The organism is Romboutsia timonensis, assembly GCF_900106845.1.
In the GTDB taxonomy this organism is placed as follows: domain Bacteria; phylum Bacillota; class Clostridia; order Peptostreptococcales; family Peptostreptococcaceae; genus Romboutsia; species Romboutsia timonensis.
Window position 1 is genome coordinate 1,989,365 of sequence record NZ_LT629850.1, and the last position, 57,671, is coordinate 2,047,035.

A 57,671-nucleotide genomic window follows, 5' to 3' on the forward strand; every position below is an offset into this window, starting at 1 on the left:
ACTAGAACCTCAATAAAAGTTTTAGCTCATAATATTTCATTTCTAATAAATAAATTGATGAAAAATGATGATTCTATGGCTAAGATAAAAAGATTAGTATTTGGTTAATATTTACAAATACTAATCTTTATGGGATATTGTTTTTGAAAAAAATCAATTTACTTTATTTGGAAAATAATTTTAACTAGCACAACAGATTAATTATAATAATTTTATAATAGATATATCTAAAAATATAATAAATAAAGATTAATAACATTATAAAAAAGGAGTGCATATAATACACTCCTTTAATTATTTTAGTGTCCGCAACCAGAGCATCCTCCGCCACATCCACCTTGATCATTTTTCATACTTTCAGGAATTACTCTAAATCCGTATCCTGTATCTTCTATAACAATATCACCATGTTGTACATATTCGTTTTTATCCATTATAAATTGTAGCCCCTCTACTTCATAAGCTACATCACTATCCTTTTGCTCATCCAGAGCAATACCAAATGATGGACCGCCTCAGCCTATGCCTGCGAAATAAACTCTTATAGTTTGAGGTCTATCTTGATTGTCTTGTAAGATGTCTTTTAACGTCTTTACTGCTGATTCTGGTAAAGTTATCTTCATTGAAATCATATCCTTTCTTATTTTTTATGAATATACATAGTATATACCTATTATATACATTTTTGCCATAAATAATCAATGCGTGTAGAACTATATTTTTATTTACTATATTTATACCCATTTTATGTAGTATTACTCATAGATTTTTATAACTAATATACTAAGTAAAAAATTCGCTTCGTTCATATTTCCAATAATCAGGTCAGTTGCTTAAAACCAATTGATTAATATTACTTAAATTTAAAAATTATATACATTTTTTAAAGTATTATAGTATATTTAAACGAAAAAAGTTACCTTAGTTTTTAAGGTAACTTATATATATCTTAGTGTCCGCAACCAGAGCATCCTCCGCCACATCCACCACCTGTGTTTTCTGGCATATTTGCAACTACTACTCTAAAACCATATCCTGTATCTTCTATAGTTACATCACCATACTTACTGTATTCAACTTCGCTCATTATAAAATGTAAACCTTCTATGTCATAGTGAACATCATCTTCTCTTTCCTCATCTAATGCTATTCCAAATGATGCTCCTGAACAACCCATTCCTGCAAAATATACTCTTATATTTTGAGGTCTTTCTTGATTATCTTTTAATATATCTTTTAATGTTTTTATTGCTGATTCTGGTAAAGTAACTTTCATAAAACCAACTCCTTTTCAAAATTTTGTATATAGAGATTATATGCTTGTTTTATCTAGTAATCAATATATATTAATATAAATTATTTTCTTGATATTATAATAATTACCCACTTTTTTTATGTGTATTCACCCATTTTTAAATTTAAAAATTGCCTTTACCTAAAAATTTCTAGCTGATACTTTTTTCTCTGACTTATTTTAAAATAATCTTACACCAATAATTATAATTGCTATTTTCCTAGAATTGTTTCCTTTAAATGATGTAAATATGCCAAAATAGATTAAAAGCTATAATAATATTTCAATAAAATACCTATAATTGTAAATTATATGTATTTTATAATTTAATTTATAATATTAAATTATTTAACTTTTCTAATACATCTATTATATCTTCTCCATAAATAGAGTAGTTTATATAATTTGCTATGCTTTCAATCGGTTCTTTATTTATAGCAACTAATTTAGCTCCTTTCTCCTTTGCCATTACAGGTAATTTGTTTATAGGCGAGATACTCATTTCTGTTCCAATTATTAGCACTATATCACTTTTATACATATTAAATAATGCTAGTTCTAGGTACTTTGGAATTTCTCCAGATAATACTATATTTGGTCTTAATGTTCCATTGCACTTTGTATACTCTTTTTCAAAATTATCATGCCCATTATTACATTTATGTGACTTTTGATAATATTTACTATTAAATTTCTTTTTACAGTTTGTGCAGTAAAAATTATTTATATTACCATGTAGTTCTATCACATTTTTTATTCCGTGATACCCATCTATATTTTGAGTTATTACTAAATCTATTATTTTTTTATTTTTCCATTCTTCTATTATATGGTGAGCTTTATTTGGTTTATTTAATGATATTTGTTTACATATATTTCTATAGTAAGATATAAAATTATTATCTGATTTATCAAAATCCTTATTACATAATTTTGATAAGTTAATACCATTATAAACCTGATTGTCAACACTTGTTTTGTAATCTATCTTTTGAGAATCTATACTAATTCCATCACCGGTTATCACAGTTGTCTTTTTAGACTCTTTTAATAAATTCGCTATTATTTCATACATATTTGTACCTCCAATATAAATTTTATATAAGTGGTGCAATATTTTATTATATGAATTGCATTTTTAAATGTTAACTTTTAATTCTATTCTTAACATCTTATGCATTAATAAAATTTATATTTTTTATAAATAATTAAAAGCTATAAAGTTTTACTTACTTTACAGCTTTATATAGAATACTATCATGTAATTACTCTTATTATTGATATAATTTATCCTTTAGTTTATTTTTATTGATATACAATCCTTTATTTTGTTGAAATTTATTTCTAAATCACCTTTATTCCACGTCTCTATTACTTTATTATCCGATGATACAAATTTTAAAGATGATTTTCCAAGTTCATTCCATAGTCTTTCAGATATTATTCTATATGTAGATTCATCATCTTCTACAAAAGAAATATTTATTAATGAAGCTACTTCTCTTTTTTCATCAAATCCGATATATACATTACTTTCTTGTTGTAGAATTTCTTTTTCATATCCTTTACCAAGTACATTTTCCACATCTATTTTGTTTTTTCCAATTAGATTTGCTAAGTCTTTTATTTCATATTCTTCAAGTTGTATATTAGATTTATTTTTTTCATTACCGTATACGTATATTTCTTCTATTATTGATACACCAGACAGTGTTATTAGCCCTGCTGCTATTAATCCAATTTTTCTTTTTAACTGCATAATAATCATCCCCACAAACTAAATTTAATTTATTTATACACTTCTTCACTTATTCTATTCTCTATAAATAAATTTGTTCCTAAATAATTTTTATTTTATAATAGTTTTTATATTCTAATCTAAGTAAACTAAATAATTTTTTTCTGAATTAATAGTTAAAATTTTTACAATTATACTTAATATTATATCTATATTTTAATACTTACATATATATAATCATCGTATATATCATCAACTATTGTAAAATTTAGCTAATACAACAAGCTAATTTATAAAAGCAAGCTCATCGTCAAAATTAAATTCCATATTATTGTTAAAAAAATAACTATAATATATTGACATTATAAACAAAGTATAATATTCTTATAAAGATGTATATTAGAGGTTATTTTGAAGATAATTGATTTAAATTAGTAATAGGGGGAGTGAGTTTATATGAAAAAATTATCCGAGACAATAAAAAAATTACTACTATTTTTGCTGGGAATGAGTATTATACAATTTGGAGTGGCTTTATTTTTAAGAATGAACATAGGTTCAGATCCATTTACAGTTTTTACACAGGGATTAGCTAATACATTAAATAACCTTGGAATGAATGTAACGACAGGAACAGCAAATAGAATAATTTTAGTAGTATTATTTAGTATAATATTATTATTAAACAAAAACCATATAAAGATCGGTACAATCATATGCGTTATTGGAGTTGGACCAATTATAGATCTGGGAATCCGTGTAGTTTCTGTTCTTCCTGTAGAATCGTATAGTTACTTATTAAAAATGTTTTTAATAGCATTAGGATGTTTTATAATTGCTATAGGATTTTCAATACTTTCTGCTACTAAAGTTGGAGTAGCACCAAATGATATAATACCTTTTATAATAAAAGAAAGAATCAACTGTGAGTATAGATGGATTAGAATTTGCATGGATGCATTTTTATTAATTGGAGGCTTTATGTTAGGAGGTACTGTTGGTGTAGGAACTATTATAGCTATGGCTACTACAGGTCCTTTTATACAACTATGCTTACCATATGGTCAAAAATTTACAGATTTTATACTTATAAATAAAGATGAATCTCAAGAAGAGTTGTCAATGAATACTTTTTAGTTATTAAAACAGAAATATCTTATTATTATAGCTAGGTAAGGTTTCTAAATTAATAATTTCTATTAACTTTAGATATAATAATATATTTTTAAGTTTATCTTAATAAAAAAGGCGTAAATAAATTTATTTACACCTTTTTGTTATTTACTCTCTAATATTTAAAATGTATACAAAATTTAAGCTCACTCAGAAATATTTCAGAGTGAGCTTATTATATAATCTTAACCTATTTAAATTTTATATGGTTAGTATTCTATCTTATCATCTTTATCTAACCACATCTTTTGAACTTCAACGCACTCTTTTCTATCCATCTCAATTAACCTTAAAGAATCTTCATTTTTATTATTTAGCCATTCGTACATGAAGTCATCTCTAAAACCTATATTCCCTGTATCTTGTGCTGTAGCTCCGTAGTATACAGTTTTAATATTAGCCCACATTATAGCGCCTAAGCACATTGGGCATGGATAAGCTGATGTATATAATTCACATCCACTTAAGTCAAATGTACTCATATTCTTACATGTATTTTTTATTGCGTTAATTTCACCATGACGAGTAGGATCATTATCAGATGTTACTGTATTATATCCTTCTCCAACTATAACTCCATCTTTAACTATTACTGATCCAAAACATCCCCCTTTATTGTTATCCATTGAGTATTTCGCTAATTCATTTGCTCTCTTCATATATTTATTCATATTATCACTCCTTTTTATATTTTATATATTCGATAAATGAAAAAGGACTATGTTCGTTAAAAACATTAAACTCTATATAATCTATGCTCTACTCAAAACCTTAGAAGTTATTTCAATAAAATATTAAATGAACCTTCAAATGTTTAGATTTGCTATTCTTTGAGGAGCTTAAAATACTCTATGTATTACTTTACTTATGATGAAGAGTAAATCTACTCACTTAAAATCTTTAGGTAGACTTTGAGTTGTTCCTGAAATATGTGGTATAAATGAGCCTATAATATTCGGTGATCCTATAGTATTTAATCCAATATTAGCTATCCCGTTTATAGTTACTCCTATTGTTACTGTATGTCTTGGATATTTAGCACAAGTTATGGGACTTATAACGCCTGGATACTTCGTTAATACATCATTTACATTATTATTTAATCAAGTATGTTTCTCTTCTATGTACTGGAGAATTGTTTTATTTACATTCGGACTTGTTCTTTTAAGTTTGGTTATATATTATCCATTCTTTAAGGTTTACGAAAAGAATATGTTAGATCAAGAATGTATAGTTAGCGATTCTGTTGCTTAAAAAATAAAACCATGTCATTTAATTGACATGGTTTTATTTTTTATATACTTTTATTACGCTAAATTAAAGTCTCTCTCAGCTAAAATATAATAATCTTCTTTATAATCAATATCTCCATACTTTTGCATAGCTGCAATTACATCTTTTTGTCTAGCCACAGCTTTATCATAATATTTCGTTGGATTATATCTCTTCGGAGATTGAGGTAGTCCTGCTAACATAGTTGCTTGTTGTAAATTTAAATCATCTGATTCTTCTCCAAAGTAGCCTTCACTAGCTTCTTTTATACCTGTATATCCATTACCATAGTTTATTATATTAGCATATATTTCAAATATTTCATTCTTAGAGTATTTTTTCTCAAGGTCATTAACTAAAAATACTTCAGATACTTTTCTTGAAAATTCTCTATCTCCATTTAGGTAAAGATTTTTAGCTAATTGTTGTGTTATTGTACTTCCACCTTGAACTATTTTTCCTGCTTGTATATTTTTTATAGTTGCTCTTGCTATCGATATAAAGTCTAATCCATGGTGTTCATAAAACCTATGATCTTCTACCGATATAATTGCATTTACAAAGTCTTTATCTATATTCTCAAACCTTACATAATTTTCATTATTCCTAATCTCTTCAATCTTTTTGTCTATACTCATATTGTTTATTGCTTGTTTATATTCAAAGTATCCATCTAATACTACTTTGCTTACTGGAATACTTATCATCATTACTATAGCTATAGAGATTATTAGATATTTATATTTATTTTTCATATCATCCCCCCTAATTGCTTTCATAATTATTTTCTTATGAAACTATTATATATTTAATTTATTAAGAAATACTATCTAATATCTTTCATTTTTATTACGTTTATTTATAAGTTATAAATTGTTAGTCTATTATATATATTCTTTATAAATATTTGTTATTACAATTTTGTAATATACTTTAGTATCTTAACAATTTATTAAATAAGAAGCATTTTTTAGTATATATGTTTCTTATTTTTTATTCTAAGAACATCCGTTCTTATGCATTGTAACATACATTCTGTAATTTTGTAAATATTTACATCTGTATTTTTATATTTATTTGTATATTATATTAAAATATATTAATTAAATCGTTGAAAGTCATTATACAACTAAATTTAATAAGTTCTTAATATATAGATAACATCTATATATACTTGTATATAATTATACTTATGAATAATTTACATTTTTTCAAAAGAGTTATTATGTTCTAACTTATATTAATAGTACTTTAGTGTATAAAAAGTATAAGTTGTTCAAATTATACAAAGTGTATATAAAATTTTAGGAGGTTATAATATGTTTATTGTAGATAAAGAAAAGTGCATAGCTTGTAAACAATGTATAAACGATTGTCCAGTAAATGATATAATTTTAAAAGATAATAAAGCTCATGTAAAAAATGAATCTTGTATAAAATGTGGTCATTGTGTTGCAATATGTCCAACTAAAGCAGTTTCTACAAACGATTATGATATGGATGATGTTATTGAATACAACAAGGAAAGTTTTACAGTTGATGCTGATAATTTATTAAACTTTATAAAATTTAGAAGAAGTATTAGAAACTTCAAGAATAAAAAAATTGAAAAAGAAAAAATAGAAAAAATTATAGAAGCAGGTAGATTTACACAAACATCAACTAACAGTCAAGATGTAAGCTATACTATAGTTATAGATAAATTAGATAAATTAAAAGATTTAGCTTTTGAGTCTTTAAATAAAAAAGGAGAATATATTCTTAATCATTTAACTCCAGAGACCGAGTATCTTAAAAGATATGCTACTCTATGGACATATTTTTATAAGTTGTATAAAGAAGACCCTATTAAGAATGATAAATTATTCTTTAACGCTCCAGCAGTTATAATTGTAGCATCTAATAATGAACTAAATGGTGCACTAGCTGCTTCTAAAATGGATCTTATGGTTGATGCTTTAGGTCTTGGTACTTTCTATAGTGGCTTTTTACAAATAGCTACTAATGATAATAATGAAATTTTAGATTTTTTACATATTAGTGATAATAAAAAGATTGTTGCTTGTATGGTAGTTGGATATCCTAATGTTAAGTACAAAAGAACTTTTCCTAGAAAAGCTGCAGATATAAAGTGGATATAATATAGATTTAGTATGTTATTTATAGTAATAAAATAACTAATATAAAAAACGTATCACTTATTTATGATACGTTTTTACGATTTATTCTAACAACTATATTTTATCTACTAAACATATATTAACTATTCCACTAAAGTCTATCCAATCATCGTCAATATTATTAAATTCAAATTGTAATTTATCTGTAGATAAATTTTCCCAAATTATTGTTTTTGTATGATTATCGTATTTTCCATTTTCTAGTATATAATCTATATCTAAATCCTCACCACCTCGTAGTTTTATAAAGCTTATATTTAAAGAATATTTATTTTCAGTATTTTTATAATCTTTTAAATCTATTTCTTGTCTTCCTAAGTCTATATATTTTATTTTCACAGGAATTTTAGATATATCACTTATCTTATTTTTATCTAATATCAAATATTCTAACTGTAATAAATCATTTAAATTGCATAATTTATATATTTTATTATTCATCAAATATAAAACCTTTAATTTATACAAGTTTTCAATTCCATTCATTGATGTTATTTTATTATGACTTAAATCTAGAACTTTTAAGTTATATAATTTTTTTAAATTACCTATTTCTTCTATATGATTGTTTCTTAAATATAAGTTTTCTAAATTATATAACTCTTCTATACCTTCTGTTGATATTATCTTATTATAACTTAAATCTAGACCTTTTAACTTATCTATACTTTTTAAGTTATTTAATCCTTTTATATTCTCTACTTTTTCAATTTCATTATTGCTTAAATCTAATATTTCTAATTTCTTTAAGTTTTCTATACCTTCCATTGATATTAAATTATTATTATATAAATATAATTCTTTTAAGTTATCTAATTTTTTTATTTCTCCTAATTCTTTTCTATTTGTATACCCCAAGTCTAATACTTCTAGGTTTGTTAAATTCTTTATTCCTTCTATTGATATTTTTTCATTACTACGCAGATATAATTCTTTTAAATTAGTTAATAACTGTATTTCTTCTCCTAACTCTTTTCTATTTGTATATCCTAAGTCTAATGCCTCTAAATGAGTTAATTCTTTTATTCCTTCTATTGATATATTTTCATTCTTTGATAAGTTTAAATTCTTTAACTTTAAGTTATATTTCAAGTTTATTATATTCCCTATTTTATTCTTACATAAATTTAAATCTTCTAACTTGTTTAGCTTATCTAAGCCTTTTATTTCTTCTATTTTACTATTTTCAGATAACTTCCCTAGATTTAAACACTTTAGCTTACTTAATTTATCTAATCCTGTTATTTCGTCTATTTTATTATCATATAGATTTAAATCTTCTAACTCTACTAACTGATCTAAACCTTTTATTTCCCTTATTAAGTTGAAAGATAAATCTAAAGTATTTAACCTTTTTAGATTTTTTAATCCTTTTATCTTAATTATTTCATTAGAAGATAAATTTAAATTTTTAAGTCTTTTTAGATTATCTAATCCCTGTATATCTACTATCTTATTATCTGATAAATTTAATTTGTGTAATTCATCTAACCACTCTAATCCTTTTATTTCTTTTATTTCATTAGAAAATAAATTTAAATTACACAATTTTTCTAACATATTTAATCCTTCTATTTTAATTATTCTATTATAAGATAAATCTAAAAATTCTAATTTTCTTAGGCTATTTAATCCTTCAATCGCCACTATTTTATTGTCTGATAAGTTTAATTTACGTAACTCATCTAACTTATCTAGGCCTTTTATTTCTCTTATTTCATTAAAAGATAAATTTAAGTCATGTAATCCTTTTAACCTATCTAACCCTTTTATCTCACTTATTCTATTATTAGAAAGGTTTAAACCATGTAATCTATTTAGCTTATCTAATCCTTTTATTTCTTCTATTCTATTATTTGATAAATTTAATTCATTTAAATCAGTTAAATTATCTAATTGTTTTATCTCCCCTATTATATTATTTGATAAGTTTAAGTTAAATATATCTACTAGGCTATTTAAACTTTTTATGTCTTTTATTTTATTATTTGATAGATTTAAATAATTTAATTTTCTTAAATCTTTTAATATATCTATAGACTCTATTTTATTATTACTTAAATCTAACCATGTTAGACTATATAATCCTTTTAATGCATCTATAGATTCTAATAGATTATTATTTAAATCCAACCATATTAATCGCTCTAATTCTTTTAAATCACCTATAAACTCTATTTTATTATTACTCAAATTTAATATCTTTAAATCTTCTAGCTTATTTAATGCCGATAAATCCTTTACTTTTGTATTACTTAACTCTAATATTTTTAAATTTTTTAATTTCTCTAGCACTAATATATTACCTATATTAGTATTATTTAAATTTAATTCATCTAGTAAAATTAATTTTTCTAATATGTCTATATTTTCTATTGGATTACAACTTAAATCTAACCATTGTAAATTAGTTAAGTTCGATAATCTAGCTATATTTTTAACTTTGTTATTATTTAAATTTAACCATTTTAAGTTAATTAATTTTGATAATTCATCTATATTTTGTATTTGATTATTACTTAAATATAATCTTTGTAAGTTAGTTAAATTCGATAATTCTTCTATGTCTTTTATTTGATTATTACTTAAATCTATACATTGCAAATTAGTTATATTTGATAATAAACTTATATCATCTATTTTATTATTATTTAAATACAATTTTTTTAAATCCTGAATTGTCAATTTAAATCAGACAAATTACTTATGAATCACTAAGCAAATGTAAGTAAGCTTTCAAATCCAGTTGCTTCTTTTATAACCTCATTTGGTGTTTTATAGTCTAGTGATTTTCTAGGTATAGAATTCCATTTATACGCAATCATATTTAATTCTTCTTGAGAATATGCAGATAAATCTGTAGACTTAGGTAAATCTTTTCTAACTATTCCATTTGAATTCTCATTTAGCCCTCTTTGACCTGGTGATCCAGGGTCTCCAAAGTAGATTTCAATATTAACTGAACTATCTTTTTCTATGTCTGACCATTTTGAAAACTCTTTACCTCTATCAAATGTAATAGTAGATATACACGACTTATGTAAAGATGATAGCCATTTGCAAATTGCTTCTTTAACATCCTCACTCTTTCTACTTGCTTTAAGTAATACAATATATTTTGAATACTTTTCTACTAAAGTAACTATAGCTGATTTTCTAGCTTTTCCTACAATAGTATCTCCCTCAAAATGGCCATATTCTATACTAGTTTTAGCATTAGGATACTTTTCATCTCTTTCATGAATTGTTTTACATGTATTAATTTTACCTCTTGTTTCGTTATGACCCTTCGGGTTATTTTTACCCTTACGTCTCAACTTATTTATATCTATTACACCTTGTTTTGCTAATTTGTATAATGTTTTTGTTGATATTTTTTCATCTTTTCCATCTATTTTATCTCTTCCTGCGATAGCATCTAAAGACCAATCATTTTCTAGCTTATTATTGATATCATCTAATTTTTCTTTGCTTAATACAATGGGCTTTCTTCCACATCTAGATTTATTTATTAGGTATTGATTATATATTTCTTGAACAGTAAGTCCTTGCATAAATAGCTTGTAATATCTGTAAACTTTATCTTTTCCAATTTTCATTCTTTGAGCGCAAGCTCTTGCTTTCACGCCTAAATAGTAATTTGCTTCTAGATTTGTTAGCTGATTTATGTTAATATGATTAAAAGACATTTTTGGTACTCCTTTTGTTGATTTTAGTAGGTTAACTAAGTATATCATAAGTGTCTTTTTTTGTTTATATATTTGTCTGATTTAATTATACAATTCAGGAATTAATTAAATCTGATAGTACTTTTATATCTTGTATTTGATTGTTGCTTAAATTCAATATTTTTAAATTAGTTAGTTCTGATAGTGTGCTTATATCTTCTATTTGATTATATCCTAAATATAATTCTTCTAAATTTATTGCATTATCTAATCCAGTTAAGTCTAAAATTCCCTTATTAGAAGCATCTAGCCATCGAAGTGATTTAATATTATCTTTTGTAATTTCACAATTTGGGTTTAAATTTAATTCATATTTTATAGCCTCTTCTAAACCTTTATCTGGTATAGTTATAACTTCATTTTTATCTGTCATTTCATACCATCTCCATGCCATGTATTGGTGAGCTTAATTTAATATTATTTATCTTTATAATATTTATAAAATAATTTTTTATCATAGTTGTTTATAGAGTAAAAAGTTATTAAGTAGAATAGATTTAATTTTACATATTAAGTCAATATTATTAGCCTTATTTTATATTTATGATTATATCACCAAATTGTTCCATTATTTAGAAAGAATGTATTAAAATTCATTTAAACGCTTTGATGTAAATATTATAAAACCGCATCATTTACTTTGATACGGTTTTTAATAATCAATGCTTAAAATATCTATTTTATCTAATTATCTATAAGATCTTTAGTTGCAGGACTTCCTATTAGTCTTCCTTTATAATCAAATCTTGATCCATGACATGGACAATCCCATGTTAATTCATCTGCATTCCAACCAAGTTGACATCCTAAATGTGGACATTTTGTTGATACTATAAATTCCTTACCGTCATTATTTTTATAAACGCCAATTTTCTCATCATTATATTCAACAATTCCAGCATGTCCATTTTTAATATGTTCTATTTTACTACTTGGAATATATATTTTTTGTGCGATAAAATTCTTGGCCGTTTCAATCATATCATTGGCAATATTACCTATTGATAATGATAAATCAAATCTTTTAGGAGAGAATATTTCTGAAAAATCATTTTCTTTATCTAATATCATATCCGATATAATCATAGCCGACACCATAGAACTTGTCATTCCCCATTTATTAAATCCTGTGGCAACATATATATTAGGTGTTTTATCAGAATATTTACCTATATAAGGTATTTTGTCTATAGTCATACAGTCTTGAGCTGACCAATGATACTTTTCTTTTGAATTTGGATATAGATCTTTTGCTATTTTTCTCAACTTATCATAGCATCCACCTTTTTCATTTTCTCCTGTTCTTTGATCTATAGCCCCTAACAATAGTAAATCTTTATAGTTTCTAAAAGAGCATCCATTTTTCTCAACATCTATGTACATACCATTAACATTATCTGCATTTTCTAAAGCTATAACATATGATCTTTCTTGGTGCATTTTCATGAAATAATATCCAGGTGCATTCATTATTGGATAATGAGTTGCTACAACTATATTATTTGCAGTTATGTTTCCCCTATTGGTGATTACTAAATTTTCTTTAATTTCTAATGCTCTGGTATTTTCATAAATAACTAAATCACTTGAAATATCTTTTAAAAATTTAAGTGGATTAAACTGTGCCTGATTATTAAATTTGACAGCTCCTTTAATTTCAAAAGGAAGATTAATACTTTCCACAAATTCTGCAGAAATACCAAGTTTATTAGCTGCTTCTACTTCTTTTTTTATGTTCTCTACTTCATTTAATGAATATACATATGCTGATTTTTCTTCAAATTCACAGTCTATTTTTCTTTCTTTAATAATTTCTTTATATTTTTTTATAGCAAGTTCATTTGCCTTTGCATATTGTCTTGCCTTTTTCTCTCCAAATTCTGATATTAATTTGTCATAAATTAAATCGTGTTGAGATGTTATCTTTGCAGTAGTATTTTTCGTATTTCCACTTGCCATTTCAGCTGCATCAATTAAAATTACATCTATACCATTTTGTTTTAGCATGTATCCTATTAATATTCCTGCCATACCTGCTCCAATAATTATGGTATCAGTTTTTATATCTTTATCTAAAACTTCTCTTTTTCTGAATTTACAACTCTCACTCCATATAGATTGCATAAATTCACCTCATTTTTATTATTTTATTTTCAAAATTATATACACAATTTATATTTTGCACATTTTCATAAATATATATAATCTCATAAAATAATTATTTTTATATGCAAAAAACCGTACCATTTATTTATTATACGGTTTTTATTGCATATTTTAAATTATATGAATTACTTTATCTATTATATATTTTAATTATTACATAGAGCATCTTCTGATATATCAGGAAGTCCTATAGTAAATTTACTTCCTTTATTAAGCTCACTTTCAAGTCTAATATATCCACCGTGAAGATCTACTATATCCTTAACAAGTGTAAGTCCAATACCACTACTAGTTGCCTTTGTAGCACCGTTTCCTTCTACTTGCGAGAATCTTTTAAATATAAACTCTTGATCTTCTTTTGATATTCCTATGCCATTATCTTCTATAGTGATTTCAATGTAGCCTTTTACTTCTTTAATATATACTCTAATTTCTCCACCTTCAGGAGTAAACTTAACTGCATTACCTAATAAGTTTATGACACATCTTTCTATTTCTGTTTCATCACAAGAAATAACTTTTTCTTCTATTTCAGGGTCAATTATAAGTGATAATCCTTTTCCCTCTATGAAATTACTCATATTAAGTGCAACTTCTTCAGCGATATATACTATGTTATTATTCTTTTTATTAATTTTATAATTCCCCGTTTCTATTTTTGAGCTATCTATTATATCATTTATTATTTTTAATAAATTTTCACAATTTCTATTTATAATCTCTATATATCCTTCAGCTTTTTTATATGTCATAGTTTTATTTCTCATCATATTATCTGTTAATTGTAATATTGATGTTATGACATTTATTGGTGTTCTAAGCTCATGAGATAAATTTACAAAATAATTATTTTTAAACTTTTCATTATTTATTATTTCTTCACTTAACTTTTTATTTTCTTCTAATTGCTTATTTAGTTTCATAGTTTTGTGATTTACTAAGTTTTGTAATATCTTAACATAATTGAATATATAAAAAGCTATTGCTAACAATACAATTATATATATTAAATAAGCTAAAGGTGTTTTCCAGATGGGACTTTTAACTCTTATATTCATACTTGTTTCTTTGGTTAAATTTCCATGTCCATCTCTAGCTCTCATTTTTAAAGTATATTTACCTGGTTCTAATGTTTTAATATTTAAATAAGACTTACGATCTACATATATCCAATTTGAATCAATTCCTTCAATCATATATTCATAGGTTATATTATTTAAATTTTCATAAATAGGTAAAAAATACTCTATTGATAAATCTTTATCATAATGCTCTAAAATTAATTCTTTATTATTATAACTAACCTTATTTTTCCCTATAAAAATATCTCCAAATACAACTTTATTCTTATTTCCAATAGGATTTTCTATATCTTCTGGATTAAAATATGTAATACCATTTGTACTTCCAAATATCATCATTCCATCTTTATTTTTTAAACTTGAATTTATGTTAAATTGATATCCATATATACCATCCATTTTGGTAAAGTTTATTATATTTGCTTTTTCTATATCAAATTTATTTAAGCCTTTATTGGTACTTATCCAAAGATTATTATCATCATCTAATAAAATTGAGTTTATAAAGTTATTAGTAAGACCTTCAGCTGTAGTATAAGAAGTAAATTTATTTGTCTTTATATTAAATTTACTTAAACCTATATTTGTTCCAATCCATAAGTTTTCAAACTTGTCAAATATCATACAATTTATATCATTATTAATTAATGAGTCACGATTCAAAGAGTCATGTGTATACTGCTTTATAACGCCCCTTTTCTTATGATATTTAACTAACCCAGTACCTGACCCACCTAGCCAAAGAATATTTTCATCTTCATAGTCTGGTAATATGTATGTTATTTTTCCCGGATTAATATTAAACTTCTTTAAGTCTTCACCATAAGAAGTTTTTTCTTCAGTCTTTATATTTACAGAACGAAAATCACTTGTATTTGAAGACCAAGCAAATTCTCCATCACTATATAAATAATTTAACTCTTCATGATATATATCTTCATATGAGCGTTTAGTAAATATACCGTTATTTATATTTACTAATATTGCATACTTATTGGTAACAACTAAAATATCATCCTCATCTATTTTATATAAACCTGTTATATACTCATTATTTAAATCTACTTTATTATCATTATTTTGACAAATTATATCTACTAAGCTCCCATCCTTTTCATCAAATATATATATTCCATAATACTTAGTAGCCATTAAATAATATCCATTATGTTGTATCATAGATACTATACTTTTATCATATAAAGTTCCTTTTTTATGATTATATTCAGTATTAAAATTAAATTGATTACCTTTATTTGCTATATTTATACCTTTATCGGTTCCAACCCATATCGTTCCATTAGAATCTTCATAAAAGCATGTTATATTATTACTAGCAAGGTTATTTACAAAAGTAGTATTCTTATTTAAATAACTACTTTTTTTATTTTGTAGAGAATATATTTTTATACCGTTACTACTAGATATCCATATATTATTATTACTGTCACTTAAAATAAATTCATTATTATAAATTTTTTTATCTTTATCTTTTTCAATATAAATACTATTTATTTTATTTTCTTTTATGTTGTAAATTTTTACTCCTGTATCATCAATAATGTATAATTCATTTTTTTTATCTTCTTTTTGATTATAGATAAAAATACCTTCTTTTGTAGAAATCCATGCATTTCCTAGATAATCAAATTCTATATTATAAACATATAAACTATTATCATATACCTTACCTTCAAAATAGTTTATCTCTAAATTTTTTTTATTTATTAGGTTTATTCCACATGTTGTTCCAACCAGTAGAGTATCATTTTCATCATTCTTTAAACATGTTATATATGAATTAGTTAATGATTTTTTATCATTTTTATCATGGTATAATGCTTCAAATTTCGAATTTTTAATATCTATCTTAATTAGACCATTTTCAGTTCCAACCCACATAATATCATCTTTATCATCTTTTAATAAAGAAGTTATTTTTAAATTAGATAACTTAGGTCCATCTATTTTTAAGTCATTAAACCTTACAATACTATCTGTATTCCTATCTATAATATCTAAGCCTAAATCAGTTCCTACCCATATATTCCCTCTAGAATCTTCCTCTATAGCATTTATATATGTTGAACTTAATGAGTTCTCTCTATCAACACTACAATTATATACTTTTATTCTTTCACCATCATATCTATTAAGTCCATCTATTGTCCCTATCCACATATAGCCTTTACTATCTTGAAATATTGATGTTACATATTCATTTGAAAGTCCTTCATCAATAGATAGTTTTTCAAAATTTCCACTTTTTAATGATTCGGCTGATACTGATATAGGAATTAAAATATTTATTATAATATACCCTAATAGTATTATTTTTGACAGTTTCCCTTTCATATATTTACTCCTTCATACCCCTAAATATATTTAATATTACTATCTAAATTTTATATTAATACATCGTATATGAATTTTCAATATTTTTAAACTTATTTTGACATTTTTATAACATATAAAAAGACTATGATATTTACTATCATCGTTCTTAATAAATTTCTCTTTAATATTTAAAACTATATTATTCTATATGATATACTTAAAAATATTGGCTAGACATTCAAATTCTAAATTACTTTAATTCAATAATTATTTCAATTAAATATTCTTCTTTGCTATTAGAAGTTAATACATCTAAAATCTCCTTTGTATAAGAATTACTTCCAATGACTAGATTATTATCCTTTGCATAAATCGTCATTTTATCATAAGTTTGTTCAATAGTATTATAATAGCCTTTATGATAACCTATAAGATACTCTCCCTTTTGTTTTACAACTAATTTATGACTATTAACTTTTTTATTAATCTTTTTTAAAATATATTCGTTATTATATCTATATTCACCACAAATCTCTTCAATTGTAATGATAGAGTATCTCGATGTATCTAACCCTTTAATAGAAGTATATTTGCTAAAATTATCCTCAAATAGCTTGTATACATCCTTATCTGTAGGATCATCTATATCTATATCTCTATAACGTAAGTAATATTCTTCTTCTTGATACTCTTTATAAATTTTATCAATTTTAACTTCACTAGCGTATTGTATTTTATCAATCCTAGATTTTAATATTCTTTTATTTTCTTTTAATCTTTTTATTTCATTTGATATTTGATTTATTTTACTTGTAAAAAGCTCTTCCATTTGCTCTGGTGTTCTACTATTTAAGTAAAACTTTATCTCATCTAATGACATACCTAACTCTTTCATCATAGATATAAAATAAAATAAATTAAGCTGACTATAAGAATAAAATCTATATCCATTCTCATCATAATAATCAGGTTTTAATAAACCAATATCATCATAATGAAATAATGTATGCTTTTTCACATTACATATCTTTGCAAATTCTCCTGTTGTAAGGGGTTTTAATTTCAATTTCATTTTTTATCACTCCTATTGACTATCGGGTTACCCTATAGATTATTATAACAAATATATTAAAATTTACATATTAATATTAGGTGATGATTTTATGAAAAATAAAAATGTAAACTTAGGTGAAGGTAGTGTTGGCAAGTTACTTATAAACCTTACTGTTCCTGCTATAATAGCCCAAATGGTTAACCTATTATATAACATTGTAGATAGAATATTTATAGGTAGAATGGCAAATGGTGAAATTGCCATGGCTGGTATTGGAGTTGCGATGCCTATTATAATGATTATATCTGCATTTAGTTATTTAATAGGTTCTGGTGGTGCTCCACTTACTGCTATTAAAATGGGAGAGAAAAACAATGATGAAGCTGAAAAAATTATGAGTAATAGCTTTTCTATGCTTCTTATAATTGGCGTTTCTCTAACAATAGTATTTTTATTATTTAAAGAGCCAATACTTTGGGCTTTTGGAGCTAGTGAAACAACTATTAATTATGCTCTAGATTATTTAACTATATATGTTATGGGTACTTTATTTGTTCAAATCGCTTTAGGTATGAATACTTTTATAAATACTCAAGGATTTGCAAAAATTGGTATGTTTACTGTTTTAATAGGCGCTGTTATAAATATAGCTCTTGATCCTATACTTATATTTACTTTTGATATGGGTGTTAAAGGAGCTGCCCTTGCAAGTATTATAGCTCAAGGTGTTTCAACTCTATTTGCTTTAAACTTCTTATTTGGTAAGAAAAGTATTTTAAAAATAAGAAAAAAATATTTAAAGTTAGATAAAAAAATAGTAGGTTCAATTTTAGCTTTAGGTATAGCACCATTTATTATGCAAGCAACTGAAAGTTTAGTTTTAGTTAGTTTAAATAACCAACTTTCAAGATTTGGTGGCGACTTAGCAATTGGTGCTATGACTATAATGAGTAGTATAATGCAAATAATAACTATGCCACTTATGGGACTTACTCAAGGTGCTCAACCTATAATAAGTTATAACTATGGTGCTAAAAATTTAGATAGAGTTAAAAAGACTTTTAAGCTTCTTTTATTAACTTGTTTATCTTATTCAACTTTAATAGTTGTATTATTAATGTTATTCCCTGATTTCTTTGTTAGTATATTTAATAATAAACCAGAACTTATGGAGATAACTACTTGGTCTATTAAAATTTATTTTGCTGGTATGTTTATATTTGGGGCTCAAATAGCTTGTCAGCAAACTTTCTTAGCTTTAGGTAGAGCAAAAATTTCTTTATTCTTAGCACTTTTAAGAAAAGTAGTTCTTTTAGTTCCATTAATATTTATACTTCCAAACTTTACGAAAAATGGACTTTTCGGTGTTCTTTTAGCAGAACCTGTTGCTGATATCATTGCTTGTGCTACTACTGTAATTAGTTTTGCAGTATTTTATAAAAATACTTTAAGTAATATGAAAACTGACGAAAGTGATATCGTATCAGCTTATTCTCATAATAACAATTAAATTTTCTTTTTAAAATGTTTTAATAAAAGAATTAGCTTTATTGTATTGTTTATACAAAGTTAATTCTTTACTTTTAATCCTCTTCATCTTCCTATTTTTATGGATGGATCTAGTAGTGCTTATAGAATATATAAGAATTAATCTATACTATTAATATTCTAAAATAGGGTGTCGTATTTCTCGACACCCTATTTTAATCTACATATATATATCCGAAAGCTCTGTTTTTATATTAAAATCTAAAACCTCACTATCATATAAAAATAATTCCTTATCTTCAATTAAATTAATAGGAAGATTTATAACAAACTCACTTCCCTCATTTTCTTTTGACTTAACGCTAATACTTCCATTGTGTAAACTAACAAATGACTTTACTATTGATAGCCCTATACCACTTCCCTCATTTTTCCTTGTCATAGTATTATCAACTTGAATAAACCTATCGAATATTTTATCTAAATACTTTTCACTCATACCTATTCCAAAGTCTCTTATACTTATTATTACATTTTCCTCTTTTTTATTTACATTAACATATATTATTCCATCAACATAAGAGAACTTAATTGCATTTGAAAGTAAATTTAACAAGACTCTTTCTATTTTAGCACAATCTAGAGCCATAACTATGTCTTCATCATTGGTATCAAATATTATTCTCAAATTTTTTGATTTTGCATATGGATTAATAGATGATATTATATCTTCTATTAAATTTACTATATTTATATTTTCTAAGTCTAATTTTAATTTATGATTATCAAACTTTTCAATATCTATTATATTATTTATAAGTCTTAATAATCTTTGACAATTACTATTAATAATTTCTATATTGTGGTTATTCTTACATTCATTATTTTTTACTTGTACAAGTTGTATAACTGACATTATAACTGTAATTGGAGTCTTTAATTCATGACTTATATTAGATACAAAATGAGCCTTTAATCTATTTGTTTCTTCTGCTGCATATTTTGCCTTTAACAATTTCTTTTCATATCTTATTTTATATCTTATATAACATATTAATGTTATAATTATACAAATCAATCCCACAAATAAGAAAATTAGGCTAATAACTATATCTGGATATTTATAAATTATATCATTAGGATTATTTAGTATTATTGAACCCTTTGGTAAATCCCATTTTTTTATATTATATTCTTTTAAAGTTTCATAATCAAATATATAATCATTAATACTATCATCTCCAATGTACAATTGTTTTGTGGTCTCTTCATTTATAATTTTAAGTAACATTTCTGTTGCACTTTTTGATTGATTATAATGATTTATAACCTTCCCTCCAATAACACCTTCAGTTATTCCATAACTTAGACATGCATAAATTGGTATTTGATTTGTATAATTTTTTATTCCTTTATTTATATCATCATAACCAAGCCATTTTACATCTTTAAAATGTATTGGATATAAACTTATTATTGCAGAGTTTTCTTCTACTTTTTTAAGTTCATGTACAAATTCATCTGATACAATATCATTAGTAATTATCCACTCAAAATTTAAATTACTATATTTTAAAGCATTGTCTTCACTTGCTTCAAATTCATTTTTCACCCTATTATCATTATCTATAAAAACAATATTTTCTACATTTTTATGGTGCTTTCGTATTAATTCTATTATCTGGTCTAAAGATTCTACCTCTCTTACCCCTGCTACATTTTTATATTTTAAAGCTCGTTCTATATTTTTTTTATCATATATTCCAAAAAATGAAGCAGGAATATCTTTAAACAAATCCTCTTTATATTTCAAATAAAATTCTAATGCATCATCATCTCCTATAAGTATTCCTTCCAAATTTTTATAGCTCGCAATACTATATTTTAACAAATTATAGAAATCACTTTCATCAACTTTGTCACTAAATGATTTTGCATTCATATATTGAACTTGTAAATTAAATTCATCCCCTAAAGTATCTTTTATTCCTTTAACTTGATCTTTAAATGAAATAAATTCTGGGCTATAAGAACTTATAAATAAAATTTCTTTCTCATATATTCCATATGATTTATTAAGATTAACAATAATCACAAATAATACTATTAAAGCCCCAACTATTTTCTTTATACTAATCATTCCCATTCCCTCTATTTTTTCATTTTTTACACTATTCATCACAAATATACTATATTTCTATTAATTTTTTTGTCGAATATTGAGTAATATTAATAAAAATTTTTTTAGATATAAATTTTTTTAATAAATTCTTTCTAAAGAACTTTAATATATTAAAACTTACCTAACTACCATACTTAATATATAAGAGTAAATCTTCAATAAAATTAATAAAAGGTAAATTTATAACAAATAAAATGAAAAATCCATAAGATCTAAGAACTAAACTTGATTTATGAATGGAGAATAGAAAATCAAAGATAAGCAGCAACACCTTATTATTAAAACATTACGATAATGATCACTTAGTAGGAGCTATAATGGAAATTTAGGAATATGAAATAATTGAAGCTTTTAAAATTTAGAATTAAAAATATAAATTATGGAAATAAAAATATTACTTATATCTTTTAAAACTACTGATAATAAAAATATGTCAGATAAATAAATATTAAGAATGCTTATATTTAATATACTATATATAGTATATTAATACTAAAAACATCCAATACAATTTATTGGATGTTTTTTATTTCACATTATATTAGAATTATTCAAAATTTAGTTTATAAAACTTTAAAGAATGGCTATATTTTAAGTAAAAAAGTAGTTACTCTTATATATAGATAAAAATAACTACCTTTTTAATTATGTTTATTATTTAGATAAAGCTTCTTTTATAGATTCTACATAATTGATTGTTTCCTCTGATAAAAGTTCTGTTTTTTCATAGTCAACTCCATCATTTTTCATGCTATAAGTTATATTAACTCCACCTTTTAAATTTCCATCAACATAACTTTTAATTGTTTCAGTTACACCTACATCAACCTTCTTTATTGCAGAAGTCAATATAGTATTTGGAGATATGTAAGATTGAGCCATATCAACAGCTACTGCATATTTACTTTTTTCTTTACAAGTTTCGTATACACCATTATTAACACCGCCTGCAGCAGTCATTATACATTCAACACCTTCATTACTCATTTGCTCTGCTATAACTCTACCTTTAGCTGCATCTGTAAAAGAGTTAGCATATTGAGTAAGTAAAGTTGCATTTGGATTAACTTCTAAAAGTCCCTTTTCAAATCCATCTCTATAATTAATTACTGCTGGAACTTCAAATCCTCCAATAAATCCAAACTTATTTGAATCTGATTGTATAGTCTTTGCTGCTACAATCCCTGCTAGATATCCAGCTTCTTTTTCATCAAAAACTATTGGAGTAACATTACTTGGTATTTCTTCAAAAGACCCATCAACTATAGCAAATTGTTGATTTGGATAGCTTTTAGCTGCATCTTCTATTGCTTTACTAAGATTAAAACCAACACCAATTATTAAATCAGATTCTAAATCTATAGCTGTTTCTATATTTTGAACATAATCTGCATCTGTATTAGATTCTAGATATTTAACTTCTATACCTAATTCTTTAGAAGCTTGTTCTGCACCTGACCAAGCTGATTCATTGAAAGAACCATCATTAACCCCACCTTTATCTAGTATTAAAGTTACTAGCACATCTTCATTTTTTTGTGATTTTTCTAAAGTTTTGTTATTAATCGAGCAACCTGTTAGCATTAAAATAAGTGCGGTAAATAATGCCCCTATTTTTATAGTTTTATTTAATATCATAAAATCCTCCCTTTTTAGATAGTTTTTAAAAATAACATTACATAAAATAATTATATATTAATAACACTAATTTGTGTCTAAAAAAGTAAAATTAGTTTAAAAAATGTAAATATTGAAAGTATAATGATAGTTATATTTTTAATTCCTAATGTATTAATTTAATCTTTACTATCTTTAATTTATTTTATTCTAAGTTATAATTGCACAAAAAGTCCCTTTGATTTATCACTTAGTGATACTTCAAAGGGACTTTCTCTTGTTTATTATAAGTTTTACTTAAATTTATTTTATTTATAATTTATACCCTAAATATATTTCAGTTACTGCTAAAACTATAAAACATACTCCTAAAATATAAGGTATATATGGTAAAACAAATACTACACTTAATGGCGCAATAAATACTATACCACCAAGTATTATAGATATAATAGATAAAATAGTTACAGCATTAAATCCAAATGTTTTATATTTAAATGCTAATATTATACTATAAATACCTTTTAGTAATATCCATATTCCAAATACTATTATAAGTGTTTCTGTTGTAGATATAGGATTAAACCATATTATAAAACCAAATAATATATCTATAATTCCTGTTAATATATAATACATTTTTGAATCTGTACCAAATGCTCTAATTATTCTTAATATACCAGCTATTATTATTAATATTCCACAAATTGTTGTAAAATTAAAAAATGCGTTTACAGGATTTATAAAAAATAATACACCTATAATAGCTAACAAAATACCTTCTAAGATAAAAATCTTATCTAAATAGCTTTTCATTGCATGCACTCCTAACTATTTTTAGTTTATTTTTAATAACTATATTAGCCTTATCTTTTCCAATATTATAAATTTCATGACTAATTCTTATATTTTATGGTTGATAATTAAAAATATTTTTGTGATATTCTAATTAATACATGAAAGTAGGAGCTAATACTCCTATCTTAAACTTCCTAGTTTATCTTTTGCTATATCTTTATTAACTCAATTATTTGCACACTTATTTTGTACAAAGTGCTCCTGTTGATTCATCAACCAAAATTATATCTTTAAATTTTCAAAATTTTGTTGCCTTTTTGTATCCTTAATCATATAATTATTATATAATTAATTAAATCCCTGAAGGGGAGTAGCTTACACTTTTAGTGTTAATCAGTCGTCATTTCAGTGTTTAAAATCACTCGGTTGATTAACAAGTTTTTATACTTGATAGCAAGACCTTCAAAATAGTTAGATATTTTTATATCTTTCTATTTTAGAGGGTCTTTTTTAATTATAAAAATAAATTTGGAGGTATGAATTTTGAATTATATTTTATTAGTAATTGGTTTTATTTTACTTGTTAAAGGTGCAGATTACTTTGTTGATGGCTCTTCAAGCATAGCAAAAAAACTAAGAATTCCATCACTGATTATAGGACTTACAATAGTTGCATTTGGAACAAGTGCTCCAGAAGCCGCTGTAAGTATTACAGCTTCTGTAAATGGTCAAAATGGTATGGCAATAGGTAATGTTATCGGTTCTAATATATTTAACTTATTAATGGTTATCGGTGCATCTGGTATTATAAAACCTTTATTGGTTGAAAAATCAATATTATCTAGAGAATTTCCATTTGTTCTTTTAACATCTATAATCTTAGTTATATTATCTTTAGACTCTTTACTTTTTAACTCTTCTATTAATATTATAAGTCGTATGGATGGTATAATTTTATTAATTTTATTCGCAGTATTCTTATATTACCTAATAAATTCTGCTATGAAAAATAGAAAAGAAAATTTATGTGATCCAGAAACTTCTGTTGATATTGATGTGAGCAATGTTAAAGCTATAGAAAAAAATAATACTATGATTAAATCTATATTAATCTCAATAATAGGTATAGCAGCAATAATATTTGGTGGAAACTTAGTTGTAAATTCAGCATCAGATATTGCTAGTAGCTTTGGTGTTAGTGACCAACTAATCGGCCTTACAGTAGTTTCAATTGGTACTTCTCTTCCAGAGTTTGTAACATCAGTTATAGCTGCTACTAAAGGGGAAAGTGATTTAGCCTTAGGTAATGTCATAGGTTCTAATATATTTAACATACTATTTGTTATTGGTGCTTCAGCTTTAATTTCTCCTATGACAGTAGATCCTAAATTAATAATAGACGGTGCTATAATGATTTTATCTACGGTATTAGTTTATTTCTATGCATATAGAAAAAATGATATTAGTAAGTTTGAAAGTATAACTTTATCATTGCTATACTTTGGATATATGGGATATTTAGTATTTACAGCTTAAATTTTAATTTGCTAAAAATCTTTTTACTATTATACAACTACTTATATTTCTTTTATTCACATAATTTTTTATCATATAATTTACTCATACGTAAAAAATAAAGCTGTATATAAGTTAATACAGCTTTATTTTTATTATATATCTATTGTGGACATGCATAAGTATTTCCATCTACTGATTGTAGAAGTTCTATATTAGGTGGATTTCCAATTATATATATTGAATATATTCTATCAGGTTTAAATTGAATATTTGATGTCACTATATCATTTCCAGTTAAGTTACCTCTTACTGATACAGTATATTGTCCTGGGTCTAAATATTCGTATAGTGTTTGATCTCTATAGTCTATATCGTCTACTACGGGCTTATCATTATAAAAAACATCTGCTATTGGTAAGTCTGGTGATAGGTTAATAAATCTCTGTACTGCTTGAGTATTTGATGTTTTTTGTTCTACATCCTCATCTACAATTATTAAAGCTTCTTGGCCTACATTTCCTGTAATAGCTAATGTAAATAAGTTTTCATCTGGTAATCTAAATGTTGTTTTTATTAATATATTTTTTGTACCAGCTTCATTTATATCAATTTTATATGGTCTATTTTCCATATATACATATGGTGTAAAGTCTTTATATTTTATATCTGAGTATAAAAGTTTATTATCAACATATATATCAACTGCTTGTTGTGAAGGTAGAACATTCAAATACCTAATTAATCCTTTATTTTCCTCTATTTTAAAGCAATCCATTTAGATTTCCCCTCCCCCTCTAAATATACTATTTTTATATATTATGTCATCTGATTTATATTGTTACCTTTAAAATCTAACTTAACTAATCTTCTCATTAAACATTTGTATCTATAAAATTTTTATTAAATGGAATAATATTTATATATTATATAAGGAGGAATTACATATGACTAGAAAAAGAATAGGAATAGAAGGTATGAGCTGCGGGCATTGTGTAAATCATGTTAAAGAAGCTCTAACTGAAGATATTCAAGGAGTTAAAATAATAGATGTAAGCCTAGAAAACAAGTGTGCTACAGTTGAAGTTGATGATAATGTATCTGATGAACAAATAAAAGCTGTAATATCAGATTTGGGATATAATGTTACATCAATAAAATAAAGATAACATAAAATTTTTATTAATTACATTTATAAATAAAAAATTCGCTTCGCTCATGTCGCCAACGACTTCGTCCGTTGCTCAAAATCTTTTTTACGCTCAAAACCAGTTGACTGATATTACTTACATTCAGAAGTTATCCACATTTTTTTAAATATTATAATATCCTTAAGCGTAAAAAAGGAATATAGCATATTTAATAATGCTATATTCCTTTTTGTACTTAGTATCAAAATAAATTTTTGTATAAGCTCTTTATAAAAATAAATCTTAAAATAAATACAAGCTACATATGATCTATCATAAACCTTATGATTTCAATCACTTCATATTCAATTAAGCTAAACATTTTATATACAACATGACTTTTCGGAATATTTTCAAATTGTTCATCTATATAAGTTTTAATTATAATATCTTCCTCTAAATCATAAACTAAGTTTAATGTTGGAGTATCAAAATCCTTTATATCTACAGTAAATATAAAACTTCTATTAGCATCATTATCTATACATTCTTCTATATATTCTATTTTAAATTTCACATTTTCAAATAACATAATATATCCTCCTAAAACTTATTATTGGTAGATTTGTCCAAGGAAATTACTATTTATGTTTATAATTATTTTAGTATAATTTTATATATTTTAAATTCATTATATATTTTTTTTATAAAATTTCTAAAATAATCTATAAATGTTTTATTATATTGTCTTATCCTTTGTTTTTCTATCATAAAGTATGGCGCATAAAACCCCTAGAATCGCCACTGCCATCATAATAAGAATAGCTCTATCAATTTTTAAATACTCTATTAAAAAACCAACTACAAAAGAACCAATAATAACGCCTAAGCTATTAAACATAGCAAATCCCATAAGCTGAGAAGTTGTTTTTAAATTTTCAGGACATACCCTATCTATCATAGTTCTTCCTACCATAAGAATAATTGGATATGTAAATATTTGAAGTAATCCACTTAAATATATAGCATAAATATTATGTATAAAATAAAGTACTGACATTTGTATAAATATTGCTATAGGAGATAATATAAGCAATTTATCTGGACTTAGTTTATGCATTATCTTACCACAAAGTATTAGCATTGCTATTTCACTTACGGAACATATAAAATTGTATATACCTAAGTCTGATGTATTTCCTCCAATTCTTGTTATTCCATAAGGAACTAATTGTAAATATCCTCTAAATCCTATACATATAATTAAAAGTGTAACTACTATAAATATGTAATCTTTATTTGTTAATAAAGGTTTAAAACTTATACTTCCTTCACAACTTTTAACTACATCCTTTAATCTAAATGCACAAAATATTCCAACTAAAAGCGATCCTACATATATAAAGGTTACATATTTATATCCTAAATTTGAAATAACAAAACCTACAATTAAAACTCCAAATGCCCATCCTACAGAACCAAAAGCTCTTAATTGTCCAAATCTTGATTTTATATCATTGCTACTTTCCATAATCCAACTATCACAAAGAGGTCCTAACATAGAATTAAACAATCCCATTAAAAAAAATCCTATGTAAAATACTATACCTTTATTAAATAAAATTGCTATAGCTCCAGTTATAGTCGTTATTATAAGTGATGGAAATAATACTTTTTTTATAGTTTTAAGCTTATCACAAAAATATCCAATGGAAAAAAGTCCCACTAGACCACTTAATGTAAATAAGCTAATTAAACTTCCTGTTTGTATAGGATCAAATCCTTTATACTGTAAAAATGGAATTAACATACCAGCTATAGTAGATGTTCCGAAAAATACAAAAAAGTAAATGATTCTAAATAATAGTGCTCGCATCCTCATCCTCCCTAACAAATTATTTAATATTAGTATCTACATTTAATTTTTTTATATTATTTAAAATTTATTTTTCCTAACCAACATATCGTTAAAACACTTCAAATTTATAGATTACTATTATAATTTGTCCAAAATACTTATAAAATATAAAATACTTATATCAAAAAAGACTGGATATAATTTTAAAATTATATCCAGTCTTTTTTAACTTATATAAATTAACTTCATTATTTAATCTATATCACACACAACTTCAATTATTATATATTTTTAGATAGGTATACTCTAACTTAAAATATAGGAATTATAGTTCCTTTATACTCATTATTTATAAAATCTCTTGCTTCATCAGATGTTAATGCCTTCTTTAAAACCTGTATCTTTTCACTTTCTTCATCACCTTTTCTACTCGCTATTATATTAGCATAAGTATTATCAGTTGGTGCAATTAATATTCCTTGTTCATTTGCATTAATTCCTGCTGCTACAGCAAAGTTTGTATTTATAAATGCTGCCTCCACATCTTTTAATATACTTGGCAGTAGTGATGCTTCATCTTCTACAAACTTTAAGTTTTTAGGATTTTCTATTATATCATTCGATGTTACTAATTCACCTTCTTTTATTTTAATTAACCCTGCACTTTCTAGCAATCTTAAGGACCTTGACTCATTGCTTGGATCATTAGTAAGAGCTATTGTATCACCATCTTGTAAGTCTTCTAATGAATCTCTTTTATCTGAATATAAAGTTATAGGACATACATAAAGTGGCTCTACTGCAACTAAATCATATCCTTTTTCTTCATTTGTTTTTTCTAAGAAAGGTTTATGTTGAAATAAATTAGCATCTAATTCTCCATCATTTAATGCTGTATTTGGCAATACATAATCATTAAATACCTTTACTTCTAATTCATATCCTTCAACCTCAATAAGAGGCTTAACAGCTTTTAAAAGCTCTTCACCTGGAACTAAGTTACATCCAACGACTATTTTTTTATCATTTTTGCTTGACTCGTTGCTTGAAGAACATCCAACCGATGATACTATTAATACTCCTGATAATACTAACCCTATTAATTTTTTTAATTTCATTTTTTTATCTCTCCCCTTTATGAATTCTTAAAATGCTGGTACTATACTTCCACTATATTTTTCATTTATAAATTCTTTAACTTCTTCACTATTTAAAACTTCTGTTAAAGCTTTTATTGCTTTACTATCTTTATCTGCAGTTCTACAAGCTAATATATTTGCGTATGGTGACTCTTTTGATTCTATAATTATTGCATCTTTAGTTGGATTTAAACCAGCTTCTAATGCATAGTTAGTATTTATTACTGCTGCATCTACATCCACTAAAACTACAGGTAATTGAGCTGCATCCAGTTCTTGTACTTTTATATTTTTAGGATTTTCTGCTATATCCTTAGCTCCAGGAGACTCAACATCTTTAAGCTTTATAACTCCATTATCCTCTAATAATTTTAATGCTCTTGCTGCATTACTAGCATCGTTAGGTATAGCTATTGTACTATTTTCCTTTAATTCATCTAATGATTTTATAGATTTTGAATATAATCCCATTGGCTCTATATGAACCTTTGCAGTATATGTTAAATCATACCCTTGACCATCTATTGTATCTTCTAAGTATGGAACATGTTGGAAGAAGTTAGCATCTATTGAACCCTCATCTAATGCTGTATTTAATAAAGTATAATCATCAAATACCTTTATATCTAATTCATAACCTTTTTCTTGAAGTATAGGTTTTACCTCTTCTAATATTTCTGCATGTGGTACAGCCGAAGCTCCTATAACAATTTTGTTATTTCCTTTTTCATCAATATTTTCTGGTTGTGTTTTACTACATCCTATTGCTGATATTGTTAATACTCCTGATAATGCTAATCCTAATAATTTTTTTAATTTCATTTTATTTTCTCCCTTAATTTTTATATAGTTTAATATGAATATCCTTTACAAAGTAAATTTTATTTAAGCTTTTTATAAGCTAAATTCCCTATACATTGAATTAATTGAACTATTACTATTAATATGAGTACAGTATACAACATTACTGATGTATCAAACTTCTGATAACCATATGTAAGTGCTACTGCCCCTAATCCTCCTGCGCCTACAGCACCTGCCATTGCAGTATAACCTAGTATTGATATTGTAGATAATGTTATTCCTGATACTATTGATGGCATTGCTTCTTTTATCATTACTTTAAATATTATTTGAAAATCAGATGCCCCAAATGATTTTGCAGCTTCTATTAGACCTTTATCAACTTCTTTTAATGCACTTTCTATTACTCTAGCTATAAATGGTGCTGCTCCTATTGTAAGTGGTACAAGTGCTGCATTTACTCCTATAGCCTTACCTACTATAAATCTTGTAAGTGGTATTATTGCCACCATTAATATGATAAACGGAAAACTTCGAACAGTATTTATAATCCCCCCTAATACATCATTTAATTTTTTATTTGGTCTAAGTCCATTTGAGTCAGTTATTACTAAAGTTATTGCAATTATAAATCCTATAATTGTAGCAAATATTGTTGCTACAGCTGTCATGTATAAAGTTTGGAAAAATGCCTCTATTAAAATATCTTTTGCAAATTCTAAAAAATTAGTTTTCATTTAAATCCCCCCTTTTATGCTCTTTCTAATTCTTTATTATTAATTTTATTTTCTTTATTTTGTAATACTTCCCATTTTACATCAGTTAAATTTAAATAATTTATCACTTGTTCTTTTTTATCTTGTGGAATATTTATAATAAGCGATCCTAATACATCATCTCTAAATTTTTCAAGTTTTCCCCATACTATTGAAAAATCTATATCCAAACTTCTAGCCATAGAAGTTATTATATAGCCATTTGAAAACTCTTTAGGGAAGAATAGCTTTATATTAACTCCACTATTTGGTACTACTTCTTCCTCACCTAATAGTTCTTTTAAACACTCTGAATGATTTAAGAATAAATCTTCTGTATCTCCACACTCTAGTACTTTACCATCTTTTAATATTGCTACCTTATTACAAACTTCTTTTACAACTTCCATTTGATGTGTAACTATTATTATAGTTATTCCAAGCTTTTTATTTATGTCTCTAAGTAAAGATAGTATTGATTTTGTAGTATTTGGATCTAGTGCTGATGTAGCTTCATCGCAAAGCAGTATATTGGGATTTAATGCAAGTGCCCTTGCTATAGCAACTCTTTGCTTTTGACCCCCACTTAGGTGTTTGGGCTTATTTTTTGCTTTAGCTTCCAATCCAACAAGCCTTAATAGTTCATCTACTTTTTTATTTATTTCTTCTTTGGAATATCCCCAACATTCTAATGGTAGTGCTATATTTTCATATACAGTTAGTCTCTCTAATAATGAAAAATGTTGAAATATCATACCTAAATCTTTTCTAAATTCTCTTAATTCCTTTGATGTTAAATCTTTTATTTCTTTATTATTTACAGTTATACTTCCATCATCATAGCTTTCTAATCCATTTATACATCTTAGTAATGTTGATTTTCCAGCTCCACTGTGCCCTACTAAACCAAAAATCTCACCTTTATTTATTTCCACATTAATGTTTTTTAGCACCTGTGTATTTCCAAAGTATTTATTTACCCCTTTTATTCTTATCATCTTTTCCCCCTCCAATTTTAAAATTTATTTTACTTAAAATTAATTTGGTTAAAAATATACTTTATTAGATATCAAAAAAACTCCCGAACCTAAGAACTAAGTCTTAGGAACGAGAGTTAAAACTTCGTGTTACCATCCTAATTTATTTGTACCTCACGATACAAACCTCATCAAGTACACCAAAATATTTCGGTTATACTCTATCACTGTAACGGGTGAACCCGTTGTAGCCTAAATCAAAAAGATCTCGGTACACCGCTCCAAGGCCATTTTCCCTTTAATATCCTTCGCTCCCTCTCACCAAATAGGAACTCTCTGTAAAAGTATTCTTAAAGGTACTCTCATTTTCTTAGCGTTTGTTGTTATTTTTTATTTGCTACTTATATTTTAAATAATAATTACTTTAGTTTTATTTGTCAATAAATTTTCTGAAATTTTATAATATTCATTTTATTCCTAAAATTACAATTTAAATATTATTTATAGCATATTATCTATTTCAATTTTTTTGTTTATTCAAAGAAAGCATTTGAGCATTTAACTATTTTACTTACATTATTTAATCTATAATTTATAAGATCCTTACTAATACATTTATTCTTATAATCTAACATTATCAATAAACTAAGTTCTTTCAATAATATTAGATTATTGTTTAAAATATACATAAACTTGTATTGTATTAATAGTATTAAAATCTAATAAACACTAAAAAAACATCCTTATATTTGATTTTTAAAATTATCAAATCTATAATTGTATATGTTAACAATTACTGCAATCGGGGGAAATTATTATGGAGAATCTTATATTATCACTTAATGTTGTCTTACCATTATTTATTACAATGTCATTAGGTTATTTTCTTAAATCTCTTAATATGTTTGATAATAATACATTAGATACGATGAACAACATTACATTTAAATCATTTTTACCTATGTTATTATTTTACAACATATATAAAACTGATTTACAAGGCGTATTCAATTTAAAGTTAATGATATTTTCAGCAACTTGTGTAATAGCTTTATATTTAATATTATATCTAATAGTTCCATTAATAGAAAAAGATAATAAAAAGCGAGGGGCTCTACTTCAAGGGCTATTTAGAAGTAACTTTGTAATATTCGGTATTCCTATAACAGAGTCCTTATTTGGAAGTGAAAAAGTTGGTGTTGCTGCTCTTTTAATTGCAGTTATTGTCCCACTGTTCAATATTTTATCAGTGATTGCACTCGAAACTTTCAGAGGTGGTAAACCTGATTTTAGAAAGATATCTATAGGAATAATAAAAAATCCACTTATAATTGCATCTTGCTTAGGTATACTTACTTTACTTCTTAAAATTAAAATTCCTACAGCAATAGAAAAAACAATAAGTGATGTTTCAAAAATAGCTACTCCACTTTCACTTATACTACTTGGAGCATCTTTTAAATTTGACAATATAAAAAAATACCTAAAACAAACAACTATAGCTGTTGTCGGAAAAACTATATTGACACCATGTATCATACTTCCTATATGTATTATGTTTGGATATAGAGGTGTTGAACTTTCTACACTTATGATTATATTTGCTGCACCAACTGCAATTTCATCTTTTACTATGGCTCAACAAATGGATTCAGATAGTGATCTTGCAGGCCAGATAGTTGTATTTACGTCTGCTTTTTGTGTGGTTACGGTATTTATGTGGATATTTATATTAAAACAATCCCATTTGATTTAATACAAATATAATATTAATCTTAATTTTAAAATCACTAATTTAAATTATTAAATAAAAAAACTATAGAATGGATAATTATCATTCTATAGCTTTTCATTAATTGGCATTATTGATATTATTATTACTATTGAACTTATTATATGAATAATTATGTAAACGTAATTTATATTTTGAATATTTATTATTAAAAAAAAAGTTTCAACGATTAAGTAATAATATCCAATTATTTTATTTGATTTTACATTTGTTTCATACTTGTCATTATTATATTTTTTTCTATAAAACTTTTCAAATATATCCATACCGTAATATAATAAAATATAAATTGATAATATTAAGTGAATAATAAATTGCATTTTATTACTATATAAAAAATCTATCATAATAATTAATTACCTATTATATAATAAAAATTCCTTTTTGCCCAAGTTGCTCCCTCATAGGAATGAGGTGGATATGGATTTGATACTGTTATTGAATTACTATATATACGTAGATTTTTTACAGTTCCTGCTATTTCAGCTAATGTTTTCACTGGAACTATTAAATCTATAACATCAATGACTTGTGCTTTTCCTAATACAACTTGACCTACTTTGTAAACAACACATGTAGTTAATATTATTGGTGACGCTTTTCCAATTACCGTTTTTGCTACCTAATATACAGTAGACCCTCTTTCATCAGAATTCTCGGAATTTAATCTAGATAAGTATTCTTCAGCCTCATCTAAATTATTAGTTACACCTAATAATTCTCCTTCTCCATTGTAAATTTCATATTGTTCTTCCATACTACTTTTACTATTTGTTTGTAATTCATTAGCATAAACTAATGTACTAGTGCTAGATGTAAAAGTAAATAAAAACATACTTAAAATTGCTATAAACTTTTTCATAGCTAGTTTATCCCCCTTTATTTAAAAATAACTTTCAAGTAAAGTATGTAACATAATACATTAAACTGTCAACATAATACATTAACTTTTAACCTAATGGAATAACTAATTAACTCACTAGTTATTCCATTAGGTTAAATCTCCATTAATAATTTAATGCTGTTTGTGTTAATGTAAATTCTTTAATATTTATATTATCTTGTTTTTTTAACTTTTATTGTTTTTGTCTTTTATTTGTATCTTTCCTTATTATTGCAATTAAATTTAACTATTCTTTTGTAAAATCTATGTCTATAGGAATTTTATATTTGATTATAGGCTCAACAATTAATTTATAGTTATCTTTTTCCTTAATATTAAATACAAACTCATGAGTATTATTCTCACTATACCCTTCTTCAGCACAATAGCTTCCATCTAAATTCACATCTCCAAAGTAACTAAAATTACTGTCATTAACTTCGATTTCAATATTTAATCCTTTATCATTACGCTCAAATTTATTTATAGTTATATCAGTACCTAAGCAATTTATCTTTTTAGGATAAGTATCATCTAATCTAATATTAACCTCTGCCTTATGTCCTATTAAGAATCCATCGGCTTTTAATGAGAATTTTTTGCTATCATCATAATATATAGATGGTACTATAGTCTGTCTTAAGTTATCCTTATCACCTGTAGCTGATAATATCATATTATCCTTATATATTTGTCCTTTTTCTGATACTATCTTAAAATTATATAAACCAAAGCTATCACCTATACCATCTATACCCCCACCACTTCTTAAATACATCATCGTAGGTGATATTTTTAAATCTTTTATATCTACCTTTAATTTACCATCAGTTACAGTTTTATTTAAGTTTATAGTTTTGCTATCATATATTTCTTTTGGAATATTAAATAAAACTTTTTTCTCTCCAATAATTTCTTCTTTGTAAATTTCTCCATATTGGCCCTCTGTCAATCTTAATTTAATCTCTATCTTATCTTTTTTCTCATTATATAACTTTGTAATACCATCACCTATTATCTGAATATTTGTATTAAATCTATTATCATTTAAACCATGATCAACAGTTATACTTCCTAGTTCATATCCATCTACTACGTTTATAAAATATGTATTCATATAATTTCCCTGTTTATCTTTTTCAACTTCCGCATTTTTTATAGTAGTATCAAAGCTTAGTCTTAAACTATCAATATATATATTACTTATTTCAATATCATATCCACTTATATTTATAGTTTGATTTTCTATGCCTTTATACCCATTTTGTACTGCATTTTCAATCCCTAAATCTCCAAATATATATTCAAATACATTATTTGCAAAAATTCTAAAAGATGGAATAAATCCATATGATAATATACAAATAAGTACTGATGATACTAAGTATTTGCTTACTGACTTATATTTTTTATTAGGCTTAATAGAATTTAACTTTTCATTTAATTTTTCATCTAAATTATCAGGTACTTTTATATCAGCGCCTTGAAAATCTTCTAATAATTTATCTATATCTTTATCCTCTATTTTCACTATCACTAAGCTCCTTTCTCATATTTTTTAAAGCAGTATACATTTTTCCTTTAACCGTTCCTATTGATAAATCTAGAATTTGTGCTATTTCTTCAAGCTTATATCCCATATAATATTTCATCTTTATCATTTCTCTTGTTTGTGGATCTATACTTTGAAGCGACTTTTCTAAATCAATTTTATTTTCTCTATTAATTTCTTTATCTTCTTTTAAATCTTTTACATCTTCTAAATATATTACTTTACTATTTTTAGATATTATATTTTTAGCTTCATTTATAACTATCTTTAAAAACCAACTTTTAAAGTATTTTACTTCTTTTAAATTTTTGATATTTTTGAGTCCTTTTTCAACAGCCTGTAAATATGCATCTATACTATCTTGTTCATTTTTAAGTATTGTATATGCTAATTTATACCCATCACTTTTAAGTTCATTAACTAGTATACTGTAGGCATTAAAATTTCCTTTTACAGCTTTTTTTATTAATTTTTCGTCCATAACTTACCTCCTTTCATATATTAGACAGTTTAAGTTTATAAAAAGTTATAATATTTTTTAAAAATTTTAATAAAATTCCTATTTTCTAATTTAAAACTAACAATATTGTTAATAATAAAAAAACTACCGTCTATAGAAAATAGAATAGTAGTTTCTAATAAAATGCTTTTTCATAAAATCTATCTTTTATTTAATTTTAATTAAAAATTTTAGTATTAAATACTTTCTTTATTTATTATATCTAATAAAGTATTTACACTCTTCCTTAGTTCTTCTAAATACTTACTTTTACATTCATATTGCTCATACGCTAATATTGATATCTGAGATGCATTATATAATATCGAAGAATTTACATACTCTTCAAATCTATCTATTTTTATATCTATATTATTTTCCTCTGTATATTTAATTATCTTTTTTGTATAGTATTCTATTTCTTTAAAATGATTCATGTGAATCCTTTTAAAGGGAAGTTTAATAAAATATCCAATTATACCGGCATCAGTATATCCATCAAAATCCATAGCATTTATACACTTTTTTATATGTTTTAATATCATCTTACAATCTCTATTTATATCTTCCATAATTATCCTCCTGAATATAAATTAAATTATAAATAATTTAAAATCTTTTCTTTTTAGTATCATCATTATATATAATTTTCCAATATATGGTTAATTATATCACATAGATTTTTTTATAACTAGTTTAAATACCATAACCTATTATTACTTAAAATCATTGTAAATTCTAAGTATATTAATCATATATTTTTACCAAACTAATATAGTTAATAAAATTTGATATTTTTTTTGGATAAATTTATAACTTTTTGTTTTAAAATTATCAATCTAGGTATAAATATAATATAAATAATAAAACTCGTAGGAGGTATAATAAATGAAAGTTGTAGTTGTTGGATGTACACATGCAGGTACTGCTGCAGTTGTTAATATAAAAGAAAATTATCCTGATAGTGAAGTTGTTATTTACGAAAAAAATAATAATGTATCATTTTTATCATGTGGTATAGCATTAAATGTAGGTAAAGTTATAGACACAACTGAAAAGTTATTTTATAGTTCACCTGAAGCTTTAAACTCTTTAGGTGCTCAAACTAAAATGCAACATGAGGTTTTAGATATAGATTTTAAAAATAAAAAATTATCAGTAAAAAATTTATTAACTAATGAAGTATTTGAAGATAATTATGATAAATTAGTTTTAACTTTAGGTTCTTGGCCTATCGTTCCTAAATTTGAAGGTGGTACTTTAGATAACATAGTTTTGTGCAAAAACTATAACCATGCTTTAAATATAATAGAAAAAAGTAAAGACGCTAAGAATGTTGTTGTAATAGGTGCAGGATACATAGGGGTAGAACTTGCTGAAGCCTTTGAAATGCAAGGTAAAAACACTACACTTATAGATGCTGAAAATAGAATTATGGCTAAATATCTAGATAAAGAATTTACAGATATAGCAGAAACTGAATTTAAAAATAAAGGCGTTAATATAGTCCTAGGACAAAAGGTTCAAAAATTTGAAGGAACTGATACTGTAAAAAAAGTTATTACAGACAAAGGTGAATATAATGCTGATTTAGTAGTTTTATGTATAGGATTTGCTCCTAATACAAAACTTGTTCAGGGAAAATTAGAAACTCTACCTAATGGAGCAATAATAATAGATGAATATATGAGAACTAGTGAAGAAGATGTGTTTGCTGCTGGAGATTGCTGTGTAGTTAAATACAATCCTGCAAAAGACACTAGATATATACCTCTTGCTACTAATGCAGTTAGAATGGGGACTTTAGTTGGTAAAAACTTAATAAAACCAACACTTAAATATATGGGGACTCAAGGTACTTCTGGAATAAAAATATACAATAAGTGTATAGCTTCTACTGGACTTACTGAAGAAGTGGCTAAAAATACAACAAATTATAATGTAGGTAGTGTAACAATAGATGAAAACTATAGACCAGAATTTATGCCTACATTTGAAGAAGCTAAAGTTAAGTTAGTATTTGATAAAGACTCTAGAAAAATACTAGGTGGTCAAATAATATCTAATATAGATTTAACTCAATATATGAATACTTTATCTGTAGTTATACAAAATGAAATGACAATTGAAGAGTTAGCTATGACTGATTTCTTCTTCCAACCACACTTTAATAAACCTTGGAGTTTATTAAATGCTGTTGCTTTAAAAGCACTATAGATACTATTTTATATAAATTCCTTTATATCTTAAAATGACCTGTTTAAAATTATTTAAACAGGTCATTTTTTATACAAAGTTTACTCTCTAAACCACAAGTTATACTTATCATATTCATAATACAATAATAAAAAATTAGTCCAATTTATAATAAAGTTTTTTACTATATATTCATATCTTTTTTACTATAAATAAAATAGCTACTTATTATCGAAATAATTATTACATAAATTCCAATTATAATAAATTTAACTTCAAACCCATCTTTTAAAATTTCACTAGGAGCATAGTAATCAAAAGGTGAAAAATACTTTAACCAATTAAAGCTATCCTTAAGTTTTCCTATTATTCCTAAAAAATAAGAAACAAAAAATATTCCTATTGATATAGGAATTGCTCCTTTATCAGATTTTACAATTGAAGATATTAAAGTTCCTAATGATATAAATATAAGTCCAAGTAATAATATACCTATAAATACTACTTTTATATTCATAATTAAATTCATAACTTCAACCTCTTCAGGCTTTACCATATAACATACTCCCATAGTAATTGTACCAATTATTAAGATATAAACATAAAATATAGCAACTATAGCACATAACTTTGATGTAACTATTTTTAATCTATTTATAGGCTTTGAATATAAAAACTCTATCGTACCCTGACTTTCCTCTCTTATAAGAGAATTAACACCTAATATAGCACCATAAACAGCACTTGCCATAGCAATATATTGAATAGCATAACCTAAGTAATTAAATATATCTGTAAAGTCCATACTAGAATCTATATTAAAAGCCTTTAGTATTTCAACAGGCATACCTCCCATTTTATCATTTATAATTTGTTGCATTCCCATATCTTCCATTGTGGGAAATAGACTCATAAATAAAGTAATTAATGCCCCACAAACTAGTGACCATATTATGCAAGACTTTAATAACCTTTTAAATTCAAACTTAAATATATTCATTAAACTTCCTCCTTATTATTTTCATAATAATTTAAAAATGCATCTTCAAGATTTTCTTTTTCTATTAGTAATTCATCTATCTTGTAGTTCGCAAGCTCTTTTACAAGAGAGTCTATATTTTTTGAACATATAAAAGTATATAATTTTCCATTTTTATCTAAGATTTTATCAATTAAATTTAAAACTATATCATCGGTTATGTCACTACTACTTAAAGTTACCTTTAATTTAAGTTCTGTTTTAGATTTCTCTATTTCTATTATATCTACAATCTTCCCTTCCTTTATTACACAAACTCTATCACACAAATTTTGAACCTCTACCAAGTTATGAGATGATAGGAAAACAGTATTTCATTTTTCCTTTTCTTCTATCAATATATTAAGTAATTTCTTTTGCATTAAAGGATCTAATCCATTAGTCAGCTCATCTAATATTAAAAGTTTCGGATTGTTTATTAAACTTTGAGCTATAGCTACTTTCTTTTTATTTCCTAAACTTAATTCACCCATTTTTTTATTCATATCTAATTCCAATTCATTACATATTCTATCTACATATTCCTTATTTGATTTAGGGTAAAAACTTTGAGCATATTTTATAATATCCTTTACTTTAACATCATCATAATATCTTACTTCACTAGGAACGTAACCTATATACTCTTTTATCTTCTCACTTTCTTTTACACTATCCATCCCAAATATTAATGCTTCTCCACTAGTTGAGTATATAAAATTTAAAAGAGTTTTTATAGTTGTTGATTTACCTGCTCCATTAGGACCTATAAATCCATATATCTCTCCTTCTTTGACAGATATATTAATATCTTGTATTCCTCTATTTTTACCATAAACTTTAGTTAAGTTTTTTATTTCTATTGCATTCACTCAATCTCCCCCAATACGTTTTAATATATTATAATTACTAAATTTATCTAATATTATTTATAACATAAGTATATGTACTCTAATATATAAATTCAATTGATTAATTTTAATTTCAAGTATTCATTTATACTTAGTGTTTAAATAGTTAAATATAAGGTATAAGCTATTATATATCTATTTGGAGGGGATACAATGCAAAAATATTTTAAAATTTCATCATTTTATTTATTATTTGGACTAGTTATGGGAATCTTTTCAAGAGAGTTTACAAAGCTTAATAACTTTTCTGGATATACTGTGCTTAAATCAGTTCATACTCATACTTTAGTTCTAGGATTTTTATTTTTTATAATAGTTTTACTACTAGAAAAAAACTTTACTATTTCTAATAATAAAAGTTTTAATAAATGGATAGTGCTGTATAATTTAGGACTATTGTACTTAATAATAACATTATCAATCAGAGGTATTTTACAAGTTATAGGTTCTGACTTTGTGGGTCTTAGCCATATTGCAGGGCTTGGACATGCTATATTAGGAGTATCTTTAGTATGGTTTTTGGCAATAGTTAATAAAGAGCTAAAAGTATACGATTCAAATATACTGTCTAAAAATAAATAGAGTTTAAATTATAAAAACATATTATTAAAAAAGTTTTATATAGTTATAAATGTAAATTTTGCTATAACTTAAATTTAAGTATAAATATATTAATAAGAAATCAAAATAATCATGAATTTAAATTTATATTAGGAGGGCAATACAATGAAAGTAACATTTCAAGGAAATCCATTAACATTAGAAGGAACTCAAGTGAAAGTTGGCGATACTGCACCTGACTTTACAGTTGTAGATAATGATTTAAATCCATTTAAATTAAGTGATACTAAAGGTAAAAGAGTATTTTTAACAGTGCCATCATTAGACACACCAGTATGTGATACAGAGGTAAGACGTTTTAACCAAGAAGCAGCAAAATTAGGTGATGTAACTATATATACAATATCTATGGACTTACCATTTGCACAAGGTAGATGGTGTGGAGGAGCAGAAATTGACAAAGTAAAAACAGTTTCTGATTACAAAGATAGAGAATTTGGTAAAAATTATGGTGTTTACATAAACGAGCTAGGACTTTTATCTAGAGCTGTATTTGTTGTTGATGAGAACAACAAAATAGTTTATGTAGAATACTTAAATGAAATAACTGAAGAACCAGATTATGACAAAGCATTAGATGCTTTAAAATAATATAATTATCAAAAATATACTTACTTGTAATAAAAAAAGTGTATAATATGCTCTTAGATTATATACAAATAGCCATTTTTATTTTGAATAAAATGGCTATTTGTATTTTTATATAATGATTTTATTTATCTATATTTAAGTAATTAATATAATTTCCTTATATTAAGGGCAACATAACTATAGCAACTTTATAAGGAGGTTTATTTAATAATGAAGATATTAAAATATATGCTTATATTCATACCTATAAGCTTTATAGCTAAGTTTTTAAATGCTTCTGATAGTATTATGTTTATACTATCCTGTTTATCAATAATACCACTAGCTGGCCTTATGGGTGAAGGTACTGAAGAAATTTCTTTTTATTCTGGACCTAAAATCGGTGGATTTTTAAATGGTACATTTGGAAATGCAACAGAACTTATAATATCATTTTTTGCTCTTAAAGAAGGTTTATTTGATGTTGTAAAATCGTCTATTGCAGGTGCTGTTATAGGAAATATATTACTTGTTGTAGGTGCAAGTATGTTAGCTGGAGGACTTAAGTATAAAACTCAAAAGTTTAATCAAAAAGTATCTGAAGTTTCTTCAAGCATGCTATTATTTGCAGTATTAGGATTATGTATCCCTGCCTTATTTACTCATACGGTAGATCCTAAACTTCTTAATACTAGATATGAAGGATTAAGTATTTTTGTGGCTGTAGTAATGATTGTTATATATGCACTTAGTTTATTTTTCTCATTTAGTACTCATAAACATATCTACAATAATAATGATGAACATGAAGGAAATGCTAAATGGTCATTAAAAAAAGCTATATCCATATTAGTTATTTCTACTATTTTAATAGCTATAGAAAGTGAATTTTTAGTAAATGGTATAGAGCCAATAACTGAAAGCTTAGGATGGAGTCAATTTTTTGTAGGAATAATATTAATTCCTATAATAGGTAATGCTGCAGAACATAGTACTGCAGTTATTATGGCTAGAAAAGATAAAATGGATGTTGCTCTTGAAATAGCTGTAGGTTCTAGTTTACAAATAATTTTATTTGTTGCACCAGTTTTAATATTCATAAGTTTATTTTTCACACCTATGAGTATAGTATTTAATCCATTTGAGTTAATTGCACTTATTGCATCTGTACTTATAGCTAATAGGGTTTCTCATGATGGAGAATCTAACTGGCTTGAAGGTGTTCAATTACTTGCAGTTTATTTAATTATAGCCGCATCATTTTTCATATTATAATAAAAAAACTACATAAAGTAAGTTTTTAACACTTATTTTATGTAGCTTTTTATTGGGTATTTTTAACATAAACAACTTATTTAATTATTAAGTCCTTTTATTAATTTACTGCATTCCTCTTCTATATCTTCTATAAATTTATGAATATATATTCCATTTCCACAAGCGTATATATTTTCTCTTGAAGTCATAAATTTATCATCGACTTCTGGTCCTGTTGTTGTAGGATTTAACTTTATATTACTTCTCATAGATACTAATCCATCAGAAATCATAGGTCTAGCAAACATTAAAGTATCACACTCTACAACCTTTTCTTTTCCATCCTTTTCTAAAGTAACACTAGTTATTCTACCAGCTCCTTGAATAGAGACTATTTTATAATCTTTGTATATCTTATCTGTAAGTCCATAAGTCTCAATATCATTATTTTCAGATATTATACCAACAACATTTATATTTTTATCTTTAAGTTGCTCTTGTATCATATATAAAGTTTCATAGCCATCTATAAGGATGTTTTTACCAGGTATCATATTACATATGCTAAATATTTTTTTAGCCATTCCTACAGTTAATATTCCAGAACATCTATCTCCAACCATACTTATAGCCTTTCTTGAACCTTCTTTTGCACCATTAGCTAAAATTATTTTTTTTCCTTTTATCTTTTCTATACCGAATTCCGAACTTGTGCAAAGTACCTCATTATTTTCTTCTATTTTTAAAACCATAGTATTTAATTTTAAATCAACACTACACTTATCAAAACGTTCCATTAATGTCTTTTTATACTCTTGTCCATTTATAGCATTTTCTCTACTTATATTATAATTTCCTAAATTTAAAGCTCCACCTAAAACAGGATCTTTTTCTATTAATAATATATTATCTATATCTTTTTTATTAGCTTCTATTGCACATAGTATACCTGCCGCTCCACCGCCAACTATAATTAAATTGTACTCTTTCATAATTAGTCCTCCTTAAATCCAACAACTGTAGATGATTTAGAATTTTTATTAACCTCGCTTATATCTATATTTAAAGTTTTACTTAAAATCATACTTATTGGTATCATACATCCTGTTCCTTGACATCCACCCATCATTGCACGAGTTCTTCTTTTTATACCATCTAATGTTGTTGCACCTAAAGGTCTTTTTATAGAATCTATAATTTCACCTTCTGTAACAAATTCACATTTACATACCATTTTTCCGTATGATGGATTTTCTTTTATAAGTTTATTTTTTTCTTCTATATTTAAATCAGCCATTCTTATCATTTTTTCTCTAGTTGATTTAAAATTCTCTTTTTTAGTTAATTGTATTTTATCACTTATTAAATCTATAACATAAGTTGCTATAGCAGGTGCTGCAGTAAGACCTGGTGAGTCTATTCCTATTACATTTATAAAGTTAGGATTATCCTTAGCTTCTTCTATTATAAAGTCTTCACTTTCAACTTTAGGTCTTAACCCACTAAATGTATTTAATACTCTATTAAATGGTAATTCCTTTATTGTTTTCTTACTCTTTTCCATTATTTCATCTATACCAGTTCTTGAAGTAGATATACCATTATCTGCTTTTGCATTTGGACCAAGTAATAAGTTACCATCAACCGTTGGAGTTACTAAAACTCCTTTACTTAATTTAGATGGTACTTGGAATAGTATTTTTTTACACATACCTCCTGCAACTTTATCAAATAAACAATATTCACCTTTTACTGGATTTATTTCATATTTAAATTCACTTATTAAATTATTTAAATATGCTCCACCTAGTCCACTTGCATTTATAACCATCTTAGCTTTTAAGTTTTCTCCATTATTTAAACTTAAATTATATCCATTATCTTCTCTTTTTATATCTGTAACAGCTAGTCCTAATTTAAATTCAACTCCATTTTCAACAGCATTTTCTCCTAATGCTAAAGTCATTTCATATGGACTTACTATACCTGAAGTTTTAACATGTAATGCACCAACTACATCTTGATTTATATTACTTTCTAAATCTAACACTTCTTCTTTATTTAAAAGTTCTAATCCTTCAACTCCTAAGTTTTCTCCGTTAGATTTTAATAATTTTAATCTCTCTAATTCTTCTTCATTAAATGCTAATACTAATGCCCCATTTCTTTTAAAAGGAAATTGTAATTCGTTGGCTAGTTCATCCATCATTTTATTTCCTTGTAAATTTAATTTAGCTTTTAAAGTTCCTTTTTTTTCATTATATCCACCGTGGATTATACCACTATTTGCTTTTGATATTCCTTCTGATACATCTTCATTTTTATCTATAACTAATACATCTAATTTATATTTTGATAGTTCTCTTGCTATAGCACAACCAACTACTCCCGCACCTATTACTATAATGTCTTTCATATAATTTCCTCCTTTGTAATGGGCTTATATATGTAAAATTTTAACTAATATATTTTTATATTATATAATGAATTAATTTATAAGTAAAATTTATAATTTTTATAATTATCATTAATTTTTCTTATAATACTATATTTATTTTTATTTATATTTTAAAATTATTTCAATATATATATACTTAATTTTTATAATTTTTTTAGCTTTATAAAAAGTAATTATATCTTTTTCGACATTATTAATTTATTTTCACAAAAAAAGTTGCCTCAAATAATTATTATTTTGAGACAACTTATAATTTAATTATAATTAAATTATATATTATTTTAACAATCAATCCAAGTATGACTTCCATTATATATAAACTCACTATGTTTACACTCTGGACATACATATACTTTAAAAATTAAATGCTCTTCAACATCAAATAAAGATTTTAGTATACCTCTATTATTATCTTGTGAATCAAATCTATACTCCTTTAAAAACTTAAGCTCTGTATTGCATCTTAAACATTCCATAACAAATCCCCCATTACATTGCACAATTTTTATTAATATTAATTATAACAATATTTAACTATTATATAAATAACTTTATATCCCTATTTAATTTCCATCTCCCAAGGTCCATATAGTACAAACTCACCATCACTAAATTTAATTTTCATATTTCGTTTATTAATATTTTTAGGTGTTACATCAATTATATCTAAAATAGCATCTTCATTTTTCTGTGTAAATGTCATACTACAACCATTAGATGAGTTTCCAAATACTCCTTCTTGAATTTCTACATTCAGAGTTCTTCTTTTAATCACTTTGTTGTTTTTATTAAAATCCAAATAAATTCTTATATTTTCATCATATCTCTTTATTTTTTTTATTTTAAAAGAATTATTTTCATTATTAAATCCATAATCTCTATTATTCTCTATAACTACTTCTTTATTAAGATTAATAGTTTAACCATTCTTAGGTATTGGTAGCTTTATTACTTTACTACTTTGAACTACACCATATGGAGCTAATGTTATTTTAGGTATTATTATCTTATATGGTTTTTCCATATTAGAAGTATCAAAAGTAAAATTATTACTTCTATCTCCATGTTGTACTATCTTACCTTCAACTTCTTTTCCTTTTTTATCTCTAAGAATCACTTCATAATCATAAGTATTAGTTTTTTCATTGTAATTATATGGGTTTCCATAATCCATTACTTGTAAGTCTTTCTCTTCTATTGAACTTATGAAGTTAACATCTAATAAGTTACCTTCTTCTTTTACTACTGAAACTATTTCTACATTATTTTTAGTATCTGAAGGACCTAAATCCTTATAGCTAGAAACTGCATCAGACTTTATTAATGAAAAGTTAAGTTTAAAATTGGTTTTATCATCAAGATCTAAACTAACTTCTATATTTTCATTACTATAATTAAGGTTATAATTACTACTAATTTCATATTTCCATTCATTTCCCGAACTGCCTATTCCATAAAAGGTTGTATCTATGTTTTCATTACCTATTTTTATAGTTGTATAATCCTTTTTAGGAATTTGACCAATACCTGATATCTTCATATTAACAGTTTTATCCTTAGTATCTAATACAAAACTTTCTAAAGTTATTGTATTATTATTCTTATTTTTTGTTATAGGATTTTCTAGTTTGTACACTACTGAATCACTTTTTATAACTTGCCCAGTTGTATCTACATAGTTGTATACTTTATCAACTATAGCTTTAACTACAAGTGGAAATACTGTTAAAATACATACAATAAATGCTATAATAGTAAGCTTTTTGGGCCTTAAATATTTATCATTTTTGTTATTACTTATAGATTTTTTTACTTTTAATTTTATTCTATTTTTAAATTCTTCATCTAATTTAAAATTATTTTCTAATTCTTTATTGAATATTTCATCTTCACTTATATTAATATTATTTTCTAATTCATTCTTTATAAGTTCATCAATAACTTCATAAACATCTTTATCTTCCACTCTATACACCTCCATCTATAATCTTTTTAAGAGCTAATCTACATCTATAAAGTCTATTTTCTACTGAACTTAAGGTGGTATTGTACTTTTTAGCTATTTCTTTAGACTCCATATTAATAAAGTACTTTAAATAAAAGTATGTTTTATCTGGTTCTAAAATGTACCCTATAGAGTAGACAACTAATAAAAAGGTCTACTCTATAGGGTATTTTTGTATATAATTAAATAAATAATAATTAGATCGGAGAAAATTTTAATGAGTAAAAAATTATTTACAGAACAGGAAATAATAATATTAAAACAAAACAAATACATTAAGAAAGTAAGTTCGAAAGGTATTACCTATACCGATGAATTTAAAAAAATATTTATAAATGAAAGTATCAATGGTAAACTTCCTAGAATAATATTTGAAGAGTGTGGCTTCAATATCGATATTATAGGCATGCAAAGGATTAAATCTTCTGCTAGCAGATGGCGTACGGCCTTTAAAAATGGCGGAGCTATAAAACTTACAGATACTCGCAAATACAATACTGGAAGACCTATTGAGAAAGATCTTTCAATAGAAGAAAAATACAAAAAACTAGAAGCTAAAATGAAGTTACTTCAAGCTGAAAATGAATTACTAAAAAAGTTAGATATGATAGAAAGGAGAGTGTTAAAGAAGAAGTAAGTTTATTTTCTTGTGAAAAATATGAGATTATTAAGTCTACAATAAAAAAATATAAACTTAAAAATATGATAAGTTATTTATGTAAAGTTGCAGGTGTATCACGTTCTGGGTATTATAAATACTTCTCATCAGAAAGCAAGGATTTAAGAAAATCAAGAGAAGATAAAGATATTTTATCAAAAGAAAATGTATTAAAAGCTTTTAACTTTAAAGGACGTAAAAAAGGTGCAAGACAAATAAAAATGGTTTTAAAAGATAGATTTAATATAATATATAATTTAAAGCGTATTAGGAGAATAATGAAAAAATATGGAATAGTTTGCCCGTATAGAAAAGCGAATCCTTACAGACGTATGATGAAAGCAAGTAAAGAGCATACTATTGTTTCTAATTTCATAAACAGAGAATTTAAGCAAGATATACCATATAAAGTGCTATTAACAGATATTACATATTTAAGTTATAAAAATGGAAAAAAAGCATACTTGTCTACAATAAAAGACTCCTCTACAAATGAAATATTAGCTCATTATGTCTCAGATAACCTACGGTTAGATATTGTTTTAAATACACTAGAAAAACTTAAGTCAAATGTGAATTTAAAACTCCATAGCGAAGCTATTTTACACTCAGATCAAGGTGTTCATTACACGAGTCCTAAATTTCAAAAGCAAGTACAGCAATTAGGTTTAAAACAATCTATGTCAAGGAGAGGCAATTGCTGGGACAATGCTCCACAAGAATCATTCTTTGGGCATTTTAAAGATGAAGTTATTCTTAGCAAATGTAGTACATTAGAAGAAGTGATAAAAGAAATAGATGATTATATGGATTACTATAATAATTATAGATATCAATGGAATTTAAGCAAGATGACTCCTGTTCAGTACAGAAATCATCTTGTTTCTTAGAAATACCTTTTTTTAAATTGTCCTTGACAAAGGGTACACTTTATTCTTTAAGGTTATTTATAAAGTTTGCTATATCTTTTAACTTTTCTTTTTTAATAACTTCTTTTTCAGCGCTTTCATAAGCTATATTTATTTATTTTTAATAATCTATCTTCTTTTATTTTTTCATATTCTTTTTTCTTTATTATTTTTCGCTTATAATCGAGTGCTATATATTTTGCTTTTATAAAAACAAATGTTTCAAATTTTCCTTTTTTATTATCATAAGTATGTATATCATTATAAACAGATATAAATACATCACTTATACATTCTTCAATATCTTCTTTATTTGAATATCCTTTTAAAATTGAATTCACTATATAAGATATTTTATCTGAATATAAATCTACAATATAGTCAATACCTCTATGGTCTTTCTTTTTTATAAGTTTTATTATTTTATTTTCCATATCTAACCTCCTTTCACATTATACTACGTATAATTTTTTATAAAACTCTTAAAAATTTATTTTAATTTATAAGAAAATTACTATGAATAATGTCTAATAGTTTAAATAACCCTATAATATTAAAGAAGACACAATAAGTTAAATTTATATTTAACTTATTGTGTCTTCTAAAAATCTTTGAAATACTTTTAATATTTTATTTAGTTCATCTTCATTATAGTAAAAATGTCCAGACTTCTCTAAATTTATAATTTTATAATCATTTTTCAAATTTTTATAAAATAAATTTAAACTTTTATTACTAACAAGTTCCTCTTTTTTAGTATGTATAATTAATGTTGGTATAGCTATGTTTTTAAGCTCTCTCTTCACCATTACTATAAGCTCAAATAAATCTTTATATCTTGGTATCCATCTAGCATAAGTTACTAATGAACTTCTATCAACACTCAATGCATTATAAGCATATTTAGTTAATGTATCTTCATCTTTAATTTTCCCTAAAGCTATTTTTATACTACTTATCATCATATCAAATCGTACATGTACCTTAAGTGGAGTTGATATTAATATAAGTGATTTTACTTTATTTTTATATTTTAATGATAACAGTATTGATAATAATCCTCCCATAGAATGACCTACTAATATTATATTTTCGTACTTATCTTTGTACTTTAATATCTCTTTTTCCACAGAATTTATCCATTTTTTCATACTACTATTAGCAAATTTTTTACCACTTCCTCCATGCCCATCAAGTAGAATTGCTGAATATGAAGAACCTTTATTATATACAACCTCTGTAAATTTTCTAAACTGCTTAGGACCTTCTAGTATTCCATGTACAAATATTACCATAGTATTTGATTCTTTATTTTCATATAAAAATGGTGTCTGACTATCTTTTTTTATATCCATCTTATACCCCTTATTAGACCTTAGATTATATACTTAATAATATCATTAAAAGATGTTTATAAAAATATTCATATATATTTTTATTATTTAATCTGTTGTGCTAGTTATTTTACTACACATATTGAAATTACTACATAAAGTTTTTTACAAAGAATATAAACTATTCTAAACTCTAGTATTTTCAATAATTAAATCTAACTAGCACAACGAGTTATTTATATACAATATAAAAAGTGCCTTAAAATTATAAAGTGTACCCTTTGTCAAGGACAATTTAAAAAAAGGTATTTCTAAGAAACAAGATGATTTCTGTACTGAACAGGAGTCATCTTGCTTAAATTCCATTGATATCTATAATTATTATAGTAATCCATATAATCATCTATTTCTTTTATCACTTCTTCTAATGTACTACATTTGCTAAGAATAACTTCATCTTTAAAATGCCCAAAGAATGATTCTTGTGGAGCATTGTCCCAGCAATTGCCTCTCCTTGACATAGATTGTTTTAAACCTAATTGCTGTACTTGCTTTTGAAATTTAGGACTCGTGTAATGAACACCTTGATCTGAGTGTAAAATAGCTTCGCTATGGAGTTTTAAATTCACATTTGACTTAAGTTTTTCTAGTGTATTTAAAACAATATCTAACCGTAGGTTATCTGAGACATAATGAGCTAATATTTCATTTGTAGAGGAGTCTTTTATTGTAGACAAGTATGCTTTTTTTCCATTTTTATAACTTAAATATGTAATATCTGTTAATAGCACTTTATATGGTATATCTTGCTTAAATTCTCTGTTTATGAAATTAGAAACAATAGTATGCTCTTTACTTGCTTTCATCATACGTCTGTAAGGATTCGCTTTTCTATACGGGCAAACTATTCCATATTTTTTCATGATTCTCCTAATACGCTTTAAATTATATATTATATTAAATCTATCTTTTAAAACCATTTTTATTTGTCTTGCACCTTTTTTACGTCCTTTAAAGTTAAAAGCTTTTAATACATTTTCTTTTGATAAAATATCTTTATCTTCTCTTGATTTTCTTAAATCCTTGCTTTCTGATGAGAAGTATTTATAATACCCAGAACGTGATACACCTGCAACTTTACATAAATAACTTATCATATTTTTAAGTTTATATTTTTTTATTGTAGACTTAATAATCTCATATTTTTCACAAGAAAATAAACTTACTTCTTCTTTAACACTCTCCTTTCTATCATATCTAACTTTTTTAGTAATTCATTTTCAGCTTGAAGTAACTTCATTTTAGCTTCTAGTTTTTTGTATTTTTCTTCTATTGAAAGATCTTTCTCAATAGGTCTTCCAGTATTGTATTTGCGAGTATCTGTAAGTTTTATAGCTCCGCCATTTTTAAAGGCCGTACGCCATCTGCTAGCAGAAGATTTAATCCTTTGCATGCCTATAATATCGATATTGAAGCCACACTCTTCAAATATTATTCTAGGAAGTTTACCATTGATACTTTCATTTATAAATATTTTTTTAAATTCATCGGTATAGGTAATACCTTTCGAACTTACTTTCTTAATGTATTTGTTTTGTTTTAATATTATTATTTCCTGTTCTGTAAATAATTTTTTACTCATTAAAATTTTCTCCGATCTAATTATTATTTATTTAATTATATACAAAAATACCCTATAGAGTAGACCTTTTTATTAGTTGTCTACTCTATAGGGTACATTTTATTAATTAAGACACTTTTATACATTAATTAAATACATTTATTAAATTTTTAAATACATCTTTGTCAGCTTTAATTTTCTTTTCATCACCAACGACACATATAAAATCTTTCTTCATTATATCTTCTATAAGCTTATTATACTCTTTTATAGTTTCAACATTTGTAGCTAAAACTTCATCTCTTTCTCTCTGTCTATCTTCCTTAGTTATACCTCTCATATACATACCAAGAGCTTTTTCACCCTTAGATGCTGGAGTTAGTGGCATATCTAAATTACTTATAGTACCTATAATATATTTTGTCATCTCTCTATCTGAAACATCAAATGATTTTATAAAATCTGGTGCTTCATTAAAAGCCTTAAGAGTTTCAGTTAAGTTAGGGTCTCTATAAGATACAAATGCCATATTACCAGTTCTTGCAATAGTTGACATACATCCATATGCTCCACCTTTAACTCTTACTCTATTCCATAAATAATCATATCCAAGTATAGTTTTTAATACTAATAAACTTCCATTGTAGTCATATCCAAGCTTTTTAAAGTTGTATCCTTTACATACATAATCTACATTAGCAGGAGTCATTAATCCTTCATTTTTTTGTTCTTCATTAAATGTATAATCATTATTATTTAAAGATTCAGTAGATAATACATCAACAACTTTGTTCATATTTTCTTTTAATAAGTTTAATTCCTTATCTTCACCAGTTATAAATACCATTAAATTATTTTTATTAAATATAGTATTTTGTAATTCATATAATTTAGATTTTAAGTTTTCTATTTTATTGTCAAAATCATTTTCTATATCTTTTAAGAATTTATAATAATCATATCCTGATATTTTTTCCATATATGATGCTGCAGGCGAGAAATATGAAGCAACTCTTCCAACTGCAACTTGGTGCCCTGCTTGCATAAGCATCATTTCTATTCTTGAAATAAGCTCTCTTATTACTTCTCTTATTCTCTTGTTATCTTCAAATAAAGAGTTTTTAACTATATCAGCCATTATTTCCATAGATTTGTATATCTTATCATCCATAACCTTAGTGCGTACTTCTAAGAATGGATAGTATTTATTTTCATCTTTATCATTTCCATATACGTTATTTCTAAAGTACATATCACCAGTATTTATAAGTATTTCATTAGATAGTTCTTTATAGTCATAAGTTTTAGTATCAACTTTTGCAAGTAAATTACCTAATAAACTAAAGTATGGTATATCATCTTCTGCTATACATTTTCCATAGAACATAAAGTTTAAGTAAGCAATATTACTTGTAAATGTATTACAATGAAGTATTTCTATATTATTATGTTTAACTTTATTTATAGTTAAATCTTCAACTTCTTTTCCTATATCGTCTAAACTAAGTAGTGGTATAGTTTCTAAAAGTTCTGGTGAATCTGGCGTACTTTGACGAAGTATTAAGTTGTTAGTTTCTTCTACTATTTTATTTAATTCTTCTTCACTTAAACTATTTTTATAGTTTTCTAATTTTTCTTTTAACTCATTTTCTTCTCTTTGTGCTAATCCTTTTTCTGGTTTTAATGTAAGTAAAGATGCATGAGTATTGTCTAACATATATTTTTTAATAAGCTCTTCAAAGTGATTAGTATTAAGAGACTTCTTGACATTTTCTATAGCGTGTTCATATTTTATATGCATAAGTGGGTCCCCACCATATAGCCAACTATCCATAGCATTCATATAATATACTAATCCTTTTGGATATCCACCAGTATCTGCTTCTCTTAATCTAAATTCAAATGCATTTATACACCCTTCTATAAGCTTTTTATCTATTCCATTTTTTACAATATCATTAAGTGTATCATAAACTACTTTTCTAAATTCTTCTTTTTTACTAACATCACTATTTTTAGCTATTATACTAAATACAGGTTGAAGTATTCCTCCATCAAAGCTACCAAAAACATCTTTTCCTATTTCTGCATCAAGTAGAGCTTTTTTAAGTGGTGCACCTTCTGCCTCAAGAAGTATATATTCTAATAAATTTAAGTCCATATAAACTTCTTCATCAGTTGATCTTCCTGTTACATAGTTTAAAGCTAAGAAAGTTTTTTCACTATCATCATCTTCTTCAGATATTGAGTAAGTATACTCCACATCTTTTATGCTATTATATTTTTCTTGTGGCTTAATTTCTGCATCTATTTCTTTTCTATCAAAATCAGCTAAGTATTCTTCATTTATGAATTTTAAACATTTTTCTAAATTCATATCTCCATATAAGAATATATAACTATTAGATGGATGATAGTATTTTTTATGTGTATCTATAAATTGTTCATATGTTAAATCAGGAATATACTTTGGATCTCCTCCTGATTCATTTGAATAAGTGTTATCTGGGAACAATGTTTCTTGGATTTTTCTCATTAGTATTCCTTCAGGAGATGAGAAAGCACCCTTCATTTCATTATATACAACACCTTTATATGTTAATTCATCTTCTTTTTTCTCAAGGTCATAATGCCATCCTTCTTGCATAAGTATTTCTTTAGTTTTATATATATTTGGATAAAATACTGCATCTAAGTACACATCCATTAAATTAAAGAAATCTTTTTCATTTTGACTTGCTATAGGATATATTGTTTTATCGCTAAATGTCATTGCATTTAAAAATGTATTTAAAGAACCTTTTACAAGTTCAACAAATGGCTCTTTAGTTGGGAATTTTCTAGATCCACATAATACACTGTGTTCTAGTATATGCATAACACCTGTGCTATCTTCTGGAGGTGTTTTAAATCCTATTGAAAATACTTTATTAGTATCATCATTTTCCATATGTAAAAGTCTTGCACCTGTTTTTTCATGTTCAAATATTCTAGCTATAGAATTTACTTCTTTTATATTTTCTTCTCTTACAAGTACAAATCCATTATAATTTGTGCCTATTTTATATTCCATTTTAGCCTCCTTAACATAGTTTTATTTATCTATTTATATTTACTATAATATATATATTTATTCCCTATTTTTTAATAAATAATTGTTATTATCTATTTTAAATCCATATTTTGTGTATAGTTTATTTAAGTCTTCCTGACTTATAACACTTTTAAAAGGTATTGCTCTTCCTTTTAGGATTTTTATAGGTTTAAAATTATAAGTTTCACTATAGTTATTATAGTTTTTTAATCTACTATTTATGTTATCTATAATAAAGTTCAAATTATCTAATAACATAGAACCATATCCATTTTTTCTATTTCCAGATACAAATTCTTCTAAATATAATATACCACATTTTTCCTGATAGTATGTAGCTTTCATATAAGTATCATATTTATCACCTATTATTATTCTTATATCAATATTTAAATTTATATATATTTCGTTTATATCAAATTTGCTTACTAAACAAACTAAATTATTAAATTTATCATACATTGTATAAAATTGTATATCACTTGAATCCTTTATATGTTTCTTCAACTTTTTTATTAGTTTAACATAATAGTTATAATCTTTAACTTTTTCTTCGTCATATATATCTTTTTCTTTTGCAGGTATAGTTTTATATTTACATTTTATTATATATTTAAAATTTTTAGATACTAAGTTAGATTTGATTTCTTCTATCCTACTTTCTAAATCTATCATAAAACCCCCACATATAAGTATTATTTAATAAATCTTATATATGAGGGTTATGAATTATAACTAGTTTATTATGCTTTCTATATTTTTTATAAATAACTTTTTATCTTTTTCATCTAAAGCTTCATTTTTTAATATATTTTCTTTAAGCTCTAATATCTTTTTATTTTTTTCTTCTATTTTTTTATTGTATTCACTTTCTATATCTTTAAAATTTTTACTTAATAAATTTATTAAAGATGCCATTTCATCAGAGCTTCCTGCTATTCTATTAAGCAACATTAGGTTTTGTTCAAGTATTTCTGGTATCTCATTTAGTGAATATCTAAGTTGATGATCAATTTCACCATATCCTTCTTCAAATATAGTTCTAACTTGTACTTCTGTTATAACTTTTTCTGTAGTTGGATATGATTCTATTAAGTAATGAACTGAACGGTATCCTGATAATCTAGAACAAACTTCAATTCCTAATTCCTCAAATGTCTTGGTATTATCTCCTTTTCTAATGTTTGCAACTATCTCATTTACATTCCACATCTTAGTTATAAAGTTATGAATTTCTTCCCAATCTTCTTTAAATATATGTATTACTCTTATTCCTACTAAATCTGTTATTTCATCTTTATAATTTTCTACTGTAAAGTTAAAATCCTGTCCATATTTTCTTCTTCTATCTTCTGTTTTTCTTATAATCTTCTCTATTAAATGATTCTCATCTTTAACACGTGCTTTAACAGAGTGTACTTTTTTATGTTCCCTAAGTATATTTGAAATTAAATTTGCTTGAGTTTCATAACTTTTTCTATACATACTATAGTCATTATAAATTTTGTCTAACTCATTCCAGTCTATATTGTTATCTATTAAAAATTTTTCATCTATATTATACTCTTTTAGAAATTCATCTTTATTAAGTACCATAATAGCCTCCTTAAGTAAAAAATATGATATTAAAATACTTTTCTATTCATTAATATAGTAAGCATATTTTAATAATAAATAAAGAAATTTAAATATTTTTATGCAAAAATACCTCAATTGAAAGATTATAAATCTATCTTTTGAGGTATTTATATAAAGTATTTAATTTATATTATAAAACTCTTCTTGCTCCTACATATGCTTTGTTCCAGTAGCTGTTGTTTATGCTAACTTTCTCAACATTTTTACCATTTCTTGGAGCATGTATCATTTGTCCATCTCCTACATATATAGCAACATGTGTTATATTACCAGTTCCATCAGTACTTGAGAATATTAAATCTCCTGCTTTTAAGTTTGATCTACTTACAGCTACTCCTGCGCTGTATTGAGCAGACGAAGTTCTAGGCA

General features: G+C 25.0%; 54 protein-coding genes, 1 pseudogene and 1 other annotated feature (1 of these 56 cut by a window edge). Of the genes and pseudogenes, 13 read left to right on the forward strand and 42 right to left on the reverse strand.

Annotated features, from left to right (window positions below; translation table 11 throughout):
- Positions 1-108 (forward strand): annotated as a pseudogene (locus tag BN7997_RS16465) (IS982 family transposase); the annotation flags it as partial.
- 191 nt (positions 109-299) lie between these two features.
- Here BN7997_RS16465 and BN7997_RS16245 read toward each other — a convergent pair.
- From BN7997_RS16245 to BN7997_RS12070, 4 genes are all read right to left on the reverse strand, one after another.
- A complete protein-coding gene (locus BN7997_RS16245) occupies positions 300-434 on the reverse strand; it encodes a hypothetical protein (RefSeq protein WP_278335255.1) in 135 nt (44 codons plus the stop codon).
- A gap of 515 nt (positions 435-949) precedes the next feature.
- Positions 950-1,276: a Fe-S cluster assembly protein HesB gene (locus tag BN7997_RS12060; RefSeq protein ID WP_071121008.1), complete on the reverse strand. Its 327-nt coding sequence runs from the start codon at positions 1,274-1,276 to the stop codon at positions 950-952.
- Between the two features lie 349 nt (positions 1,277-1,625).
- Complete coding sequence (locus BN7997_RS12065; protein WP_071121009.1) at positions 1,626-2,369, reverse strand: Sir2 family NAD-dependent protein deacetylase; 744 nt, start codon at positions 2,367-2,369, stop codon at positions 1,626-1,628.
- A gap of 219 nt (positions 2,370-2,588) precedes the next feature.
- Positions 2,589-3,053, reverse strand: a complete 465-nt coding sequence (locus tag BN7997_RS12070) for a hypothetical protein (RefSeq protein ID WP_071121010.1) — start codon at positions 3,051-3,053, stop codon at positions 2,589-2,591.
- Between the two features lie 435 nt (positions 3,054-3,488).
- On the opposite strand from BN7997_RS12070, the gene BN7997_RS12075 reads away from it, so the two are divergent.
- Positions 3,489-4,169 carry a YczE/YyaS/YitT family protein gene (locus BN7997_RS12075; protein WP_071121011.1) on the forward strand — a complete coding sequence of 227 codons (681 nt, stop codon included), beginning with the start codon at positions 3,489-3,491 and terminating at the stop codon, positions 4,167-4,169.
- A gap of 245 nt (positions 4,170-4,414) precedes the next feature.
- Here BN7997_RS12075 and BN7997_RS12080 read toward each other — a convergent pair whose 3' ends face one another.
- On the reverse strand, positions 4,415-4,876 hold the full coding sequence (locus BN7997_RS12080) for a nucleoside deaminase (protein WP_071121012.1): 462 nt from the start codon (positions 4,874-4,876) through the stop codon (positions 4,415-4,417).
- Between the two features lie 376 nt (positions 4,877-5,252).
- Between BN7997_RS12080 and BN7997_RS15460 the strand changes: the two genes are divergently transcribed.
- On the forward strand, positions 5,253-5,459 hold the full coding sequence (locus BN7997_RS15460; RefSeq protein ID WP_143023205.1) for a hypothetical protein: 207 nt from the start codon (positions 5,253-5,255) through the stop codon (positions 5,457-5,459).
- A 53-nt stretch (positions 5,460-5,512) separates the two neighbouring features.
- Here the strand turns inward: BN7997_RS15460 and BN7997_RS12085 are convergent, their stop codons facing one another.
- Positions 5,513-6,232 carry a biosynthetic peptidoglycan transglycosylase gene (locus BN7997_RS12085; protein WP_071121013.1) on the reverse strand — a complete coding sequence of 240 codons (720 nt, stop codon included), beginning with the start codon at positions 6,230-6,232 and terminating at the stop codon, positions 5,513-5,515.
- 564 nt (positions 6,233-6,796) lie between these two features.
- Here BN7997_RS12085 and BN7997_RS12090 point away from each other — a divergent pair.
- Positions 6,797-7,618, forward strand: a complete 822-nt coding sequence (locus tag BN7997_RS12090; protein WP_071121014.1) for a nitroreductase family protein — start codon at positions 6,797-6,799, stop codon at positions 7,616-7,618.
- 93 nt (positions 7,619-7,711) lie between these two features.
- Here the strand turns inward: BN7997_RS12090 and BN7997_RS12095 are convergent, their stop codons facing one another.
- From BN7997_RS12095 to BN7997_RS12120, 6 genes are all read right to left on the reverse strand, one after another.
- On the reverse strand, positions 7,712-10,318 hold the full coding sequence (locus BN7997_RS12095; protein ID WP_071121015.1) for a leucine-rich repeat domain-containing protein: 2,607 nt from the start codon (positions 10,316-10,318) through the stop codon (positions 7,712-7,714).
- Positions 10,319-10,371: 53 nt separating this feature from the next.
- Complete coding sequence (locus BN7997_RS12100; protein WP_071119190.1) at positions 10,372-11,346, reverse strand: IS30 family transposase; 975 nt, start codon at positions 11,344-11,346, stop codon at positions 10,372-10,374.
- 94 nt (positions 11,347-11,440) lie between these two features.
- Complete coding sequence (locus tag BN7997_RS12105) at positions 11,441-11,758, reverse strand: leucine-rich repeat domain-containing protein (protein WP_071121016.1); 318 nt, start codon at positions 11,756-11,758, stop codon at positions 11,441-11,443.
- A gap of 311 nt (positions 11,759-12,069) precedes the next feature.
- Positions 12,070-13,509 (reverse strand): FAD-dependent oxidoreductase, encoded by a 1,440-nt coding sequence (locus BN7997_RS12110; protein ID WP_071121017.1) that lies wholly within the window; start codon positions 13,507-13,509, stop codon positions 12,070-12,072.
- Between the two features lie 188 nt (positions 13,510-13,697).
- Positions 13,698-16,988 (reverse strand): ligand-binding sensor domain-containing protein, encoded by a 3,291-nt coding sequence (locus BN7997_RS12115; protein ID WP_071121018.1) that lies wholly within the window; start codon positions 16,986-16,988, stop codon positions 13,698-13,700.
- A gap of 232 nt (positions 16,989-17,220) precedes the next feature.
- On the reverse strand, positions 17,221-18,042 hold the full coding sequence (locus BN7997_RS12120) for a MerR family transcriptional regulator (protein ID WP_071121019.1): 822 nt from the start codon (positions 18,040-18,042) through the stop codon (positions 17,221-17,223).
- A gap of 91 nt (positions 18,043-18,133) precedes the next feature.
- On the opposite strand from BN7997_RS12120, the gene BN7997_RS12125 reads away from it, so the two are divergent.
- The gene (locus BN7997_RS12125) at positions 18,134-19,534 is read left to right on the forward strand and encodes an MATE family efflux transporter (protein ID WP_071121020.1); all 1,401 of its coding nucleotides are present in this window, start codon (positions 18,134-18,136) and stop codon (positions 19,532-19,534) included.
- A gap of 198 nt (positions 19,535-19,732) precedes the next feature.
- Here BN7997_RS12125 and BN7997_RS12130 read toward each other — a convergent pair whose 3' ends face one another.
- From BN7997_RS12130 to BN7997_RS12140, 3 genes are all read right to left on the reverse strand, one after another.
- Complete coding sequence (locus BN7997_RS12130; RefSeq protein WP_083335110.1) at positions 19,733-21,691, reverse strand: sensor histidine kinase; 1,959 nt, start codon at positions 21,689-21,691, stop codon at positions 19,733-19,735.
- A 657-nt stretch (positions 21,692-22,348) separates the two neighbouring features.
- The gene (locus BN7997_RS12135; protein ID WP_071121021.1) at positions 22,349-23,332 is read right to left on the reverse strand and encodes a BMP family ABC transporter substrate-binding protein; all 984 of its coding nucleotides are present in this window, start codon (positions 23,330-23,332) and stop codon (positions 22,349-22,351) included.
- Between the two features lie 291 nt (positions 23,333-23,623).
- A complete protein-coding gene (locus tag BN7997_RS12140; protein ID WP_071121022.1) occupies positions 23,624-24,127 on the reverse strand; it encodes a DUF308 domain-containing protein in 504 nt (167 codons plus the stop codon).
- A 525-nt stretch (positions 24,128-24,652) separates the two neighbouring features.
- Between BN7997_RS12140 and BN7997_RS12145 the strand changes: the two genes are divergently transcribed.
- The gene (locus tag BN7997_RS12145; RefSeq protein WP_071121023.1) at positions 24,653-25,645 is read left to right on the forward strand and encodes a calcium/sodium antiporter; all 993 of its coding nucleotides are present in this window, start codon (positions 24,653-24,655) and stop codon (positions 25,643-25,645) included.
- A 142-nt stretch (positions 25,646-25,787) separates the two neighbouring features.
- On the opposite strand, the gene BN7997_RS12150 is transcribed toward BN7997_RS12145, so the two are convergent.
- Positions 25,788-26,402 (reverse strand): DUF4397 domain-containing protein, encoded by a 615-nt coding sequence (locus tag BN7997_RS12150; protein WP_071121024.1) that lies wholly within the window; start codon positions 26,400-26,402, stop codon positions 25,788-25,790.
- A gap of 169 nt (positions 26,403-26,571) precedes the next feature.
- Between BN7997_RS12150 and BN7997_RS12155 the strand changes: the two genes are divergently transcribed.
- Entirely contained in the window at positions 26,572-26,787 is a 216-nt protein-coding gene (locus BN7997_RS12155; protein ID WP_071121025.1) for a heavy-metal-associated domain-containing protein, read from the forward strand.
- A gap of 286 nt (positions 26,788-27,073) precedes the next feature.
- Here BN7997_RS12155 and BN7997_RS12160 read toward each other — a convergent pair whose 3' ends face one another.
- From BN7997_RS12160 to BN7997_RS12185, 6 genes are all read right to left on the reverse strand, one after another.
- The gene (locus BN7997_RS12160; protein WP_071121026.1) at positions 27,074-27,346 is read right to left on the reverse strand and encodes a hypothetical protein; all 273 of its coding nucleotides are present in this window, start codon (positions 27,344-27,346) and stop codon (positions 27,074-27,076) included.
- Positions 27,347-27,493: 147 nt separating this feature from the next.
- On the reverse strand, positions 27,494-28,630 hold the full coding sequence (locus BN7997_RS12165) for an MFS transporter (RefSeq protein WP_071121027.1): 1,137 nt from the start codon (positions 28,628-28,630) through the stop codon (positions 27,494-27,496).
- 293 nt (positions 28,631-28,923) lie between these two features.
- The gene (locus BN7997_RS12170) at positions 28,924-29,730 is read right to left on the reverse strand and encodes a MetQ/NlpA family ABC transporter substrate-binding protein (protein WP_071121028.1); all 807 of its coding nucleotides are present in this window, start codon (positions 29,728-29,730) and stop codon (positions 28,924-28,926) included.
- A 27-nt stretch (positions 29,731-29,757) separates the two neighbouring features.
- On the reverse strand, positions 29,758-30,573 hold the full coding sequence (locus tag BN7997_RS12175) for a MetQ/NlpA family ABC transporter substrate-binding protein (RefSeq protein WP_071121029.1): 816 nt from the start codon (positions 30,571-30,573) through the stop codon (positions 29,758-29,760).
- Between the two features lie 59 nt (positions 30,574-30,632).
- A complete protein-coding gene (locus tag BN7997_RS12180; RefSeq protein WP_071121030.1) occupies positions 30,633-31,292 on the reverse strand; it encodes a methionine ABC transporter permease in 660 nt (219 codons plus the stop codon).
- A 14-nt stretch (positions 31,293-31,306) separates the two neighbouring features.
- Positions 31,307-32,308, reverse strand: coding sequence for a methionine ABC transporter ATP-binding protein (locus tag BN7997_RS12185; RefSeq protein ID WP_071121031.1), 1,002 nt, complete (start codon positions 32,306-32,308; stop codon positions 31,307-31,309).
- Positions 32,309-32,410: 102 nt separating this feature from the next.
- Positions 32,411-32,668: a binding site (T-box leader), on the reverse strand.
- Between the two features lie 436 nt (positions 32,669-33,104).
- Here BN7997_RS12185 and BN7997_RS12190 point away from each other — a divergent pair.
- Positions 33,105-34,043 carry an AEC family transporter gene (locus tag BN7997_RS12190; protein WP_071121032.1) on the forward strand — a complete coding sequence of 313 codons (939 nt, stop codon included), beginning with the start codon at positions 33,105-33,107 and terminating at the stop codon, positions 34,041-34,043.
- A 388-nt stretch (positions 34,044-34,431) separates the two neighbouring features.
- Here BN7997_RS12190 and BN7997_RS15655 read toward each other — a convergent pair whose 3' ends face one another.
- From BN7997_RS15655 to BN7997_RS12215, 5 genes are all read right to left on the reverse strand, one after another.
- The gene (locus tag BN7997_RS15655; RefSeq protein ID WP_154665257.1) at positions 34,432-34,578 is read right to left on the reverse strand and encodes a hypothetical protein; all 147 of its coding nucleotides are present in this window, start codon (positions 34,576-34,578) and stop codon (positions 34,432-34,434) included.
- A 123-nt stretch (positions 34,579-34,701) separates the two neighbouring features.
- Positions 34,702-34,941 carry a hypothetical protein gene (locus BN7997_RS12200; protein WP_071121034.1) on the reverse strand — a complete coding sequence of 80 codons (240 nt, stop codon included), beginning with the start codon at positions 34,939-34,941 and terminating at the stop codon, positions 34,702-34,704.
- 268 nt (positions 34,942-35,209) lie between these two features.
- Complete coding sequence (locus BN7997_RS12205) at positions 35,210-36,493, reverse strand: DUF4179 domain-containing protein (protein WP_071121035.1); 1,284 nt, start codon at positions 36,491-36,493, stop codon at positions 35,210-35,212.
- Positions 36,477-36,995: an RNA polymerase sigma factor gene (locus BN7997_RS12210; protein ID WP_071121036.1), complete on the reverse strand. Its 519-nt coding sequence runs from the start codon at positions 36,993-36,995 to the stop codon at positions 36,477-36,479. Before BN7997_RS12210 ends, BN7997_RS12205 begins: the two co-directional genes overlap by 17 nt.
- A 215-nt stretch (positions 36,996-37,210) precedes the next feature.
- Positions 37,211-37,585: a hypothetical protein gene (locus BN7997_RS12215; protein ID WP_071121037.1), complete on the reverse strand. Its 375-nt coding sequence runs from the start codon at positions 37,583-37,585 to the stop codon at positions 37,211-37,213.
- 316 nt (positions 37,586-37,901) lie between these two features.
- Between BN7997_RS12215 and BN7997_RS12220 the strand changes: the two genes are divergently transcribed.
- Positions 37,902-39,230 carry an FAD-dependent oxidoreductase gene (locus tag BN7997_RS12220; protein WP_071121038.1) on the forward strand — a complete coding sequence of 443 codons (1,329 nt, stop codon included), beginning with the start codon at positions 37,902-37,904 and terminating at the stop codon, positions 39,228-39,230.
- 163 nt (positions 39,231-39,393) lie between these two features.
- Here the strand turns inward: BN7997_RS12220 and BN7997_RS12225 are convergent, their stop codons facing one another.
- From BN7997_RS12225 to BN7997_RS16095, 3 genes are read right to left on the reverse strand one after another with little or no spacing between them, the layout of a single operon-like run.
- The gene (locus BN7997_RS12225) at positions 39,394-40,209 is read right to left on the reverse strand and encodes an ABC transporter permease subunit (RefSeq protein WP_071121039.1); all 816 of its coding nucleotides are present in this window, start codon (positions 40,207-40,209) and stop codon (positions 39,394-39,396) included.
- On the reverse strand, positions 40,209-40,517 hold the full coding sequence (locus BN7997_RS16090) for an ATP-binding cassette domain-containing protein (RefSeq protein WP_242873419.1): 309 nt from the start codon (positions 40,515-40,517) through the stop codon (positions 40,209-40,211). Before BN7997_RS16090 ends, BN7997_RS12225 begins: the two co-directional genes overlap by 1 nt.
- A gap of 45 nt (positions 40,518-40,562) precedes the next feature.
- Positions 40,563-41,099 carry an ABC transporter ATP-binding protein gene (locus BN7997_RS16095; RefSeq protein ID WP_242873420.1) on the reverse strand — a complete coding sequence of 179 codons (537 nt, stop codon included), beginning with the start codon at positions 41,097-41,099 and terminating at the stop codon, positions 40,563-40,565.
- 192 nt (positions 41,100-41,291) lie between these two features.
- Here BN7997_RS16095 and BN7997_RS12235 point away from each other — a divergent pair, with 192 nt between their 5' ends.
- The 3 genes from BN7997_RS12235 (at position 41,292) to cax (ending at position 43,604) form a co-directional block, all read left to right on the forward strand.
- The gene (locus tag BN7997_RS12235; protein ID WP_071121040.1) at positions 41,292-41,720 is read left to right on the forward strand and encodes a DUF2871 domain-containing protein; all 429 of its coding nucleotides are present in this window, start codon (positions 41,292-41,294) and stop codon (positions 41,718-41,720) included.
- Between the two features lie 144 nt (positions 41,721-41,864).
- Entirely contained in the window at positions 41,865-42,350 is a 486-nt protein-coding gene (gene tpx, locus BN7997_RS12240; RefSeq protein ID WP_071121041.1) for a thiol peroxidase, read from the forward strand.
- A 210-nt stretch (positions 42,351-42,560) separates the two neighbouring features.
- Positions 42,561-43,604: a calcium/proton exchanger gene (gene cax, locus BN7997_RS12245; protein WP_071121042.1), complete on the forward strand. Its 1,044-nt coding sequence runs from the start codon at positions 42,561-42,563 to the stop codon at positions 43,602-43,604.
- 80 nt (positions 43,605-43,684) lie between these two features.
- On the opposite strand, the gene BN7997_RS12250 is transcribed toward cax, so the two are convergent.
- The 5 genes from BN7997_RS12250 to BN7997_RS12270 form a co-directional block, all read right to left on the reverse strand.
- Positions 43,685-44,578 (reverse strand): FAD-dependent oxidoreductase, encoded by an 894-nt coding sequence (locus tag BN7997_RS12250; protein WP_071121043.1) that lies wholly within the window; start codon positions 44,576-44,578, stop codon positions 43,685-43,687.
- 2 nt (positions 44,579-44,580) lie between these two features.
- Positions 44,581-46,002 (reverse strand): NAD(P)/FAD-dependent oxidoreductase, encoded by a 1,422-nt coding sequence (locus tag BN7997_RS12255; protein WP_071121044.1) that lies wholly within the window; start codon positions 46,000-46,002, stop codon positions 44,581-44,583.
- Positions 46,003-46,325: 323 nt separating this feature from the next.
- Positions 46,326-46,520 carry a hypothetical protein gene (locus BN7997_RS12260; RefSeq protein ID WP_071121045.1) on the reverse strand — a complete coding sequence of 65 codons (195 nt, stop codon included), beginning with the start codon at positions 46,518-46,520 and terminating at the stop codon, positions 46,326-46,328.
- An 83-nt stretch (positions 46,521-46,603) separates the two neighbouring features.
- Positions 46,604-46,843: a hypothetical protein gene (locus tag BN7997_RS12265; protein ID WP_071121046.1), complete on the reverse strand. Its 240-nt coding sequence runs from the start codon at positions 46,841-46,843 to the stop codon at positions 46,604-46,606.
- 120 nt (positions 46,844-46,963) lie between these two features.
- Positions 46,964-48,010, reverse strand: coding sequence for a hypothetical protein (locus tag BN7997_RS12270; protein WP_071121047.1), 1,047 nt, complete (start codon positions 48,008-48,010; stop codon positions 46,964-46,966).
- A 256-nt stretch (positions 48,011-48,266) separates the two neighbouring features.
- On the opposite strand from BN7997_RS12270, the gene BN7997_RS15305 reads away from it, so the two are divergent.
- Positions 48,267-49,597 (forward strand): IS3 family transposase gene (locus tag BN7997_RS15305; RefSeq protein ID WP_408638337.1). Its coding sequence is split into 2 segments (ribosomal slippage): positions 48,267-48,654 and positions 48,654-49,597, totalling 1,332 coding nucleotides; the frame shifts between segments, so codons are not numbered across the junction.
- A 116-nt stretch (positions 49,598-49,713) separates the two neighbouring features.
- Here BN7997_RS15305 and BN7997_RS12285 read toward each other — a convergent pair.
- The 7 genes from BN7997_RS12285 to BN7997_RS12320 all read right to left on the reverse strand — a co-directional run.
- Positions 49,714-50,049: a sigma factor gene (locus BN7997_RS12285; RefSeq protein ID WP_071121048.1), complete on the reverse strand. Its 336-nt coding sequence runs from the start codon at positions 50,047-50,049 to the stop codon at positions 49,714-49,716.
- Between the two features lie 150 nt (positions 50,050-50,199).
- Complete coding sequence (locus BN7997_RS12290; RefSeq protein WP_071121049.1) at positions 50,200-50,970, reverse strand: alpha/beta hydrolase; 771 nt, start codon at positions 50,968-50,970, stop codon at positions 50,200-50,202.
- Between the two features lie 290 nt (positions 50,971-51,260).
- Positions 51,261-52,591 (reverse strand): IS3 family transposase gene (locus tag BN7997_RS15310; protein WP_408638337.1). Its coding sequence is split into 2 segments (ribosomal slippage): positions 51,261-52,204 and positions 52,204-52,591, totalling 1,332 coding nucleotides; the frame shifts between segments, so codons are not numbered across the junction.
- 124 nt (positions 52,592-52,715) lie between these two features.
- Complete coding sequence (locus BN7997_RS12305; protein ID WP_071121050.1) at positions 52,716-55,643, reverse strand: insulinase family protein; 2,928 nt, start codon at positions 55,641-55,643, stop codon at positions 52,716-52,718.
- Between the two features lie 57 nt (positions 55,644-55,700).
- Entirely contained in the window at positions 55,701-56,339 is a 639-nt protein-coding gene (locus BN7997_RS12310; RefSeq protein WP_071121051.1) for a hypothetical protein, read from the reverse strand.
- A gap of 60 nt (positions 56,340-56,399) precedes the next feature.
- A complete protein-coding gene (locus BN7997_RS12315; RefSeq protein WP_071121052.1) occupies positions 56,400-57,260 on the reverse strand; it encodes a RelA/SpoT domain-containing protein in 861 nt (286 codons plus the stop codon).
- A gap of 172 nt (positions 57,261-57,432) precedes the next feature.
- A protein-coding gene (locus BN7997_RS12320) for a C40 family peptidase (protein WP_071121053.1) crosses the window boundary here: on the reverse strand, positions 57,433-57,671 show its 3' end. It continues 1,117 nt past the right edge of the window; the window shows 239 of its 1,356 coding nt (coding positions 1,118-1,356); the start codon falls outside the window, past its right edge; the stop codon is at positions 57,433-57,435.

What these genes read in the sequence shown, in the direction of transcription:
- tpx (WP_071121041.1), top strand. Translation starts at nt 41,865, where the DNA reads ATGAAAGTAACATTTCAAGGAAATCCATTAACATTAGAAGGAACTCAA.
- BN7997_RS12075 (WP_071121011.1), top strand. Translation starts at nt 3,489, where the DNA reads ATGAAAAAATTATCCGAGACAATAAAAAAATTACTACTATTTTTGCTG.
- BN7997_RS12235 (WP_071121040.1), top strand. Translation starts at nt 41,292, where the DNA reads ATGCAAAAATATTTTAAAATTTCATCATTTTATTTATTATTTGGACTA.
- BN7997_RS12115 (WP_071121018.1), bottom strand. Translation starts at nt 16,988, where the DNA reads ATGAAAGGGAAACTGTCAAAAATAATACTATTAGGGTATATTATAATA.
- BN7997_RS12285 (WP_071121048.1), bottom strand. Translation starts at nt 50,049, where the DNA reads ATGGAAAATAAAATAATAAAACTTATAAAAAAGAAAGACCATAGAGGT.
- BN7997_RS12260 (WP_071121045.1), bottom strand. Translation starts at nt 46,520, where the DNA reads ATGGAATGTTTAAGATGCAATACAGAGCTTAAGTTTTTAAAGGAGTAT.
- BN7997_RS12120 (WP_071121019.1), bottom strand. Translation starts at nt 18,042, where the DNA reads ATGAAATTGAAATTAAAACCCCTTACAACAGGAGAATTTGCAAAGATA.
- BN7997_RS12310 (WP_071121051.1), bottom strand. Translation starts at nt 56,339, where the DNA reads ATGATAGATTTAGAAAGTAGGATAGAAGAAATCAAATCTAACTTAGTA.
- BN7997_RS12085 (WP_071121013.1), bottom strand. Translation starts at nt 6,232, where the DNA reads ATGAAAAATAAATATAAATATCTAATAATCTCTATAGCTATAGTAATG.
- BN7997_RS12140 (WP_071121022.1), bottom strand. Translation starts at nt 24,127, where the DNA reads ATGAAAAGCTATTTAGATAAGATTTTTATCTTAGAAGGTATTTTGTTA.
- BN7997_RS12160 (WP_071121026.1), bottom strand. Translation starts at nt 27,346, where the DNA reads ATGTTATTTGAAAATGTGAAATTTAAAATAGAATATATAGAAGAATGT.
- cax (WP_071121042.1), top strand. Translation starts at nt 42,561, where the DNA reads ATGAAGATATTAAAATATATGCTTATATTCATACCTATAAGCTTTATA.
- BN7997_RS12130 (WP_083335110.1), bottom strand. Translation starts at nt 21,691, where the DNA reads ATGAATAGTGTAAAAAATGAAAAAATAGAGGGAATGGGAATGATTAGT.
- BN7997_RS12080 (WP_071121012.1), bottom strand. Translation starts at nt 4,876, where the DNA reads ATGAATAAATATATGAAGAGAGCAAATGAATTAGCGAAATACTCAATG.
- BN7997_RS12255 (WP_071121044.1), bottom strand. Translation starts at nt 46,002, where the DNA reads ATGAAAGACATTATAGTAATAGGTGCGGGAGTAGTTGGTTGTGCTATA.
- BN7997_RS12170 (WP_071121028.1), bottom strand. Translation starts at nt 29,730, where the DNA reads ATGAAATTAAAAAAATTAATAGGGTTAGTATTATCAGGAGTATTAATA.
- BN7997_RS12315 (WP_071121052.1), bottom strand. Translation starts at nt 57,260, where the DNA reads ATGGTACTTAATAAAGATGAATTTCTAAAAGAGTATAATATAGATGAA.
- BN7997_RS12165 (WP_071121027.1), bottom strand. Translation starts at nt 28,630, where the DNA reads ATGCGAGCACTATTATTTAGAATCATTTACTTTTTTGTATTTTTCGGA.
- BN7997_RS12305 (WP_071121050.1), bottom strand. Translation starts at nt 55,643, where the DNA reads ATGGAATATAAAATAGGCACAAATTATAATGGATTTGTACTTGTAAGA.
- BN7997_RS12215 (WP_071121037.1), bottom strand. Translation starts at nt 37,585, where the DNA reads ATGGAAGATATAAATAGAGATTGTAAGATGATATTAAAACATATAAAA.
- BN7997_RS12090 (WP_071121014.1), top strand. Translation starts at nt 6,797, where the DNA reads ATGTTTATTGTAGATAAAGAAAAGTGCATAGCTTGTAAACAATGTATA.
- BN7997_RS12250 (WP_071121043.1), bottom strand. Translation starts at nt 44,578, where the DNA reads ATGAAAGAGTACAATTTAATTATAGTTGGCGGTGGAGCGGCAGGTATA.
- BN7997_RS12180 (WP_071121030.1), bottom strand. Translation starts at nt 31,292, where the DNA reads ATGAAAACTAATTTTTTAGAATTTGCAAAAGATATTTTAATAGAGGCA.
- BN7997_RS16245 (WP_278335255.1), bottom strand. Translation starts at nt 434, where the DNA reads ATGGATAAAAACGAATATGTACAACATGGTGATATTGTTATAGAAGAT.
- BN7997_RS15460 (WP_143023205.1), top strand. Translation starts at nt 5,253, where the DNA reads ATGGGACTTATAACGCCTGGATACTTCGTTAATACATCATTTACATTA.
- BN7997_RS12290 (WP_071121049.1), bottom strand. Translation starts at nt 50,970, where the DNA reads ATGGATATAAAAAAAGATAGTCAGACACCATTTTTATATGAAAATAAA.
- BN7997_RS12060 (WP_071121008.1), bottom strand. Translation starts at nt 1,276, where the DNA reads ATGAAAGTTACTTTACCAGAATCAGCAATAAAAACATTAAAAGATATA.
- BN7997_RS12185 (WP_071121031.1), bottom strand. Translation starts at nt 32,308, where the DNA reads ATGATAAGAATAAAAGGGGTAAATAAATACTTTGGAAATACACAGGTG.
- BN7997_RS12135 (WP_071121021.1), bottom strand. Translation starts at nt 23,332, where the DNA reads ATGATATTAAATAAAACTATAAAAATAGGGGCATTATTTACCGCACTT.
- BN7997_RS12150 (WP_071121024.1), bottom strand. Translation starts at nt 26,402, where the DNA reads ATGGATTGCTTTAAAATAGAGGAAAATAAAGGATTAATTAGGTATTTG.
- BN7997_RS12105 (WP_071121016.1), bottom strand. Translation starts at nt 11,758, where the DNA reads ATGACAGATAAAAATGAAGTTATAACTATACCAGATAAAGGTTTAGAA.
- BN7997_RS12110 (WP_071121017.1), bottom strand. Translation starts at nt 13,509, where the DNA reads ATGCAATCTATATGGAGTGAGAGTTGTAAATTCAGAAAAAGAGAAGTT.
- BN7997_RS12100 (WP_071119190.1), bottom strand. Translation starts at nt 11,346, where the DNA reads ATGTCTTTTAATCATATTAACATAAATCAGCTAACAAATCTAGAAGCA.
- BN7997_RS12175 (WP_071121029.1), bottom strand. Translation starts at nt 30,573, where the DNA reads ATGAAATTAAAAAAATTATTAGGATTAGCATTATCAGGAGTATTAACA.
- BN7997_RS12220 (WP_071121038.1), top strand. Translation starts at nt 37,902, where the DNA reads ATGAAAGTTGTAGTTGTTGGATGTACACATGCAGGTACTGCTGCAGTT.
- BN7997_RS12125 (WP_071121020.1), top strand. Translation starts at nt 18,134, where the DNA reads ATGAAAAATAAAAATGTAAACTTAGGTGAAGGTAGTGTTGGCAAGTTA.
- BN7997_RS12210 (WP_071121036.1), bottom strand. Translation starts at nt 36,995, where the DNA reads ATGGACGAAAAATTAATAAAAAAAGCTGTAAAAGGAAATTTTAATGCC.
- BN7997_RS12190 (WP_071121032.1), top strand. Translation starts at nt 33,105, where the DNA reads ATGGAGAATCTTATATTATCACTTAATGTTGTCTTACCATTATTTATT.
- BN7997_RS12225 (WP_071121039.1), bottom strand. Translation starts at nt 40,209, where the DNA reads ATGAATATATTTAAGTTTGAATTTAAAAGGTTATTAAAGTCTTGCATA.
- BN7997_RS12200 (WP_071121034.1), bottom strand. Translation starts at nt 34,941, where the DNA reads ATGAAAAAGTTTATAGCAATTTTAAGTATGTTTTTATTTACTTTTACA.
- BN7997_RS12070 (WP_071121010.1), bottom strand. Translation starts at nt 3,053, where the DNA reads ATGCAGTTAAAAAGAAAAATTGGATTAATAGCAGCAGGGCTAATAACA.
- BN7997_RS12155 (WP_071121025.1), top strand. Translation starts at nt 26,572, where the DNA reads ATGACTAGAAAAAGAATAGGAATAGAAGGTATGAGCTGCGGGCATTGT.
- BN7997_RS12065 (WP_071121009.1), bottom strand. Translation starts at nt 2,369, where the DNA reads ATGTATGAAATAATAGCGAATTTATTAAAAGAGTCTAAAAAGACAACT.